At 40.8% G+C, this 57,671-nt stretch carries 47 protein-coding genes and 1 pseudogene (2 of these 48 cut by a window edge); 19 read left to right on the top strand and 29 right to left on the bottom strand.

What is annotated here, in order from left to right:
• Together PR808_RS08115 and PR808_RS08110 are read right to left on the bottom strand one after the other, a co-directional pair.
• Window positions 1-273, bottom strand: the 5' portion of a protein-coding gene (locus tag PR808_RS08115; protein WP_206082796.1) for a Na+/H+ antiporter NhaC family protein. Its footprint begins 1,152 nt before the window's first position; only the first 273 of its 1,425 coding nucleotides appear in the window; its start codon is at window positions 271-273; its stop codon lies off the left edge, out of view.
• A 36-nt stretch (window positions 274-309) separates the two neighbouring features.
• On the bottom strand, window positions 310-1,455 hold the full coding sequence (locus tag PR808_RS08110) for a trans-sulfuration enzyme family protein (RefSeq protein ID WP_272539076.1): 1,146 nt from the start codon (window positions 1,453-1,455) through the stop codon (window positions 310-312).
• A gap of 1,339 nt (window positions 1,456-2,794) precedes the next feature.
• Here PR808_RS08110 and PR808_RS08105 point away from each other — a divergent pair.
• Both PR808_RS08105 and PR808_RS08100 read left to right on the top strand, forming a co-directional pair.
• Window positions 2,795-3,925: a M20 family metallopeptidase gene (locus PR808_RS08105; protein ID WP_272539075.1), complete on the top strand. Its 1,131-nt coding sequence runs from the start codon at window positions 2,795-2,797 to the stop codon at window positions 3,923-3,925.
• Between the two features lie 24 nt (window positions 3,926-3,949).
• The gene (locus PR808_RS08100) at window positions 3,950-5,389 is read left to right on the top strand and encodes a YfcC family protein (protein WP_206082799.1); all 1,440 of its coding nucleotides are present in this window, start codon (window positions 3,950-3,952) and stop codon (window positions 5,387-5,389) included.
• A gap of 66 nt (window positions 5,390-5,455) precedes the next feature.
• On the opposite strand, the gene PR808_RS08095 is transcribed toward PR808_RS08100, so the two are convergent.
• Window positions 5,456-5,947 carry a DUF7000 family protein gene (locus PR808_RS08095; protein WP_206082800.1) on the bottom strand — a complete coding sequence of 164 codons (492 nt, stop codon included), beginning with the start codon at window positions 5,945-5,947 and terminating at the stop codon, window positions 5,456-5,458.
• Window positions 5,948-6,091: 144 nt separating this feature from the next.
• Here PR808_RS08095 and dbpA point away from each other — a divergent pair, with 144 nt between their 5' ends.
• The 6 genes from dbpA to cfa all read left to right on the top strand — a co-directional run bounded on the left by dbpA (window position 6,092) and on the right by cfa (window position 13,663).
• Complete coding sequence (gene dbpA, locus PR808_RS08090) at window positions 6,092-7,465, top strand: ATP-dependent RNA helicase DbpA (protein WP_272539074.1); 1,374 nt, start codon at window positions 6,092-6,094, stop codon at window positions 7,463-7,465.
• Between the two features lie 165 nt (window positions 7,466-7,630).
• Window positions 7,631-8,674 (top strand): ABC transporter substrate-binding protein, encoded by a 1,044-nt coding sequence (locus tag PR808_RS08085; protein WP_272539073.1) that lies wholly within the window; start codon window positions 7,631-7,633, stop codon window positions 8,672-8,674.
• A complete protein-coding gene (locus PR808_RS08080; protein ID WP_272539072.1) occupies window positions 8,674-9,387 on the top strand; it encodes a substrate-binding domain-containing protein in 714 nt (237 codons plus the stop codon). The genes PR808_RS08085 and PR808_RS08080 overlap by 1 nt, the downstream gene beginning before the upstream one ends.
• 134 nt (window positions 9,388-9,521) lie before the next feature.
• On the top strand, window positions 9,522-10,769 hold the full coding sequence (codB, locus tag PR808_RS08075; RefSeq protein ID WP_272539071.1) for a cytosine permease: 1,248 nt from the start codon (window positions 9,522-9,524) through the stop codon (window positions 10,767-10,769).
• The gene (locus PR808_RS08070; protein ID WP_272539070.1) at window positions 10,762-12,054 is read left to right on the top strand and encodes a cytosine deaminase; all 1,293 of its coding nucleotides are present in this window, start codon (window positions 10,762-10,764) and stop codon (window positions 12,052-12,054) included. Before codB ends, PR808_RS08070 begins: the two co-directional genes overlap by 8 nt.
• A 445-nt stretch (window positions 12,055-12,499) precedes the next feature.
• Window positions 12,500-13,663: a cyclopropane fatty acyl phospholipid synthase gene (gene cfa, locus PR808_RS08065; RefSeq protein ID WP_272539069.1), complete on the top strand. Its 1,164-nt coding sequence runs from the start codon at window positions 12,500-12,502 to the stop codon at window positions 13,661-13,663.
• A 58-nt stretch (window positions 13,664-13,721) separates the two neighbouring features.
• Here cfa and torS read toward each other — a convergent pair whose 3' ends face one another.
• Window positions 13,722-16,484: a TMAO reductase system sensor histidine kinase/response regulator TorS gene (gene torS, locus PR808_RS08060; RefSeq protein ID WP_206082807.1), complete on the bottom strand. Its 2,763-nt coding sequence runs from the start codon at window positions 16,482-16,484 to the stop codon at window positions 13,722-13,724.
• A gap of 84 nt (window positions 16,485-16,568) precedes the next feature.
• Between torS and torT the strand changes: the two genes are divergently transcribed.
• Window positions 16,569-17,600 carry a TMAO reductase system periplasmic protein TorT gene (torT, locus tag PR808_RS08055; RefSeq protein WP_206083029.1) on the top strand — a complete coding sequence of 344 codons (1,032 nt, stop codon included), beginning with the start codon at window positions 16,569-16,571 and terminating at the stop codon, window positions 17,598-17,600.
• On the opposite strand, the gene torR is transcribed toward torT, so the two are convergent.
• Window positions 17,573-18,274 carry a two-component system response regulator TorR gene (gene torR / locus PR808_RS08050; RefSeq protein ID WP_272539068.1) on the bottom strand — a complete coding sequence of 234 codons (702 nt, stop codon included), beginning with the start codon at window positions 18,272-18,274 and terminating at the stop codon, window positions 17,573-17,575. The genes torT and torR overlap by 28 nt on opposite strands.
• 136 nt (window positions 18,275-18,410) lie before the next feature.
• Here torR and torC point away from each other — a divergent pair, with 136 nt between their 5' ends.
• The 4 genes and pseudogenes from torC to PR808_RS08030 form a co-directional block, all read left to right on the top strand.
• Complete coding sequence (gene torC, locus PR808_RS08045) at window positions 18,411-19,580, top strand: pentaheme c-type cytochrome TorC (RefSeq protein WP_206082809.1); 1,170 nt, start codon at window positions 18,411-18,413, stop codon at window positions 19,578-19,580.
• On the top strand, window positions 19,580-22,126 hold the full coding sequence (gene torA, locus PR808_RS08040) for a trimethylamine-N-oxide reductase TorA (RefSeq protein ID WP_272539067.1): 2,547 nt from the start codon (window positions 19,580-19,582) through the stop codon (window positions 22,124-22,126). The genes torC and torA overlap by 1 nt, the downstream gene beginning before the upstream one ends.
• The gene (gene torD, locus PR808_RS08035) at window positions 22,123-22,740 is read left to right on the top strand and encodes a molecular chaperone TorD (protein ID WP_206082811.1); all 618 of its coding nucleotides are present in this window, start codon (window positions 22,123-22,125) and stop codon (window positions 22,738-22,740) included. The genes torA and torD overlap by 4 nt, the downstream gene beginning before the upstream one ends.
• Window positions 22,741-22,906: 166 nt before the next feature.
• Window positions 22,907-23,200: pseudogene (locus tag PR808_RS08030) on the top strand (GNAT family N-acetyltransferase); the annotation flags it as partial.
• A 24-nt stretch (window positions 23,201-23,224) separates the two neighbouring features.
• Here the strand turns inward: PR808_RS08030 and PR808_RS08025 are convergent.
• The 5 genes from PR808_RS08025 to PR808_RS08005 form a co-directional block, all read right to left on the bottom strand.
• The gene (locus PR808_RS08025; RefSeq protein WP_206083031.1) at window positions 23,225-23,851 is read right to left on the bottom strand and encodes an SDR family oxidoreductase; all 627 of its coding nucleotides are present in this window, start codon (window positions 23,849-23,851) and stop codon (window positions 23,225-23,227) included.
• A 319-nt stretch (window positions 23,852-24,170) separates the two neighbouring features.
• The gene (locus tag PR808_RS08020; protein ID WP_272539066.1) at window positions 24,171-25,346 is read right to left on the bottom strand and encodes an ROK family protein; all 1,176 of its coding nucleotides are present in this window, start codon (window positions 25,344-25,346) and stop codon (window positions 24,171-24,173) included.
• Between the two features lie 318 nt (window positions 25,347-25,664).
• Window positions 25,665-26,696 carry an N-acetylglucosamine-6-phosphate deacetylase gene (locus PR808_RS08015; protein WP_206082815.1) on the bottom strand — a complete coding sequence of 344 codons (1,032 nt, stop codon included), beginning with the start codon at window positions 26,694-26,696 and terminating at the stop codon, window positions 25,665-25,667.
• Between the two features lie 24 nt (window positions 26,697-26,720).
• A complete protein-coding gene (locus PR808_RS08010; protein WP_206082816.1) occupies window positions 26,721-27,464 on the bottom strand; it encodes a glucosamine-6-phosphate deaminase in 744 nt (247 codons plus the stop codon).
• A gap of 41 nt (window positions 27,465-27,505) precedes the next feature.
• Window positions 27,506-28,843 (bottom strand): MFS transporter, encoded by a 1,338-nt coding sequence (locus tag PR808_RS08005; RefSeq protein WP_272539065.1) that lies wholly within the window; start codon window positions 28,841-28,843, stop codon window positions 27,506-27,508.
• A gap of 426 nt (window positions 28,844-29,269) precedes the next feature.
• Between PR808_RS08005 and PR808_RS08000 the strand changes: the two genes are divergently transcribed.
• The 5 genes from PR808_RS08000 (at window position 29,270) to PR808_RS07980 (ending at window position 35,790) form a co-directional block, all read left to right on the top strand.
• Window positions 29,270-30,709 (top strand): mannitol dehydrogenase family protein, encoded by a 1,440-nt coding sequence (locus tag PR808_RS08000; RefSeq protein WP_272539064.1) that lies wholly within the window; start codon window positions 29,270-29,272, stop codon window positions 30,707-30,709.
• Window positions 30,710-31,412: 703 nt separating this feature from the next.
• The gene (locus PR808_RS07995; protein ID WP_206082819.1) at window positions 31,413-32,201 is read left to right on the top strand and encodes a DUF3100 domain-containing protein; all 789 of its coding nucleotides are present in this window, start codon (window positions 31,413-31,415) and stop codon (window positions 32,199-32,201) included.
• A gap of 12 nt (window positions 32,202-32,213) precedes the next feature.
• Complete coding sequence (locus tag PR808_RS07990; RefSeq protein ID WP_219246199.1) at window positions 32,214-32,690, top strand: hypothetical protein; 477 nt, start codon at window positions 32,214-32,216, stop codon at window positions 32,688-32,690.
• Between the two features lie 19 nt (window positions 32,691-32,709).
• Window positions 32,710-34,035 carry an amidohydrolase gene (locus PR808_RS07985; protein ID WP_206082821.1) on the top strand — a complete coding sequence of 442 codons (1,326 nt, stop codon included), beginning with the start codon at window positions 32,710-32,712 and terminating at the stop codon, window positions 34,033-34,035.
• A gap of 576 nt (window positions 34,036-34,611) precedes the next feature.
• Entirely contained in the window at window positions 34,612-35,790 is a 1,179-nt protein-coding gene (locus PR808_RS07980; protein ID WP_206082822.1) for a M20 metallopeptidase family protein, read from the top strand.
• 60 nt (window positions 35,791-35,850) lie between these two features.
• Here PR808_RS07980 and PR808_RS07975 read toward each other — a convergent pair whose 3' ends face one another.
• Complete coding sequence (locus PR808_RS07975; RefSeq protein ID WP_206082823.1) at window positions 35,851-36,828, bottom strand: LysR substrate-binding domain-containing protein; 978 nt, start codon at window positions 36,826-36,828, stop codon at window positions 35,851-35,853.
• Window positions 36,829-37,055: 227 nt separating this feature from the next.
• Between PR808_RS07975 and focA the strand changes: the two genes are divergently transcribed.
• The gene (focA, locus tag PR808_RS07970; protein WP_272539063.1) at window positions 37,056-37,913 is read left to right on the top strand and encodes a formate transporter FocA; all 858 of its coding nucleotides are present in this window, start codon (window positions 37,056-37,058) and stop codon (window positions 37,911-37,913) included.
• Window positions 37,914-38,007: 94 nt separating this feature from the next.
• Here focA and PR808_RS07965 read toward each other — a convergent pair whose 3' ends face one another.
• From PR808_RS07965 to PR808_RS07880, 18 genes are all read right to left on the bottom strand, one after another.
• Window positions 38,008-38,748 (bottom strand): SDR family oxidoreductase, encoded by a 741-nt coding sequence (locus tag PR808_RS07965; RefSeq protein ID WP_206082825.1) that lies wholly within the window; start codon window positions 38,746-38,748, stop codon window positions 38,008-38,010.
• Window positions 38,749-39,000 (bottom strand): acyl carrier protein, encoded by a 252-nt coding sequence (locus tag PR808_RS07960; protein ID WP_206082826.1) that lies wholly within the window; start codon window positions 38,998-39,000, stop codon window positions 38,749-38,751. It abuts the gene before it with no gap.
• A gap of 21 nt (window positions 39,001-39,021) precedes the next feature.
• Window positions 39,022-39,828 carry a MaoC family dehydratase gene (locus tag PR808_RS07955; RefSeq protein WP_272539062.1) on the bottom strand — a complete coding sequence of 269 codons (807 nt, stop codon included), beginning with the start codon at window positions 39,826-39,828 and terminating at the stop codon, window positions 39,022-39,024.
• The gene (locus PR808_RS07950) at window positions 39,825-41,078 is read right to left on the bottom strand and encodes a beta-ketoacyl-[acyl-carrier-protein] synthase family protein (RefSeq protein WP_272539061.1); all 1,254 of its coding nucleotides are present in this window, start codon (window positions 41,076-41,078) and stop codon (window positions 39,825-39,827) included. Before PR808_RS07950 ends, PR808_RS07955 begins: the two co-directional genes overlap by 4 nt.
• On the bottom strand, window positions 41,075-42,505 hold the full coding sequence (locus PR808_RS07945) for an efflux transporter outer membrane subunit (protein WP_272539060.1): 1,431 nt from the start codon (window positions 42,503-42,505) through the stop codon (window positions 41,075-41,077). Before PR808_RS07945 ends, PR808_RS07950 begins: the two co-directional genes overlap by 4 nt.
• A complete protein-coding gene (locus PR808_RS07940) occupies window positions 42,502-44,475 on the bottom strand; it encodes an ABC transporter permease (RefSeq protein WP_272539059.1) in 1,974 nt (657 codons plus the stop codon). The genes PR808_RS07945 and PR808_RS07940 overlap by 4 nt, the downstream gene beginning before the upstream one ends.
• A gap of 2 nt (window positions 44,476-44,477) precedes the next feature.
• Window positions 44,478-45,656, bottom strand: a complete 1,179-nt coding sequence (locus tag PR808_RS07935; RefSeq protein WP_371007054.1) for an efflux RND transporter periplasmic adaptor subunit — start codon at window positions 45,654-45,656, stop codon at window positions 44,478-44,480.
• 2 nt (window positions 45,657-45,658) lie between these two features.
• On the bottom strand, window positions 45,659-47,854 hold the full coding sequence (locus tag PR808_RS07930) for a peptidase domain-containing ABC transporter (protein WP_272539058.1): 2,196 nt from the start codon (window positions 47,852-47,854) through the stop codon (window positions 45,659-45,661).
• A gap of 5 nt (window positions 47,855-47,859) precedes the next feature.
• Window positions 47,860-48,816, bottom strand: a complete 957-nt coding sequence (locus PR808_RS07925) for an ABC transporter (protein WP_272539057.1) — start codon at window positions 48,814-48,816, stop codon at window positions 47,860-47,862.
• Window positions 48,813-49,499 carry a DsbA family protein gene (locus PR808_RS07920; RefSeq protein WP_206082833.1) on the bottom strand — a complete coding sequence of 229 codons (687 nt, stop codon included), beginning with the start codon at window positions 49,497-49,499 and terminating at the stop codon, window positions 48,813-48,815. The genes PR808_RS07925 and PR808_RS07920 overlap by 4 nt, the downstream gene beginning before the upstream one ends.
• A gap of 78 nt (window positions 49,500-49,577) precedes the next feature.
• On the bottom strand, window positions 49,578-49,778 hold the full coding sequence (locus tag PR808_RS07915) for a DUF4762 family protein (protein WP_206082834.1): 201 nt from the start codon (window positions 49,776-49,778) through the stop codon (window positions 49,578-49,580).
• A gap of 115 nt (window positions 49,779-49,893) precedes the next feature.
• Window positions 49,894-51,597, bottom strand: coding sequence for an O-antigen ligase family protein (locus PR808_RS07910; RefSeq protein ID WP_272539056.1), 1,704 nt, complete (start codon window positions 51,595-51,597; stop codon window positions 49,894-49,896).
• Between the two features lie 17 nt (window positions 51,598-51,614).
• Window positions 51,615-52,178: a fimbrial protein gene (locus PR808_RS07905; protein WP_272539055.1), complete on the bottom strand. Its 564-nt coding sequence runs from the start codon at window positions 52,176-52,178 to the stop codon at window positions 51,615-51,617.
• A gap of 8 nt (window positions 52,179-52,186) precedes the next feature.
• Complete coding sequence (locus PR808_RS07900; RefSeq protein WP_272539054.1) at window positions 52,187-53,308, bottom strand: fimbrial protein; 1,122 nt, start codon at window positions 53,306-53,308, stop codon at window positions 52,187-52,189.
• A 2-nt stretch (window positions 53,309-53,310) separates the two neighbouring features.
• Window positions 53,311-53,925: a fimbrial protein gene (locus tag PR808_RS07895; RefSeq protein WP_206082838.1), complete on the bottom strand. Its 615-nt coding sequence runs from the start codon at window positions 53,923-53,925 to the stop codon at window positions 53,311-53,313.
• A 10-nt stretch (window positions 53,926-53,935) separates the two neighbouring features.
• The gene (locus tag PR808_RS07890; protein WP_404462930.1) at window positions 53,936-54,643 is read right to left on the bottom strand and encodes a fimbrial biogenesis chaperone; all 708 of its coding nucleotides are present in this window, start codon (window positions 54,641-54,643) and stop codon (window positions 53,936-53,938) included.
• 87 nt (window positions 54,644-54,730) lie between these two features.
• Entirely contained in the window at window positions 54,731-57,199 is a 2,469-nt protein-coding gene (locus tag PR808_RS07885; protein WP_371007061.1) for a fimbria/pilus outer membrane usher protein, read from the bottom strand.
• A gap of 80 nt (window positions 57,200-57,279) precedes the next feature.
• Window positions 57,280-57,671 carry the 3' portion of a fimbrial protein gene (locus PR808_RS07880; RefSeq protein ID WP_206082841.1) on the bottom strand. 148 nt of this gene lie beyond the right edge of the window, so only the last 392 of its 540 coding nucleotides appear in the window; the start codon falls outside the window, past its right edge; its stop codon occupies window positions 57,280-57,282.

The following is a 57,671-nucleotide window of genomic DNA, read 5'->3' as shown; positions in this document are numbered from 1 at the left end:
AAGTGACCTAACACCACCTGTAACCACAACAAGGCGCATAATACCGCCTATCATGACCATAAATAGAATTGTTTTTGTATTTCCAGGTGAGGCAAAAGTATTAATAATTCCATCGAGTGTTCCGTTAACACCTAATAATATATTATGATCATTAATAACGGTAAACCCGACTAATATTCCCAATAATAAAGATAAAATAACTTGGCGTGTAAAAATGGCTAAAAGTATCGTGACCAGTGGAGTGACAATGGTCCAAATTCCATAATCATTCATGGGGTGCTCTCTTATTATATTTTATTGTGATTTTAATTAAGATAATGCTTTTTCTAAATCATTTAATAAGTCGTTAATATCTTCAATACCTACTGATAAACGCAATGTCGTATCGTAAACATGAATACTTTCTCTTTCTTCTTTAGTCATTGAACCATGGGACATGGTCGCTGAATGGTTTACCATACTTTCCACACCACCAAGAGACTCCGCCAATACAAAATAAGTCACCTTAGATAAAAATGTTTTTGTATCCTCAATATCACCTTTTAATTTAATCGTCACAACTGCTCCCCCACTTCGCATTTGTGTTTTACATAGCTGATGTTGTGGGTGTGATGGTAAACCTGGGTAATAAACGTGCTCAATTTTCGGGTGTGTTGCTAGATATTCTGCGACTTTCTGCGCATTACTGCATTGTGCTGACATGCGTAATGCCAATGTTTTTAAGCCGCGTAATGCAAGGTAAGCATCAAAGGGAGAAGCAATTGCACCGAGGGTGGTTTTTAAAAAATCAAGTCGACTGGCAATATCTTCACGTTGTGTAATTACCGCACCACCAATTAAATCAGAATAACCACCGATATATTTACTGGCTGATAACATCACTAAATCGGCACCTAATTCTAATGGTTTTTGGTTCCATGCTGTTGCAAATGTATTATCCACGCAAGTCAAAATATCATGCATTTTTGCCAACGAACAAACCGCTTTAATATCCACTAACTCTAATAACGGATTAGTTGGACTTTCAATCCAAATTAAGCGGGTATTGTCTTTTATGTTAGCTTTGACCTCATCCAGATTATTTAAATCAACATAATCTATTTTGTGACCACAGTTTACGGTTGCAACACGCTCAAATAAGCGGAAAGTTCCACCATAAACGCCCTTCATTGCAATAATATGAGAGTCTTTTGGTAGTAAATTTAGCACTAAACTTGAAGCCGCAACACCTGAAGCAGTCGCTGTTGCGTAGATTCCACCTTCAATTTCCGCTAACAGTGTTTCATAGGCATAACGAGTTGGGTTACTGCAACGGGAATAACAATATTCTCCATGTTCAGTTAAGCTTTGTTGGACAAAAGTACTCGCGGTTGTGATTGCAGGGAAAATCGCATGATTGACAGTATCTTGCTGTTTTCCACCATGAATTAAAACAGTAGCAATATTCTTAGTCATTATTAAAACCCAATCATAGAAAGAGAAAAAAGTGTTTATTTATATTTGTTGCTGAAAGGAATATGCCATAGGGAAATAGAAAAATTTTTCTAAAAATCGATGACTTTATACAAATTTAGAGAAAAATTTTCTAAATTTAAATTAATAATCTTAAAATACAACAAGTTAATCAATAAACATGAAATGAGCGAGCCGTCACAATATCACTATTTAGTTTATCAATACCTACTTCACCTGTAGATAAAATTCATTAACCTATTAAAATTAAAGAATAATTGTATATTAAAAGTTAATTATATTACTAACCAATGTAATCAGGCCTAGTGAAAACCATGATTAGCATCATAGTCCTATCCGAAATTTCACTTACCATCTCTACCGACTTACTCTTTAATGGCGCTATTGTAGAAACTTATTCTCTTTTGCCATCCTAACTATTCTCTCTTACAGATTGCTCAGCTATATCAGCTCATTTATTACCAACCACAAAGTGAAGAACAACAATTACCCTATCAAACCTCTGTAAGGTAGCTAAAAACGTAGCTTCATTTTATGTTTCTAATAATATCGCCAATTAACCAAGTCAGCATTTAGCACATTATTTAAACAAAGTAATACTAATTATTAATCTCAATTTAACCTACGAACAAAAATCACATAATTATACTTATTTAAAATCAAAAGCTATCCACAAAACAAAGTGTTCAATAGTTGTTCGATTCAAATCCTAAAGACCATAAAGTTTATTATGTTTATTAAATTCAAATAAAAATATAAATTTTAATATTGGTTTATTTACACTCTAAATTATACTTTATATAAGCAAATTGAATAAAATCAAACAAAAAAACCATTACTGTAAAACAAAAATCCAAAATATAAAGCTCCTTAATTATTTATAGCGAATGATTAGATTTATTTGATTATTTTGTATTTTTCATTCAATTTCAATGCGTTAAATTAAAATAAAACAAAACTTGTATCCAAATTATTTAGTATGATAGAGTCAAAAAGTACCGACCGCTATCGGTATCCTGCATATTAACCTTTCACATAATAGTGAAGTTATATATCGAATCATCAAATTCGATTTAGTTAATCCGTGTCATAGAAACATAACAGAGACGATAAAAAATGCTTACAATAATTATTGAAAAATTTTAATAAAATAATTAAAACTGAGTACTTTATCAAGTGGTGCATATATTTATTTAATTTAAAGAAAAATGAAATTTCTTACATTGCACTTATTCTTATCTTTATTTTTCGATGTAATACCACATGCAGAACACAATAAAAACAGTCTCATTAACGACAAACACAATATTAGGAATCCATTATGACTAATCATTTTTTAGTGCACGAGCCCGCCATGTTAAAACTACTGGAACAGGTCGTGAATATCGAATCTGGTTCTTATGACAAGGCTGGCGTCGATAACCATGCTGCCGTGTGGTGCGAAAAATACCAAGCAATGGGATTTGAAGTTGAAGTCATTGAAAATGAATCATTAGGCAATAACTACCGTATTTATTACCCATCGGTAAAGGCCGATATCTTAATTTTACTGCACTTAGATACCGTTTTCCCAAAAGGCACTGTCGCAGAACGTCCATTTAGTATCAAAGGTGATAGAGCCTATGGTCCAGGTGTGATCGATATGAAAGGCAGTCATGTCATGGTGTATCAAGTCATGAAGCAACTGTACGACAACCAAGACTCTCGCTATAAAAATATCGAAATTTTACTTAACTGCGACGAAGAAATTGGCTCTATTTCATCCCGCGGTGTGATTGAAAAATGTGCATTAGGCAAGCGTTATGCCTTAGTTATGGAACCTGCACGTGCCAATGGCGCCATTGTTAGTGCACGCCGTGGCGTCGGCACTTATGTACTGAGCATTGAAGGGAAGGCTTCTCACTCGGGTATTGCCCCTGAAGCTGGTATCAGCGCTATTCAAGAGCTATCCCACAAAATCCAAAGCTTACATGCACTCTCTGCCCATGACCAAGGCTTATCCGTTAACGTTGGTCTCATTTCAGGTGGAACCTCAGTCAATACAGTGGCACCCAATGCGAGAGCAGAAATCGATGTACGAATTTCTTCTGAAGAACAAGGCGTAGAAATTGATAAAAAAGTCAGAGAAGTGTGCAGCAAACCGATATTAGATGGCATTAAACTGACGCTAACTGGGGGAATCAATCGCCCGCCAATGGCTAAAACGGATGAAAGTACAGTACTTATCGACATCATCAAGCAAGAAGCGACGAAATTAGATATCGAGTTAGTCGACGTTTCAACAGGCGGCGGCTCAGATGCTTCATTCACAGCAGGTGTCGGCACTGCTACTGTTGATGGCTTAGGCCCAATCGGCGGCTACCAACACAGTGATAAAGAATATTTAGAAATTCCATCATTAACTGAGCGAGCACAGTTATTTTTCAATGTATTACAACGTATTACACAATAAATAATAATCCAACAGGATAATAATATGGCAACAACGTCAACAAATACACCACCACCAGCGAAAAAACGTTCGGAAGGTTTGAACCCTTACGTTTTATTGTTCTTCATTTTAGTCATCGCAGGTATTGCTACTTGGATCGTTCCTGCGGGGCAATATGCATCAGAGACTAAAGTCATCACCATGGTCAAAGATGGCATTGAAACTAAAGTATCTAGCTCTTACACCATACCTGGTAGCTATGAGCGTTTACCTGAGCAACACGGTATTTTACCGGGGCAAATCTTCACGTCTATTGCCGATGGCTTAGTAAAAGCTGCACCAATTATCTTTTTAATTATTTTTACAGGTGGTGCGTTACATCTTCTTGAAGAAACTGGTGCCATAAAAAAGGTACTGAATAATATTTCGCGCAGTAAGAAGCTCAATGATTTTCTGTTAATCACAATTTTCTTTGTGGTGTTTTCTATTTTAGGCACTACTGGCATTGTCGTTAACTCAATCATTGCATTTGTTCCTATCGGCCTGCTAGTCGCAAAATCTGTTGGGATGGACGATAAATTTGGTGCCGCATTGGTCTATGTTGCTGCCTATGCTGGTTTTAATGCCTCAATCATGGCACCGATGACGGTTGGCTTATCACAAGGCTTAGCAGACGTTCCCCTGCTATCTGGCCTTGGTTTTCGAATGGTGATTTATATCGCTTTCGTCATCGCGGGTATCTTATTTTTAACTTTCTATACTAAAAAATGCCGTAAGCAAGGTATGGTTCGCCCAGAGATTGCTGTCGATGACGCTGATCACCAAACCTCAAAAATTTCGGCGCTACATATCATCACTTTGTCATATAGCGCATTCTGCTTAGTCGGCTTTATTTTTGGTGCTGTCGAATGGGGCTGGGGTGAAAAAGAGATGATGGCGATGTTTATCATCTTAGGGGTCGGTGTTGGTGTACTCAACCGTATGTCACCAAATAGCATTGCAACAGGCTTCTTAAAAGGCTGTGCGGGTATGGTTGGCGGTGCATTTATCGTTGGTATGGCACGTGCTATTGCGATTGTATTATCTGATGGCATGATTTTGGACACCATCGTCAATGCGATTATTTCGATGATGGATGGTTTGCCAAAAACCCTTTCTGCACTCTCTATGTTTGCAACTGCAGCGATTATGCACTTCTTTATTTCTTCTGGCTCAGGTGAGGCCGCTGTATTAGTGCCAATCTTTACTCCGATGGGCGACCTACTCGAAATTACCCGCCAAACTACCGTACAAACGGTTCTGTTAGGTGAAGGTGTGGTGAACTGCATTAACCCAACATCGGGGATCTTAATGGCCGTGCTGGCTACAGCGAAAATCCCATATACCACGTGGGTGAAATTTATTTGGCCATTAGTCTTCACATGGATTGCCATTTCTATTGTGGCTCTGGTTTATGCCGTCCTGACCAATTTAGGGCCGATTTAATCCCTAGTTAACAATAGAGAACACTGGCTCAAAGCTTCCTTTATAAGAAAGGAAGCTTTTTATGACTTACCTTTCTATTTTTTCAATAAAACACATCACGTCATTCATCAGTGGGAACAGCTGTTTTTCTATTCCAACAAATAGTGCACTTTTTTGCGTGAAATCAGGATGAGAAATTAGCATAGTCGCTAACACACTGTATTGCGGCATTTCAGTCAAATGTGTATTCCATGGACTGGATTTTAATTTTTGCCAATATACCTTTTGTATTGATGCATTTTGCCCCATCAACCATAATTCTAAACACAATTTACGGTGATTAAGCACAATACCAAAGCGCAGTTTTCGCTGTTTCAAAAATGTATTTACAATAGGAAAATATGAGTAATCTAGGTAACCTGGGGAGATATTTCCATATTCAAAACCACGTTCAGATTGATTTGCAAGATATTGCTTTGCTTGCATCATGGTTTTAATTAAATACTCATAGACAACGTTGAGTTCACTTTCTTGAATTTGTCGTTGATAATGATTGAGCCGCTGCTGCAAATTGTCCATTTAATTATCCTCCAGTCTGGTTTATCTAAAATCTTACCTGAACCCCACCTTTCCTACCTTAATTTGGAATTAAAAACAGACAGCATCATGCAGGGATAGTATCATTGGCGCCATTAGCTCCTTTTTATTATTTGAGATTTTATTGTGACTTCATTTGCTGATCTTAACGCGCTGAGCGCGGAACAACTGTCTAACCTACAAGAGTTAGGTTACCTCAGTATGACCCCGATCCAAGCGGCCGCCCTTCCTGCTATCCTGTCGGGGAAAGATGTTCGTGCGCAAGCCAAAACAGGCAGCGGTAAAACTGCTGCATTCGGTTTGGGGTTATTGCAACGTATTGATGCCAAATTATTTAAAACCCAATCATTGGTTTTGTGCCCTACTCGCGAACTCGCAGAACAAGTCGCCAACGAATTACGCCGCTTAGCCCGTGCAATTCCAAACATTAAAATTCTCACCTTGTGTGGCGGTGTACCTTTTAGCGTGCAGCGCGATTCCCTTGCTCATGCAGCCCATATAATTGTCGCGACGCCAGGCCGCTTACTTGATCACCTAAACCGCGAAACCGTTCAACTTGATGAATTGCAAACGTTAGTGCTGGATGAAGCGGACAGAATGCTAGATATGGGCTTTATGCCTGACATTGAAACCGTAATTAACTACGCACCAATAAGCCGACAAACTTTACTGTTTTCCGCTACTTGGCCAGATGAAATAGCACGCATTAGCCAACAAATTCAGCACGAGCCACAAACAATTGAAATCAATAGTGTTGATGAATTACCTGCGGTTGAGCAGCAATTTTATGAAGTCTCACGCCACGGTAAAATCGAATTATTACAAAAATTATTAAGCCGTGAACAACCCGCTTCTTGCGTCGTTTTTTGTAACACCAAAAAAGATTGCCAAGCGGTGTATGATGCACTAAATGACAGCAAGCAAAGCGTGTTAGTGCTACATGGCGACTTAGAACAACGTGACCGTGACCAAACCTTGGTGCGCTTTGCAAATGGGAGCAGCCGCGTGTTGGTTGCGACCGATGTCGCTTCCCGCGGACTCGATATTAAAGCCCTTGAAATGGTGATTAACTATGAATTATCGTGGGATCCTGAAGTTCATGTGCACCGTATCGGCCGTACTGCTCGTGCAGGTGAAAGCGGTTTAGCCATTAGCCTATGCGCCCCTGAAGAAGCACAACGCGCAAATGCCCTCGAAGAAATGCTGAATATGAAGCTAAACTGGCAACCCGAACCCGCAGGTCTTCGCATTACACCACTTGAAGCCACAATGGTGACGTTATGCCTTGATGGCGGCAAAAAAGCTAAAATGCGCCCTGGTGACATTTTAGGGGCTCTCACTGGAGAGGTCGGCCTTGACGGCGCAGACATTGGTAAAATTGCCATTCACCCAACCCACGCCTATGTGGCAGTAAAGCGCTCCGTGGCTCAGCAAGCGTGGAAACACCTGCAACAAGGTAAAATCAAAGGTAAATCCGTTAAAGCGCGACTCTTAAAATAGCCTTTCTGTTGTGATTTAGCGTCTAAGCTTATTAGGCGCTAAATTTTTCTTTTTATTTCTTATTTAACATCAAGTTTAAACCCATTAATTCACCAAATGATAGTTGACCCTTGAAATTAATCGTTATATAAATCAATTTACATCGAAATACTAGGTTATATAACAATGAAAAAATATCTTATTGGCCTTTTGGCTTTATCTTGCTCATTCGCCAGCTTAGCTGAGCGAGAATTTACCGATCAATTAGGTCGAAAAGTTGTCATTGACGACCAGATTGAACGTGTCGCCGTTCTCCAACACCAAACATTAAATTTACTGGTTCAGTTGGATGCCACCGATAAAATCGTTGGCGTCATGGGGAATTGGCGTGAACAACTTGGGCAAAATTATGAAAGACTTGCTCCTGAATTGGTCAAAGTTCCCAATGTCGGTGACCTCAAAAGTGTTAACCTTGAAAGTTTAGTGCAATTAAAACCTCAAGTGGTATTTGTAACAAACTATGCCCCGCAAGAAATGATCGATAAAATATCCCAAGTGGGCATTCCTGTTGTGGCAATTTCATTGCAAAAAGAAAATAGTGGCAAAGCAAAAAACAATGTCAATCCTGAACTTATCAACGAAGAACAGGCATACAACGAAGGCTTAAAAGAAGGCATTGCGCTGATTGGGGATATCGTCAATAAACCCGACAACGCAAAAGCACTGATTAAAGAAACTTTTGATAGCCGCGACGTTGTAGCTCAACACTTAAAAAATATTCCTGAAAATCAACGTATTCGAGCCTACATGGCGAACCCTGAGCTCACCACTTATGGCTCTGGAAAATACACGGGTTTAATGATGCAACATGCAGGGGCGATGAACGTTGCCGCATCAACCATCAAAGGATACAAACAAGTTTCCTTAGAACAAGTGATTAGCTGGAACCCTGAAGTCATTTTCATTCAAGACCGATACCCAAGCGTAGTGGATGAAATCAACAATGACCCGCGCTGGCAAGTTATTGATGCTGTTAAAAATAAACGCGTCTTTTTAATGCCTGAATATGCGAAAGCATGGGGTTATCCAATGCCTGAAGCTATGGCGTTAGGTGAATTATGGATGGCGAGCAAGCTCTACCCCCAAAAATTTGCTGATGTTGATGTGGATGCAAAAGTGAATAATTGGTATCAAAAATTCTATCGTACTCAATATCAAGGCAACCATTAATGCATATTATGGCAGCGGGCAGTCTACGTGGCGCATTGACTGCCATTTTAACGCATTTTCCGCAAGCGGATGAGCATGCAATCACCTGTGAGTTTGGCCCCGCAGGTCTATTACGGCGAAAAATTGAGGCAGGTACATATTGTGATCTGTTTCTTTCTGCGGATAAAGCACATCCCCTAGTATTAATGCAACAAAATATCGCGTATGCCACTTTGCCCTTTATTACTAACCGCCTAGGAATCACCACAACGAAACTGCTTGCCCAAAAGTACCCAAACTGGCTGCAATTGCTTAGTGCACCAGATATTATCATTGGCACATCTACGCCCCACGATGACCCTTGTGGGGATTATGTTATCCAACTCTACGATAAAATTCGCCTGAATCATCCTCACCTTGCTAATGAGATTCAAGCTCGTACTCGCCACTTAGTCGGTGGGAAAAACTCTCCCGTGATCCCTTCTGGTCAATTAGCTTCCCAATGGTTAATAGAATCTCATCAGGCAGACTTATTTATTGGCTATCATCACTATCAACAAAAAATTGCAAAACTGCCAAACCTCACCACGCTCCCAATTCCAAATCACGATAATATCCAAGCGATTTACACCATGGCATTGATAACAAAAAAATCAGAAATTTTCGCAAATTACCTATTACAGATTGAATCACAACAACTTTTTACTGAATATGGATTTACCTCTCTGCAATAAATCACCTAAGAGCACACATTTCAAATCAATAAATTAAAAATATTGAACAATATACGAAAACGTTTGCTTTTTATTTTGATGGCTATAAAATGCGTCGGATTTTTTTGGCCTGAGAAAAATAACTGGAGACAATCGTGCCTGAAGATAAAAATTATAGCCATGGGCCCGTGCCCATATCCGCGCGAAAAGGCGGACTAGCATTAACCTTTGTGATGCTAGGTTTAACGTTCTTTTCAGCCAGTATGTGGACCGGAGGCGCTCTCGGTACCGGTCTTAATTTTCATGATTTCTTCCTCGCAGTTCTTATTGGTAATCTTCTTCTTGGTATCTACACCGCATTTCTTGGTTTTATCGGTTCAAAAACTGGCTTAACAACTCACCTCCTCGCGCGTTACTCCTTCGGTATTAAAGGCTCATGGCTCCCTTCATTCTTACTTGGCGGCACGCAAGTCGGCTGGTTTGGTGTGGGTGTTGCGATGTTTGCTATCCCTGTTGGTAAAGCCACAGGCTGGGACATTAACTGGTTGATTGGTATTTCAGGCATTTTAATGACCATCACCGTATTTTTCGGTATTTCCGCATTAACCGTCCTTTCTATCGTCGCCGTTCCCGCGATTGCTATATTAGGGAGTTACTCTGTCTACCTCGCGATCACCGATATGGGGGGAATGAGCGCACTACAAGCCGTTGTCCCTGCAAAACCGATTGATTTTAATTTGGCACTTGCCATGGTGGTCGGCTCATTCGTCAGCGCAGGCACCTTAACCGCAGATTTTGTTCGCTTTGGTCGCAAACCGAAAGTCGCCGTTTTAGTCGCACTCGTGGCTTTCTTCCTTGGTAACTCATTAATGTTTATCTTTGGTGCAGCTGGGGCCGCGTCACTCGGAATGGCTGATATCTCAGATGTCATGATTGCCCAAGGTTTGTTATTACCCGCAATTATCGTTTTGGGTTTAAACATTTGGACAACCAATGACAATGCCCTTTACGCTTCAGGTTTAGGCTTCGCCAACATTACTGGGTTATCCAGTAAAGCCTTATCCATTGTGAATGGGTTAGTTGGTACTTTGTGTGCATTATGGCTGTATAACAATTTTGTCGGCTGGCTAACATTCTTATCTGCCGCCATTCCACCGATAGGTGGGATAATCATTGCTGACTACTTGATGTATCGCCATCGTTATGAAACATTCGATCGCAGTAAAATGCGTGATGTGAATGTCAGTGCATTAATCGCTGTTGCAGCGGGTGTCATTGCGGGGCATTGGTTACCTGGAATTGTGCCTGTTAATGCCGTCCTTGGGGGCGCTTTGTGTTACGCTGTACTTAATCCTTTATTAAACCGCCGCCGTGCCACGGATTCGGAGCTAACTCGTGCATAATCAAACTATTAAACATATCCATAATGTCCGCTTACCTGAGCGTAATGGCTTATGGCGCATCGATATCGATAACCAAAAAATCACTGCAATTACCCCGCAAGTGGATAGCGAGATCTTGCCAGAAAGCTTAAATGGTGAAGGTGGGTTAGTTTCGGCTCCTTTTGTTGAGCCGCACATTCATTTAGATACAACCCAAACGGCGGGACAACCTAGCTGGAACCAGTCTGGTACCTTATTCGAAGGGATTGAACGTTGGGCAGAACGCAAAGCGATGCTCACACACGATGATGTGAAAAACCGCGCATGGCAGACCTTGAAATGGCAAATTGCGAATGGAATTCAACATGTTCGTACTCATGTTGATGTGTCTGATCCTACGTTAACGGCACTGAAAGCGATGCTTGAAGTGAAGCAAGAAGTGGCGCCATGGATCGATTTGCAAATTGTCGCCTTTCCACAAGAGGGCATTATGTCTTACCCAAATGGTGAAGAACTCCTTGAAGAAGCTCTACGCCTTGGTGCTGATGTCGTTGGTGCAATTCCTCACTTTGAATTTACCCGTGAATACGGTGTGGAATCACTCCATAAAACCTTTGCTTTAGCTGAAAAGTATGACCGTTTGATTGATGTTCACTGTGATGAAATTGATGACGAGCAATCGCGCTTTGTGGAAACTGTTGCCGCGTTAGCACACGCGAAAGGCATGGGCTCCCGTGTGACTGCGAGCCACACTACAGCGATGCACTCCTATAACGGTGCTTATACATCCCGTTTGTTCCGCTTGTTAAAAATGTCGAAAATCAACTTTGTTGCCAATCCGTTAGTGAACATTCACTTACAAGGCCGATTTGATACCTACCCAAAACGCCGTGGGATCACGCGAGTAAAAGAGATGCTGGCTGCGGATATTAATGTGTGCTTTGGGCATGATGACGTTTTTGACCCGTGGTATCCACTTGGCACAGCCAATATGTTGCAAGTCCTGCATATGGGGTTACATGTTTGCCAATTAATGGGTTATCAGCAAATCAATGATGGATTGAAACTGATTAGTGAATACAGCGCACGTACCTTGAACTTACAAGACTACGGTGTCAGTGAAGGTAAACGCGCAAGTCTGTTAATTTTGCCTGCTGAAAATGGTTTCGATGCGGTGCGCCGTCAAGTGCCAGTGCGTTACTCTATTCGTGATGGACAAATCATTGCCAATACCCAACCTGCGGTAACCCAAATTCACCTCGAAGAAACTGAAACCGTTCGTTACGGATATTCACCACTCGTTTAATCATTGTTGATTAAACTGATTAATAGCGCTCAATAATTTATTGAGCGCTATTTTACCCACTAAGATTATCTGCAAACAAGAATAGCCATCTACACATCTGTAACTATTTAAACTTACTTATAAAAATAGTGTTCATCATTTTGTCACTCACTTAAGTCATACTAAAATATAATGGTATAAGGGCAATATCCCCTTAATTCACCTTGTTTTTTGGTGATAAGTGCCTTTTATGTTATTTAGTTGTAATTTTGATTGAAATTCACACTGAAGGTTTTATATTTTTTAGAGAGTTATCTGAAACTGGATTTGAGCTTTATTTATAGCAACAATAACGCTAATACACTGTCTGCCATACAGTGGTGGTCAATATTCCTGTTTTGCTGTACCGCGAATACGTCACAAATAAAGCTCTCTGAATCCCACTTTGCTAAAAATTGGAGATCAGATGAGTACTGAACATGCTGTTAATCAAAAAACCTCTGTCGACTCTTGGAAGCGCATTGTTAGTGAGTTATTAAGCGAAGCTGGCATTGAAATTAATGGCTCCCAACCTTTCGATATTCGTGTCCATAATGACCAATTTTATAAACATGTCTTACAACAAGGTTCCATTGCACTTGGTGAAAGTTATATGGCGGGTTGGTGGGATTGCGAACGTTTAGATATTTTTTTCCACCATGTACTCCGCCATGGTCTCGATAAAAAACTACCACATAATTTCAGCGATATACTGAAAATTGCGATTGCACGCATCCGTAATTTACAAACACCAAAACGCGCACGCATTGTAGGTGAAGAGCATTACGACCTTGGGAACGACCTATTCTCACGGGTGCTTGACCCTTATATGCAATATTCCTGTGGTTATTGGAAAGGTTTAGATAATACCCCCGAGAACTTGCCGATAGCACAAGAACAAAAATTAAAACTGATTTGCGAAAAACTGCAATTAAAACCAGGAATGCGTTTACTTGATATCGGTTGTGGTTGGGGAGGCCTTGCGGCTTTTGCTGCAAAGCATTTTTCAGTGTCGGTAACGGGTGTAACGATTTCGGCTGAGCAACAGAAATATGCACAAGCGCGATGTGCTGAACTTGATGTGCAAATTATGTTAGAAGATTATCGTAATCTTAATGCCCAATTTGACCGCATTGTTTCCGTTGGCATGTTTGAACATGTCGGCCCCAAAAATTATGCAACGTATTTTGATGTGGTGAAACGAAATTTAAAACCAGATGGGCTATTTTTATTGCACACGATTGGTTCCAATCGAAATAAGGTAAATGTTGACGCATGGATCAATAAATATATATTTCCAAATGGTTGTCTGCCTTCACTGCAAAATATTGGCGAAAGTAGCGAAAACAAATTAGTGATGGAAGATTGGCATAACTTTGGTGCTGACTATGATAAAACGCTTATGGCGTGGTATTCACGTTTCCAATCAGCTTGGCCTGAGCTAGAGCATAATTATACACCGCGCTTTAAACGGATGTTTTCTTATTACTTGAATGCCTGTGCTGGCGCTTTTCGAGCCCGTGATATCCAGTTATGGCAAATTTTATGGAGCCCGCAAGGGGTCGAAGGTGGCTTAAGAGTTGCAAGGTAAACAATGATGCCGTAAAAAGGCGATTAAATCGCCTTTTTCACAACATTTGAAACTTGAATCAAGTCGATTGGTTTTCCAACCATTTCTCAATCACTTGTAACCCATCTTCTATTTCTTTTCTTAATTCAGTGGATTGTAAAGGTTCTTTTTCTAAAAGAACACACGTCGCCATCGCCATTTGTAGGCCTAAACTGGCGCAGCTGCTTTTTAATTGATGAGCCAACTTTTTTATACGTTCAGTATCATTATGTTGATAAGCAGCCTCAATATCAGCCAATAAGGGGAAAGAATGCTGTTTAAAAATAGCTACCCAGTCCTTGATTTTTGGGTAACCCATTAATTGTGCATCATTTTCCAATTGCACTAAATTAACTGACTGTATATTCTCAGGAATAATAGATGGAATTGAAATACATTCCCCACCCGAAATATATTTAGTAATTAATTGATTTAGTGTATCCCTCGGAACAGGCTTTTGAATGATCCCACGGAAAATTTTATGAGTACGTTGTCGCAACGTTTCATCAATCACATGGGCACTAAAACCAATCAGGAGAAGCAACGGATATTGCTCTGATAACTGCTTCGCTAATGTAATCCCATCAATATCTGGCAAGCCAAAATCGACTAGTGCAGCAGTAAAGGAAGGTTGTTGCGAGAGTATTGCCAGCGCTTCTGCCGCTGACCCCGCGACTGTCACTTTCGCCCCACTTGAAATTAGCATTTCACTGCTAATTTTTTGTGTCAACGGGTTATCTTCAATCAGCAATAAACTCACACCATGCATGTTAACAGGTAAATCAGAAGAATTATCAATGGGCTTTAACGCAGGGCAAAGGGGTAATGTTAAACGAAAACAGCTTCCAACACCCAACTCACTATTCACAGTAAGCTCTCCCCCCATGGCCTCAGCCAAGCTTGCACTGATGGTCAACCCAAGACCTGTTCCGCCTCGTTGGCTATCCACTTGCACAAACGGTTTGAAAATATCAGCTAGGCGCGAGCCTTCAATGCCACACCCAGTATCTTCTACCTCAATAAACCAGTATTTACCAAAACGACAACTGCGTAAGGTAATTTGCCCTGCCTGTGTAAAGCGCAGTGCATTGCTCAACAAATTAGTAATAATCTGTCTAATACGTAATGGGTCGCCCTGTAGTGCCACAGGCAAGTCATCCGCAATATCTGCCACCATTGTGATAGCGCGGTTTTTATTGCTCGCATTCATTAAATATAATGTGCTTTCTAGTAGCGGTTTTGGTAGAAAAGGTTCATCGCTGATAGAAACATTCTGCCCGCCTGCTTCAATGGCGGAGTAATCTAAAATATCATTTAAAATAGCCAGTAAAGACTCACCTGAATCTGTGATGGCGTGCAAATCTTCACGATATTGCTTAAGCGGTGGCTTTTCTAATAACAACTGCGCTGTGCCTAAAATACCATATAGCGGTGTGCGAATTTCATGACTCATGGCAGCCAAAAAGGCAGATTTTGCGTGGTTGGCCTTTTCCGCTTCGGCGCGTGCTTTTCGGTGCTCTACCACCAATACCCGTAATTCCGCAGTCCGTGCTTTGACTTGATCGGCGAGCTGTTCACGCTGACTATTCAGCGCATGAACACTTGAGCGAAACGCATCCATCAAACGACCGATGGTGTCTAATTCTTTCACCCCCGCTGTTTCAGGAAATGCGGAATCAATATCCCCCTCAAGTAACCGCTGGAGAGCTTGTGTTTGCTGCGCGAGTGGTTTAGTCACTAGCCGATAAACCACACGCCATAAAATCAAAATAAATGAAAAAAGTGACACAACACTGAGTAACAACAACCAGTTTTGCCCCCGTTCACTGGCTTGCTTGAGTTCGACAAGTGCTGTTTGATTACGTTGTTCAATCGTATCAACCAGTTGGGTAACTTCACTGCTAAAGCGTGCAAATTGGTCAATATTATTTTGCGATAAAATCTGTAAACGCGTGGTGATATCGTTTTCTTGGCGATATAGCGAAATCAACTCCACATAACGGCTAACGATGTCTAATGCATTTCCTACTTGGTGACGAACTGCAGGATCTTCAATGTATTTTTGCCGACGTTGGAGGATTTTCACTGCTTGGTTGAGTTGGTTATCTAACTCCACTGTATTTGGGGTTAATGGCAATGTACTTAAATTTAACACCATCTGTTGAACACGCATCGCACTGAGCCGTAATTCATTCATTTGACTGACATATTCAAGGTCAATATCAATTAAGCGATCAAGTGCCGCCTGCGCTGATGAAGTTCGTTTTTCTTCAATTAAATCATATAAACTAACTTGCGTTGCTCCTGCAGAGGTTGTGGCATTATTTGCCTGCCCATGAGCTAACTGCGCAATTTCCCCTGCCGCTGAAATAATTCGTTGGCGTAGTTGTCTCTGTGTATTACGCAACGTCAGCCGTTGGCCAACAAGCTCCCCCTGTTGGCTTAACGACTTGGCGATCTCTTTTTCTTGCTGTTCAATTGCTGATGTATCAAACCCTTGTTCACGAAGGGTTTTCAATAAGTTCGTAATTTTTAAGCTTTGTGCTGTTAGCATTCGGCCTTGGGCAAGCCAGCTGTTTTCATTATCTGCATTAGTCAAATTTTGTGCTGAAAAAAGCTCCCATGCGCTGGCTTCACTTAATTGGCGCGCCATATTCATGGTTGGAATTAGGGCTTGGGTGTTATCTTGCTCAACCTGACTAACAAAACGGAGGTTATACCAGCCCACTAGGGTACTGATGAACGTCAATGCGGCCATTAAGGCAAAGCCCATCCACAATCGTCGAGTTAGTGATAAATTCACAGTTTACGTACCTAGCGGTTAATAAAGGTTGAGTTCATATTACAAAAGCATTTAGGATAAAGGTTTATGACCAGTGAGGCTATCATGCGCGCATTTATTTTACTGTTCGTCACGTTTTACGCGGCACTCGGTTATGCTGCGGATAAAAACGAGTCGCTATTGCGTTGGCAAGATAATTTGTCTTTCAGTCATCAAAAACACCAAACGCCCCAAACCGACAAAGTTTGGAAGTTATGTGCCCTTTACCCAAGTTTAAAAGATTCTTATTGGTTATCCATCAATTATGGTATGCAAAAAGCAGCCCAGACTTACGGTGTCGATTTAAAAGTTTTGGAAGCGGGCGGTTATAATCAGCTAGCGACTCAGCAAAAACAAATTTCCCAATGCCAACAATGGGGAGCCGACGCGTTGTTGCTAGGCAGTAGCACCACATCATTTCCTAACTTAAGCCAACAAGTAGGTCATTTACCTGTTATTGAAGTGATAAATGCCACTCACAATAACATCATTAAAACTCGCGTGGGTGTACCTTGGTTCCAAATGGGCTATCAACCTGGTCGTTACCTTGTTCAATGGAGCAAAGGCAACCCATTAAAAGTATTACTGATGCCAGGCCCTCGTGATGCAGGTGGCAGTCAAGAAATGGAAGACGGTTTCCAACAAGCTATAGCTAAAAGCAATGTAACTATTCTTGATATTGCCCATGGTGATAACGACCTTGAAATTCAACGTAATTTGTTACATGAAATGCTAGAGCGTCACCCTGATGCCGATGTGGTGGTCGGTACGGCCATTGCCGCAGAGGCTGCGATGGGTGAAAAACGAAACCTTGCAAAACCACTCAATATTGTTTCTTTTTACTTGTCCCACCAAGTCTATCGTGGCTTAAAACGCGGCCGAATTATCATGGCAGCCAGCGACCAAATGGTTTGGCAAGGGGAACTCGTCATTGAACAAGCAATTAATGTGCTCGAAGGCCATGCCGTACCAGATAATATTAGCCCACCCATTTTAGTATTAACCCAGAAAAATGCCGATAGTGAGCACTTACGTTGTTCACTTTCTCCTGGGGGATTTCGCCCTGTTTATCAATATACATCAGCCGCTAAAAAATAACCTTCACCATGCTGAGTAACCAATAAATCCGCCTTTAATTTATGACGCAAACGGCGGATTAGCACATCGACAGTACGCAAATCTGGGTTATCAACGCGGCGTGCTGATAACATACGTAATAACCGCTCACGACTTAGAATTTCCCTTGGATTCGTCACAAAAGCCACTAACATTTCATATTCAGCACGCGTTAATTTTATGGTTTCTTGGTTAAACTCTAACGTGTGCATAGACACATTGAGGCAATAACCTGCAAATTGGTAGCAATTTTCTTGGGAAATAGGTTGCGAGTGCGCTTGGTTTGCTAAGTCAATGCGCCATAAAAGATTTTTCACACGCACGACTAACTCCCGCAATTCCAGCGGCTTCGTCACATAGTCATCCGCTCCCATCTCTAAACCAACAATACGGTCAATTTGGTCGCAGCGCCCTGTCACTAAAATAATCCCTACCGTAAATCGCTCTCGCAGTGCCCTTGTGAGCATCAATCCGTTCTCATCAGGTAAATTAATATCTAATAAAATCAGGTCGACAGGCTGAAGCTCCATAATTTCACGCAGACCCGCACCACTCCCCGTGACCGAAACACGATACCCTTCTTGCTCAAAATAGGCTTGCAACCGTGCCTGAGTCACGGGTTCGTCTTCAACAACCACAATATGATGTGATGCCATCAATTTCTTCTCTTCTGTTCATATCTGTTCATATTTATTCACATCTTGCCGCATGCTGTTCATCCTGACCAGTACCGCTATTCATATTTGCTGAATAAGATCCTCTATATTAAACCATATTATTTTAGGGGATATTATGCGGAAACTCTGGAGAGCGTTATTAAGGCCAAGTGCGCGCTGGTCAATGCTCACACTACTTATCGTCGGTATTGTTGTCGGCGTTGCACTCATCGTTGTTCCTCATGTGGGAATGAAAGTCACCAGTACAACGGAATTCTGCGTTAGCTGTCACAGCATGGAAACCGTTTATGAAGAATATAAACAATCTGTTCATTTCCAAAATGCTTCTGGTGTTCGTGCAGAGTGCCACGATTGTCATATACCAAATGACCTCCCTGGCATGATTAAACGTAAACTCGAAGCGAGCAATGATATTTATCAAACATTTATCGCACATTCGATCGATACCCCAGAAAAATTTGAAGCGAAACGTGCAGAACTTGCAGAACGCGAGTGGGCTCGCATGAAAGAAAATAATTCCGCGACATGCCGTTCCTGCCATGACTACGATTCAATGGATCACGCTAAGCAAAACCCAGAAGCGGCACGCCAAATGCAAATTGCAGCGAAAGATAACCAATCTTGCATCGATTGTCACAAAGGGATTGCCCACCAATTACCCGATATGAGCAGCGGTTTTCGTAAACAGTTCGATGAATTACGTTCCAAAGCAAATGACGATGGCAATACATTATATTCCCTTGATATCAAACCGCTTTATGCTCAAAAAGGCGATAAAGACCCAGCAGGCTCACTGTTACCAGCATCTGAAGTGAAAGTGTTAAAACGCGATGGTGATTGGCTACAAGTCGAAATTACGGGTTGGACAGAAACCGATGGCCGCCGCCGTGTACTTTCTGAGTTACCAGGCAAACGTATTTTCGTTGCGTCCATTCGTGGTGATGTTCAAGAAAATGTAAAAACCCTCGAAAGCACGACCGTTGAAGCCACTGATACCTCGTGGAGCAAATTGCAAGCCACTGCGTGGATGCAGCAAGGGGATATGGTCAACGATATCAAACCAATTTGGGCTTATGCAGACTCCCTGTACAACGGTTCATGCAACCAGTGCCACGGTGCACCTGACATCGCCCACTTCGACGCCAACGGCTGGATAGGCACCCTAAATGGCATGATTGGCTTTACCAGTTTAGATAAGCGCGAAGAACGTACCTTATTGAAATACCTGCAAATGAATGCATCTGATACAGGTGGTGCTGCACATGGTGACAACGGAGAAAAATAATGAAAAATAATCCGACATTTCAAGCTTCTCGTCGACGCTTTCTTGCCCAACTAGGCGGGCTAACGGTGGCAGGGATGCTAGGTCCTTCATTACTAACCCCACGAAAAGCCAGTGCAGCAACGGCAGCAGAACAAACCGCTGTTGTACAAGAAGGCATTTTAACGGGATCGCACTGGGGTGCGATTCGCGCCACCGTTGTTGATGGTCGATTTATCGAAGCGAAAGCATTTGAGCGCGATAAATTTCCATCCAAAATGATCGCTGGTTTACCTGACCACGTACATGGCACTGCACGCATTCGCTACCCAATGGTGCGGGTTGATTGGCTACGCAAGCGCCATTTAAGTGATACCACCCAACGGGGCGATAACCGATTTGTGCGTGTTTCGTGGGATGAAGCCCTAGATTTATTCTATCAAGAGCTTGAACGCATTCAGACAACTTATGGTCCAAGCGGGTTATTAACCGCAAGTGGCTGGCAATCAACGGGGATGTTCCATAATGCTTCTGGGATGCTTGCCCGCGCTATCGCCCTGCACGGTAACAGCGTCAGCACGGGTGGCGACTACTCCACGGGAGCTGCGCAGGTTATTTTACCTCGCGTAGTGGGTTCGATGGAGGTCTATGAGCAACAAACTTCTTGGCCACTGGTATTAGAAAACAGTAAAACCATCGTGTTATGGGGCTCTGATCTCATTAAAAACCAACAAGCTAACTGGTGGTGCCCAGACCACGACGTATACGCTTATTACGAGCAGCTAAAAGAAAAAGTAGCAAGTGGTGAGATAAAAGTAATTAGTGTCGACCCAATCATTACCTCTACTCATGATTATCTTGGACGCGACAATGTTCAACACATCGCCATCAATCCACAAGCCGATGTACCTTTACAACTCGCTTTAGCCCACACGCTATACACGGAAAATTTACACGATAAAAACTTCCTTAAAGATTACTGTGTTGGTTTTGAGCAATTCTTACCCTATTTACTGGGGGAAAAAGATGGGCAAGCCAAAGATGCAGAATGGGCAGCTAAAATTTGTGGTATTGATACTGAAACAATCCGCACACTTGCACGCCAAATGGCGGCAAACCGCACGCAAATTATTGCGGGTTGGTGTGTGCAGCGCATGCAGCATGGCGAACAATGGTCGTGGATGATTGTTGTGCTCGCCGCGATGTTAGGCCAAATTGGTTTACCTGGAGGTGGGTTTGGTTTCGGCTGGCACTATAACGGTGCAGGCACACCAAGCCGCCAAGGAATTATTTTAAGTGGCTTTTCTGGCTCAACCAATGTACCACCTATCCACGATAGCAACGATTACAAGGGCTATAGTAGCACTATTCCTATCGCGCGTTTTATCGATGCGATTCTAGAGCCGGGTAAAACCATTAATTGGAACGGTAAATCCGTCAAACTACCGCCATTAAAAATGTGCGTGTTTGCGGGTACTAACCCGTTCCATCGCCACCAGCAAATTAACCGTATTATTGAGGGGTGGCGTAAGCTTGAAACGGTGGTTTCGATTGATAACCAATGGACATCTACCTGCCGTTTTGCCGATATTGTCTTGCCTGCCACAACGCAATTTGAACGTAATGACCTCGACCAATACGGTAACCACTCTAATCGCGGCATTATTGCGATGAAACAGTTAGTTGAGCCGCAATTTGAATCGCGTAACGATTTTGATATTTTCCGTGACTTATGCCGCCGTTTTGGGCGTGAAGACGCATTCACCGAAGGCTTAGACCAAATGGGCTGGCTCAAACGGATTTGGCAAGAAGGCAGCCAGCAAGGAAAAGGCCGCGGTATTCATTTACCCACATTTGATGCATTCTGGGAAAAAGACGGATATGTGGAATTTGAACATCCACAAATGTTTGTTCGCCATCAAGCCTTTAGGGAAGATCCAGATTTAGAACCATTGGGCACACCAAGCGGCTTGATAGAGATTTACTCGAAAACCATCGCAGACATGCAGTACGATGACTGCCAAGGCCACCCAATGTGGTTTGAAAAAGTTGAGCGCTCCCACGGTGGCCCAGGCTCTAAACAATGGCCTTTGCATTTACAGTCTGCTCACCCTGATTTTCGCTTACACTCACAATTATGTGAGTCCCCAGCATTACGTCAATATTATTCTGTCAGTGGCAAAGAGCCCGTATTTATCAGCCCTCAAGATGCCAAAGCTCGTGGAATTCATAACGGTGATGTGGTTCGGGTCTTTAATGACCGCGGGCAAGTTTTGGCTGGTGCTGTGGTTTCTGACTTGTATGCGCAAGGTGTTGCCCGTATTCACGAAGGTGCCTGGTATGATCCTACCAAAGGCGGTGAAATCAATGCACTTTGTAAATATGGCAACCCTAACGTATTAACGTTAGATATTGGTACATCACAACTCGCCCAGGCCACCAGCGCACATACCACCTTAGTGGAGATCGAGAAATTCACAGGGCAATTAGATAGCGTTAGTGCATTTGATGGGCCAATTGAAATGGTAGCACAATGTGAATATGTGCCTGCATCACAGGTGAACAAATGACCAAGAACAGCGTGTTAACCGGGGAACAGATAGCCTGTATTTATGCATGGCTAGCACAACTATTCTCACGTGAATTAGATAGCGCCCAATTGGCACAGCTTCAGTCCACCGATAGGGTGGACTGGTTTACCATTATCGAGCAAGAACCGAGATTAATTGCACCAACGCATGAATTACAGATAAAAATCGATGCCCTTACGCATCGACCTGACGCCCAATTAGAACTGGCTGCGGATTTTTGTAGCCTATTTTTAATGTCAGATAAACAATCTGCCTTACCTTATGCCTCGGTTTACCCAAGTAATGCGCCAAATAACGTACAAATTGCGAGTTTGTTATTCGAAGCAGGAATGGAAACCAGTGATGTATTTAATGAACCGTCAGACCATCTTTCCATCTTTTTGGAATTACTCAGTCACCTGCATTTTTCACTCAGTGAACCCCATATCGATCACGAAAAAATCAGGCAATTACGCCAACAAACCTTATCGTGCTTATTACAGTGGTTACCTACATTTAGTCACAATTGCCAACGTTATGATGAATTCGGTTTTTATGGTGCCTTGAGTCAATTATTACTCACATTAGTTCAGTTAGACGAACAAAATCAATAACGTTGTGACTCATAACTATTGGGTTGCGTGTGTTTACACGCGACCCAATTTAAAACAACCTAAATCCGAGCTTGAATTAAACTTGATTCGATTAAGTTTTCAAAGCGTGTTTGCTGACCCGTTGGTAAAACATGGCATAGCGTTTCTTTCCGCTTTTGTTGATCAAATAGTGATTCAATCAGCCAACCGACAAGGTATTGGGCGTGAATTGATGTCTATGACAAATACGATCATCGGCAATTGCTACCAACTTGGCTTGCTGTCGGCCTCTGACGAAGGGTTCCATCTGTATCAATCCCTTGGTTGGAAAGTGTGGAAAGGTACCTTGTTTGAATTATGCCAAGGCGCCTACATCCGCTCTGAAGGCGAAGAAGGCGGCGTGATGGGCTGGTCTAGAGATAATTCTGTTGAGTTTACTGAATCCCTGTACTGCGACTTTCGCGGTGGCGATCAATGGTAACAGGCTGATAACGATAATCTAGCCTTATTTACTGATAGTCAGGTTTGGCTGAATAAGGCTATAGATTTGATTTTTCAATTCTGTTTGACTCGCAAGTTGGTAAACCTGCGCAGCAACATCTGCACGCATCACTAATCCATGCGCTTCAACAGTTTGCTGCAAAATGGACTTTCCTGTCGCATCCCCATGAAGTAACCCGCCTGGTCGCACAATCGCAAAATCAAGGGAACTGGTTTGTAACCATGATTCAGCCAGTGATTTTTCCCTTACGGCGTGTCCGAAAGCAGCTCTTGCCCGTAAAGAAAGATATTGCCATGAATCCCCGCATCCCAAAGATGTCACCAATACCATACGGGAGATCCCTTCTTGTTCCGCACAGTCAATCACTGTACGGTTCGCTAAATAATCTTGTGAGCCTCCCATGGTGGAAATCACCGTTGCATTGGTACCCGCCGCTTGGCATGCTGCGGTCACGATGGCCTTATCGCAAGCATCCCCCACAAATACGTTCACACCCTGTAATGACAACTTTTCCGCAGCTTCAGTATTGCGTACCACTGCCACCACTTGCTGCTGATTTGTAATCGCCAGTTGGGCTATCATGTTCCCAACCCCTTTCCCACCTGCCCCAAAAAGTAGCCACTGCGCCATACATTCACCTCTGTTATTCACTGAAATTACCCACCACGCTACCAAACTAATTGAGATATAAATACCATTCATTTTGAAAATACCATCAACCAAGCTCACGTTTATTCCCTTTTTCTATCCAATAATATCCTCAAAATACGCTCGGGGCTTAAGTTCGCGATGATAATGGCAATGCTGTTATCAATGATGGTGGGGGAACGATGATGAAGTTTGTGATGAAACTGGCGCAAGGAAGCACAGTCAGTTAGGGCTTTTAATACTTAAGCGCTTTTAGCCCTTGATGATCACAGGGCTGAGAGTTGATGACTTATCGTTGAGTTTATTGAGCAAGTAATTCCAATAATGTTTGTTCCAAAACAGGCAAAGCAGCGCCATAAATGCGAGAGTTGCGGTTAATTTGGCTCATTGAAAGCTCTGGAAGAGTTTGTCCAAAAAATGCATTTTGCTGCTGAAAGTTTTCACAAAAAGTCGCCCAAACTTGTGGATTTTTCACAAATGGGCCTGAAACAATGAGGCGTGAAGGAAAAAACACCCGACATATATTTGATGCTGCATTCACCATATGAATAATTGCTTGCTGCATGACGGGGTTACTGGCTAAATCACAGCTTGCTAATATTTCAGCGATATTTTCCTCGTCATCATGTGCCTTGAATTTATTTCCAAGTACATCAGGCCCGATGGACCATAACGCGGCCACCGTTTCTAAACATCCCACTTGCCCACATTGGCAAGGTTTTATTTGCTGGGGAATATGCCAATGGCCTATCTCGCCAAACCCGTGCCCACCTACGTTAATCTGGTTATCTGCTGTACTAAATGCAACACCAACGCCATATCCCCAATGAAGTAATAAAGTACTTCTATTGCGTTCAAGAACATGAAGCATCAGTTCATCATCCAGCGTACGCGACAAAACGACTCGATAATTCTCTGGAAACAATTTTTTGATATTCAGGTTATTCATTCGAGGCCATCGGGAAGCATGTATCCAATGGTAAGTTTGGCTATCGAAAATTCCCCCTAGAGAAAACACGCACCCAGCCACTTCGGCTGATTTCGGGATCTTTACCATAATTTTTTTATGGAGCTGGCTAAACTTATCGGCCAATGCCTGATTATCGCAATCTGGGGATGCCTCGAGTTGCTCATGAGCAATAACATTTGACACTAAATTGATAGCAAAAACGTGCAACGACAAGCTAATCACTTGAAAAACTAATGTAATTAACCGGTTAGGGTTAACAACTAAAACCATTGATGGCCTTCCCCGACCTGAATTTTGGCTAATGGTCTCAGTTAATAAGCGGCTATCAAGAAGTTGTGCAACATATTCAGACACTGTTGTCGAGCGAATATTCAACAACTTCACGGCTTCGCGGCGAGTTGTGATTTGCCCATTTAAAATAGCAAAAAATATACGCTCTTTATCGTGGGTTATGGGTTGCGTTATCGGTAGGTGAGAAAGAAAACCTGTCGTTTGTTTAAGTATCATAATAGTGAGATATAAAGCTGTTTAATCAATAGCTTACCCTAAAAACAATTGTCTTAAACGACTGGGAAAATACGCTATTTATCGGCAGCCTAGCCCTTATATGTGCGGAAAAATGGTGAATCACTATCGACAAAGTATGCCTTAAGGAATAGCAGTCAATCAATCCCTATCCACAAAAGAAAATACAAACAAAACATTAGAGAAGCGCAAGAGGCAAGAAGAAGGTTTAGGTATAAACACTTATTGCACCTATAAGTAGCCAGAGCAAACCTTTAGCTCTAGCTACTGAGTTATTAACACATTCTATAGCTTATTATTTTAAAATACATATTCGCGCGCGATATCTTCTCCTAATACACAACTGACGACATTCATGTTTTCATCCCATTTCACCGCAGATATTTGAGGGACTATCCCATGGAAGTCGAACGCTGATTGCAAATAGCGTAATGGGTTCATCCTCGCCATCATGATTGCCTCATCAAATTTAGCCATTTTATGTGTCACAACATTACGAATGGCTTGATCTAACGTTAAACTAGACCCTGCTAAATTGACCTCTCCTGGTACCCGTACTGTGCCATCAGCCGCCCGCTCAATCGACATTGTTGCAAATTGGTAGACCCCAGCTTGATGACATCCCGCTGCGCTGACGGCATCAGTAACCAGTATTGACCTTGCTACCGTCTTTGTTCGCAATAAATTTTTTAACGCAGGAAATGGAATATGGATCCCATCTGCGATAAAACTTGCGCCAATCGCATCGCAACTTAATTGAGCTTGCAGCGTATTTTCCAATTTATGCAAATGTTGAGGGATCCCATTACCTAAATGGGTACTCATGCAAACCCCTGCGCTGGCTGCCGCTTCCATTTGGTTAAAGCTAACATTCGAGTGGCCCACTGCAATACATTTACCTTCCGCGACTAACTGCTTTGTAAATTGAAAATCGTCATCAAACTCAGGTGCATAAGTGATCAATAAGATTGGCTTAGTGATTTCCTGCTCTAACCGACTTATCAAGTGCACATCAGGTTTAATAATTTCATTAGGTGGATGACATCCTGCATAGCCTATTGCTGAATTAATAAAAGGGCCTTCTAAATGATAGCCAGGCACCATCCATGGCCCTAAGCGACTTGTGGATACCGCCTTATCAAGCGCTCGAAAGCGCTTTATCAAAGATGATTCCGATGCTGTTATTAATGTTGGCAAACAGAGTGTGACGCCTGTTTTTAACATCGCCTCTAACGCATGATCCAATGCCTCTGCGGTGATTTTTTCGTCATTAAAATCAACACCCGCAAAACCATTGACTTGAATATCAAATAAGCCACCCGTCATTTTCATAATTTGTTCCTTCAATACTTTTCCTTAATCAACCTTTGATAACAATGACGCAGAATCTTTATCTAAAAATATTTGGCATTGGGCATGATTTTGAACAATAGATGCAGGCACACGAGGAGTGATTTCTCCTTCAAGTGTGTTTTTCACCGCCCTCGCTTTTCGTAAATCAGGAATACTCAGTATTAATGATTTTGAACGCATGATCTGTGGAATACTCATCGAGATAGCCTGTTTAGGCACCTCATCTAAACTCGCGAACCATTTTTCACCCAGTTGTTGTCGTCTACAATCTTCATCAAGATTAACAACAAGATATGCAGAGGTAGCATGAAAATCAGCGGGTGGATCATTAAATGCTAAGTGCGCATTTTCACCAATACCAGCAAAACAGACATCAATTTCATACTGCGAGATAATCTCGTTAAGCCGTTGAATTTCCTTTCCAATATCATCAGCAGAACCATTCACACCAATAAATTGGTGTAGCGTGGGTAATTTATCCACTAAACGTTCTTGCAAATAACGGCGAAAACTCGCTGGATGAGTCTCATCAAGGCCAATGTATTCATCTAGGTGAAAAATAGTCACCCTTGACCAATCAATATCTTCTTTGATTAAGCAATCCAACATCTCAAACTGACTGGCACCAGTGGCAACAATAATGGCAATTTCGCTTTTTTCGCGCATTGCTTGTTTAATGGCCTGCACTCCAGCTTTACTGGCTTTTTCACCTAGTGCATGTTTCGTGTCGGAAATAGTAATATTCATACGAACCTCATATTTAAATATTGATACGACCACAAATGGCCTTATTGATACTGTTTTAAATTTTTCGCCATTTGCACTGCGGCTAACGTCAGTACACAACAGAAAATCAGGTAATAAACAACATAGGTGGGTTTGCCATCACCAACGGTAACAAGGGCGGTCGCAATGACGGGAGTTGATCCTGCGAAAATCACACTGTTTAATTCTCGTGAAAGTGCAATACCTGAATAACGATATTGTGTTGGGAATAAATTGGCTAGGAATGCACCTTGTGCACCTGACGTAGCACCATGTCCAATACCATACGCAATACACATACCGAGCGTTGCTAGTACTAAACTGCCACTCCCCAAAAACCAGAATAAAGGAAAGGCAAAAGCACCTAAGAAAATAGCGCCGAAAGAGAAAATGGTCGTAGTTCCGTATTTATCCGTTAAACGTCCCATGACAGGAGTCATTATTGTATTCACCAGCACAGCAACCATTAACGCCATCAATCCATCTGATTTTTCCATTCCTAATGTATTGGTCAGATAGCTAATACTAAACACACTAAGAACATAACCATTTGCTTGGTGCCCCGCTAAACTGAAGAAGCCACACAATAAATTTTTTCGGCTATGTATAAAAAGCTCTTTAATTGGGATCTTTTGCTCTTTTTTCTCTTTCTCCGCTTTTTCAACGGATTTAACGTATTCAGGTGTTTCATCTAATTGCTTACGGATATAAATCGCAACAATAAATAAAACGATGGATAACAAGAAAGGTATCCGCCATCCCCAACTCATAAAAGCTTCATCGGGTAGCTGCGTCACGGCAAAAAATGCGGCTGTGGAGAGCAAAATTGCAATCCCCGTAGAAGCATTAATTAGCGATGTATAGAAGCCCCGCTGCTTCATGGGGACATATTCCGCCACAAAGGTTTGCGCACCTGCTAATTCAGCCCCTGATCCAAACCCTTGCATTAACCGAATAATAACCAGAGCAATCGTTGCCCAAATGCCGATATGGTAATACGTGGGTAATAACCCAAGCGCTAATGTCGCAATCCCCATTAAGACGATTGCAAAAATGAGTGCTGGTTTTCGCCCATAGCGGTCACCAATATGGGCAATGATCACACCACCGAGTGGTCGTGAAATAAAACCGACGGCAAAAGTTAAAAATGCAGCCAGCGTTGCAATTGTTGGTGATAAGTTTGGAAAATAAAGTTTGTTAATCACCAATCCTGCTGCTGCGCCATAGAGTGAATAGTCATACCATTCAATTACGGTGCCTGACACGCTTGCCATCATCACTTTTCTAATCGTTTTTTTATCTGCCGCGGGCTTATCAACCGCGGTATCTGTGGCTAATTGTTCTGAAATAGTGTCACTCATACTGCCCCCTACATTTTAGGAATACATTATTTGAGGTATGTTTTGTTCAAACAAAACGGACAAAAAGCGCGCACCATTGAAACTAACACTGAGACAATTATTTTAGAACATAATTGTTCTTAATTTATTTAAAAATGAGATCGAAATCAAATTTAATCGATAAAGCAGTGCTGTCATTTGAATAATTCAATTTTTCCTTCTACTCAATCATCGAATTACCAACTTTAAAAATAAATAAAAACACATATAAATCAATAAATTAAAATCATAACCAAATTATTCTTTAATAAATATTTTAACGTTGTACACTTTTATTATTCATGACACTTTTTCTATTTTTATCTACAATTTAAAACAAAATTGTTTTTAACATCCAAAATAGTAAAGTGTGCGTAGCGCATATTCTTTTTATGATAGGGAGTGATAATGGATAACAACAGGCATCAGTTAGTTCCTCGAATAGTACACCTTGGTTTCGGGGCATTTCATCGTGCTCATCAAGCACTTTATACACATCTATTAATTGAACAATCTCAATCTGATTGGGGATATTGCGAAATAAACTTAATGTCGGCGCGCGGGGCAGAACTTATCCGTCAGCTAAATAAACGCCACTGTACTTACGTACTATTAGAAAAAGATGAAGAAAGAACCACGCTAACACGGATTAATTCAGTAAAAGAAGCGATGCACCCACGTATTGATGGGGTACATGCCGTGATTGAAAAAATGGCAGCGCCTGAGACTGCGATTATCTCTTTGACAATAACAGAAAAAGGCTATTGCACTGATCCTTCAACGAATAAACTCAATTTATCACATCCTGCAATACGCCACGATATCGCCTATCCTGAAACGCCAGAGTCTGTTTTAGGTTATATCCTTGCCGCTCTCAAAATACGCTTTCAACAAAATCTTCCCCCTGTGACCATACTTTCTTGCGACAATATTAGAAATAATGGTGAGGTTGCACGAAATGCTATTTTAAGTTTGGCTGCACAACAAGATAGTGAATTAGCATTGTGGATTAAGCGAAATATCACATTTCCAAGCACGATGGTGGATAGAATAGTCCCTGCGATGACCGAAGATTCTTTTGCTGAAATCAAGCAATTAACAGGTGAAGATGATCCTTGTGCGGTTATCAGTGAGCCATTTCGGCAATGGGTTATTGAAGATTGCTTTGCGAACGGCCGACCTGATTGGCACTATGTGGGAGCGCAATTTGTTAAGGATGTGGCACCTTATGAAATGATGAAGCTAAGAATGTTAAATGGCAGCCATTCATTCCTGGCTTATTTAGGCTATTTAGGCGGTTATGAGTTTATATCAGATGCCATGCAAAATCAGGATTACTACCAAATCGTACAACGCATAATGCTAGCCGAACAAAAACCGACTCTCAGCTTGCCTGATAATATTGATCTTAACCAATATGCCCAACAGTTATTAACTCGCTTTGCTAATCGAGCAATTAAACATAAAACAGCACAGATAGCCGTTGATGGTAGCCAAAAACTACCTCAGCGCCTACTCGACTCTATACTTTGGCACCAGAAAAAGGGGTCAGACTACCCATTACTTGCTTTAGGCGTTGCCGCCTGGATGAGATATGTCAGTGGTATCAATGAGGACGGAGAACCTATTCCCATCAAAGACCCACTTAGCGACGAGTTTTCGAAGATTTATCAACACCATGGTACATCTTTAGAAGCCGTTGATGCCCTATTAAAAATTGATGCAATATTTAGCCCAGAAATATCACAACACAATGATATTGTTAATAAAATAAAAACCGCATACCAACAATTGTTGACACTTGGAGCACGACAGACTGTCAAATATTACTTAACAAAAATCGATTAATAATATTGAAATTCCACTCGGGTTAAGTCGCTCACTCTAGCCCGAGACACTTTGGTCTTATGATGCAGACCTACCTTCAAATTACTCCCCCATTATTGCTTTTCAATTAACAAATGTTCAATTTTGAGATCTTGATCAAAAACCCCTACCAATGTAGGTATATTTTAAATTATCAAATTTATTTGAAAAAAATGAATAAAATCAATGCTAGATAATTATCCCTTAAATAATATTTAATCCAGATTAAAATAGAAACAAAAGAACAAAAAATTAATTATTAACGCTATTTAAAATTCAATTTTCATCATTATATAAATAAATTTAAATTAGCCATTTTTTCAGAGTGAATAGAAAAACAAGAGCAAAATCACATTCTCCTATAAATTAACGGTTTTTACTAAAATTCAGCAAGCAATCAAAAACACTTATGAAACAACATGTTAAAAATTTAACACAATTTTATATCTCGATGAAAAATAAAAGAATATTACCAAAAACACAATTGAGAATAATTCTCTTTATTTTAATTTATTAATAAATATTAATTTATGATTTTTAACCATGCCTTTTAGGCATGCCTGAGACTTTTTCGGAATATTGTCAGGAAAATAGTTTCGTGGATAGTATGAATACGCAAATAATGCTTTTTATTATAAATATATACGAATTACTCTTAAAAACATTTCCAATGAAAGGTAACACTATGGGTATATTAAAAGATAGTAAGTTGCTTTTGGTTAGCTTACTTATCATTCTTCTTTCAGAAGCAATAGGGCAAATTAAAATCAGTCTCGTGATGGTTTTTCCAATGCTTTATTCCATGTTGATGGGTGGTATTGTCAGTTTCCCAAAATTCAAAATTCTTAATGAACAAAACATGGCACGTGCTAGCTCAATTATGAGTGTCGCGTTAGTTATCTTAATTGCAAAATTAAGCACCTCTGTTGGTGCATCTTGGGAAAAAATTATTCAGGCAGGTGGCGCGCTGATCCTTCAGGAAGTTGGCCACTTTATCGGTACTATTCTGCTCGGTTTACCGCTCGCCATTATGTTAGGTATGGGACGTGAAGCCGTCGGAGCAACCTATTCGATAGGTCGCGAACCAAACATCGCCATCATCGAAGCGAAATACGGTTTAAGTTCGCCAGAAGGCCGCGGCGTCATGGCAATGTACATTTGCGGTACATTATATGGTGCAGTTTGGATGGGGATTATTGCCAGTGTTATTGCAGGACTCGATATTATGAGCCCACTTGCATTAGCCATGGGCGCTGGTGTTGGTAGTGGTTCGATGTTAGCTGCATCTGTTGCACCGCTACTCGAACTTTACCCTCAACATGCAGCGGATATCCAAGCATTTTCATCATCCGCAAACTTGATGTCTTCCGTTTTAGGTCTGTACATCTACATTTTCTTCTCCTTACCTTTTGCCTCTTTCTTGTACAACAAACTGAAAAGAAAACGTGCAATGGCATCAGCGGATACAGAATAAGGATACGAAATCATGAAAAAGATGGCAGAAATTGCAATAATCATCGTATTAGTTATCATCTTCACTTCATTGGGTGATGCACTGGGCGGTTCAATCTATGGCCGGGGTAGTTTTGGCGCAGTCTTTAGCGACTCGCTAATCGCGATGGCGCTTTTAGGTGGTATGTCATTTGTGGCGTACTTAATCGCACAAATCCCACCATTAGGTAAATTACCCGTTATTTTCTGGGTATCCCTCATTGCTGCGGGTCTGTGTTCACCATTATTCCCTTACGATAAAGAAATGATCGCAATGACAGGCAAAATTTCACTTGCTGTTATTAGTACCACGGTACTGGCATTTGCAGGTCTTTCACTCGGTAAAGATATCGAAAAATTTAAAGCCATCTCTTGGCGGATTATTCCAGTTTCACTGGCGGTATTCACGGGAACATTCTTATTCGCTGCACTTATTGGTCAAGTGACTCTTTCATGGAGTGGCGTTATCTAAATAGAGGAAAATATTAACCATGACAATGACCAAAGACCAATTGAAAGCCAAAGTATGTGAAGCTATTGCGTCTAACAAAGACATAATCAAAAAGCTAGCAGACGATATTTGGGCAGAGCCTGAACTGGGTTATAAAGAAACCAAAACAGCAAAAAAAGTTGAAGCCGCATTTTCCGCTTTAGGCGTAAACTACCGCAATCAACTTGCCCTAACAGGTGTTAAAGCACGCTTAAAAGGTGGCAAAGGAAGCAAGCACAGTATTGCCGTGATTGGCGAGTTAGATGCCATCATTTGTGCTGAGCACCCTGATGCCGATGACCTCACAGGCGCGGCTCATTGCTGTGGGCACAATGCGCAAATTGCCAATATGATGGCGGTGACAATTGGTCTGGTTAAGTCAGGTGCAATGGAATACCTCGCGGGGGACGTGGTTCCCTTCGCGGTTCCCGCTGAGGAATATGTCGAGCTTGCCTACCGCAATAAATTGATTGAACAAGGAAAAATCAATTATATCGGTGGCAAGCCCGAATTAATCTCCCTCGGTGAGTTTGATGATGTGGATATGGCGATGCAAATCCACTTAACCAGTGTTAAGCCTGAGCGTGATATCGGTTTTATCGAGATGTCGACAACCACCAATGGGTTTATTGGCAAACTGATTAACTACAAAGGTAAATCTTCCCATGCCGCAGCGGCACCCCATTTAGGTGTGAACGCACTGAATGCGGCCATGATGGGCATTATGGGGGTAAATGCGATTCGCGAAACCTTCCAAGAAAAAGATTATATCCGTTTCCACCCAATCATTACCCAAGGTGGCGATTTAGTAAATGTCACGCCAAGTGATGTGCGGATGGAAAGTTATGTCAGAGCCTCAAATGTCCCTGCGATGGTTGATGCTAATGAGCGGATCACTCGTGCACTGGTTGCTGGGGCAATGTCTGTTGGCGCTGAAGTGGAGGTAAAAGATTTACCAGGTTATTTGCCACTTTATAACAACGACACACTCAATGACTTACTACAGCACAATGCTCATGACTTAATTGGTGAAGACAATGTCTGGGTTGCAGAACATATGACAGGTAGCACAGATACTGGCGATCTTTCCCACATCATGCCAGTGAGCCACCCATGGATTGGTGCAATTCGCGGTGGATTACATGGTAAAGATTACGTGGTATTTGATGATGATATGGCCTATATCCGTCCTGCTCAAATGATGGCAATGACCATTATTGACCTGTTGTTTGATGATGCTGCTGGCGCTGATGCTCTTATGGATAATTACAAGCCATTGATGAGCAAAGAAGAATACCTCGCATTTATCAGCTCCTTTAAAAATTAATTTGTCCCCCTAAATATGTTGCTAAAAGCTACATATTTAGGAGGTATTTCTTATGCACTCCTCCTCACCTTCCTTTTATTTATCGTTATCAACGATTATTCTTAAATATATTTAATTTTATTGGGCATTCTTTATTTATCAAATCAATTAACTTATTTTAAATAATGTTTTTAAATCATAAAAACCTAACGAAAATCCATCTAAAAAAATATAAAGAAACACTAAAACCCATACAACAAAACCACAAAACACACTGATATATAATACATTTTTAATTAAATTTATTTTTCTACTTTATTTCTTTTGCTTACCATCTAAATTCTTCATGAGCCATGAAATACTGATATGATATAAATACGATCCCCATCACGCATACTTTCTGAATATTAACGTTAAAATCTAGCTAACCAATAATAATCAACAATAACCACTAACAGATATTTTCTGAAATTTGGCTTATTTTGAAAATAAATGACAATGATGTTATGTCATTGTAGCACCAAGAATTGAACACGCTTACACCAGGGCCCCTTTTAACAGCATGAAAATTGCTTTCTGTATACGGGAAATAATGTAATGACCAATAAGTACAATATTAGTGAAAAACTCTTTTCGCTTGAGACATTTAGCAAAAAAACGCGCCAAGACTTACATAAAATCCCTGAACTCTCAGGTCAAGAATTCAAAACATCGCAATACTGCCGCGAGCTGATGCAAAGTTTTGGCTACAGCATTCGTCTATTTGAAGGTTATACCGGTTTTACCGCTGATCTGATTATTGACCCTGCTAAGCGTTTAATTGCTTATCGTACCGATATCGATGGCCTTGAAATGCCTGATTTAACCTGTAACGAACACAGTTCTGTTCATGAAGGTTGTGCCCACAACTGTGGTCACGATACCCATATGACCATCGCACTGACCGCGGCAAAATACCTGAGTGAAAACCGCGATGAACTGACCCATAACGTTCGTTTTATCTTCCAGATGGCAGAAGAAGACATGCGTGTTCCTGGCGCCAATAAAATGGTTGAAATGGGCTGTATGGATGGCGTTGATGAGGTTTATGGCTTACACAATGATGCGGCATTTGAAACAGGCAACATCAAATTTAACGCTGGCGTGATGTCCTCTTATGGTTCAGCTTGGACACTGGATGTACACGGTGTTTCCGCACATGGCTCAACACCGCATAAAGGGCTAGATGCCATTCGCGAAGCAACACGTATTATCGATTACATGGATTATATTGTTGCGAAAAAAACCGATCCTTTTAGCCCTGCAGTCTTTGGCTGCGGCATGATCAACGGCGGAACCATTCCAAATGCATTGGCCGATCATGTCCAAGCACGTGGAACCATTCGTTCAATGGATGAGGAAACCGACAAAATCTTAAAAGCAAGCTTTAAAGAAATTGTTGAACGTAGTGAAGCTGGCGGTTTCAAAACGACACTTGAGTGCAGTGGTTACCCTGCAGTCGTAAACCACCCACAAGCCGCTAAAGTGATTTACGATGCAGCGGCGGCATTCTTACCCATTGAAAACATTGAGTCAAATGGCAAGCCAATGACAGGAAGCGAAGACTTCAGTTTTATGGTCAATGCCACAAAAGATAAACTTGGCGCCATGTACTTTTTAGGTAGCGGTAACCAAGCAAAAGGCATCAATAACTATCTGCACGCCAATCCCTATTTTGTCGACGATGACTGTCTGTTAATTGGCGCTCAGATTTTTATTAATATCGCGACACGTTAAAACTAAAATAATACACACAGTAATCTAAAGCCGAATAATCTAAATTATTCGGCTTTTTTCTTAGAGTTCAGGTAGTGAGCGATAGAGCTCGTCACGCTCGTTTTTATCCGTTGGAACCCATTGCGCAGATTGGTGAATATAATTTAAATCAAGGTGAGGGGCATAGCTGGAAATAAAGTCATACATATAGTCTTTCAGGTGCATATGTCGACTAATACAAACATGTGTATAACTTGGCTTCACTAAATTACTAATATCAATGCAACGTAATGTCTCGCTGTCTTCTTCAGGGTCAAAAGCAACGGTCGAAATAATACCAACCCCTGCTCCGTGCTTCACATAGTATTTAATAATTTCTGTATCAACTGCCGTTAATACAACATTTGGCGTTAATTTATTTTGATAGAAAACTTGGTCGAGCTTTGATTGACCTGTAAAACCAAACACATAGGTAATTAGTGGGTATTGAGCAAGTTCCTCAATCGTTAATTTTTCACACTGTGCAAGTGGGTGATCATGGGGAACGATAACGCTACGTGACCACTGGTAGCAAGGCAAGGCTAATAAGTCATCGTAAAGGTGCATCGATTCTGTTGCGATAGCAAAATCCACATCCCCATTGTTAACCATTTCTGCTAACTGCGCTGGCGCACCTTGATGAAAATGCAGGGAAATATTGGGGTAACGTGCATTAAAGCGCTCAATCACCTTTGGCAATTTATAGCGGATTTGTGTATGTGTCGTGGCAATATGCAGATTTTGTTTAATCGTCGTGTCTTCGTGGGAAACAATATTTTTAATTTTATCAAACTGCGCCAAAATATCGCAGGCCACTTGGTGAACTTGTTCTCCAATCGGGCTTAATGAAAGTAAGTTATTATTTTTCCGATTAAATAAAGAAACATTCAGCTCATCTTCCAATAGTTTAAGCTGCTTACTCACTGTTGGTTGCGAGGTATACATTTTCTCAGCAGCATTAGTGATATTAAAATCACTTCTTACCACCTCAACAAAACTTTTTAGCTGACTAATGTTCATTGCTGATTTATCCAGTTTAAATGGATCAAAATAAGAATTAAAAGAGACAATTTTTTATACAACATACACCATGTTGTGCGCAATAATTGTATCACAAAAAGATAAGCCCACTAAATTAATGGCTACTCATTATTCTTTTCTAATGATAAAACTCGTTCAACCTTGGCATAGGTTATGCATTTATTTTGTAATGACCTCTATTCATAGCACTATCCAAGGAGCATCTCATGAAAGACAATAATATCTTTGACTTACGTCTCCCTGCGGAAATGGCTAAAGTCGCAGAGCAAGCAGGCCTTTATAAAGTCAGCAAAAAAAAGGATATTAGCTTTTTTTTAGCGATTATGGCTGGTATTTTTATTTCTATCGCATTTACGTTCTATATCACGGTTACGACAGGCGCCGTTCCCGCAAATTCACTCACTAAATTAGCAGGAGGGCTTTGCTTCTCATTAGGGCTGATTTTAGTGGTGGTATGTGGAGCCGATCTTTTCACCTCAACAGTCCTCACCGTTATGGCAAAAGCCAGCAATTTAATTACGTATAAGCAATTGATTGGTAATTGGATATTGGTTTATCTTGGTAATTTTGTTGGCGCAATTTTCTTTGTCGCGCTTATCTGGTTTTCAGGCCAATTAATGAACAGCAATGGCCTGTGGGGACTGAATGTTTTGCAAACGGCTGACCATAAAATGCACCATACGTTTGTTGAGGCCGTTTGCCTTGGCACACTGTGCAACTTGATGGTCTGTCTTGCGGTTTGGTTAAGTTATTCTGGTCACTCTTTGACCGACAAAATTGTCGCTTTGACGCTGCCGATCGGCATGTTTGTCGCCAGTGGCTTTGAGCACAGCATCGCCAATATGTTTCTTATTCCCTTAGCCATTGTCATACGCAACTTTGCTCCCGACACATTTTGGAATGCAATCCACAGTTCCGCTGATAGCTTCCCTGCTTTAACCGTCAACAATTTTATTACCGACAACCTTATCCCTGTCACCATTGGCAATATTATTGGTGGTGGCGTACTCGTGGGGATTACCTACTGGTGGATTTATTTGAAAAATCAAAAAAGTGAGCATTAATAAAATTAAAAATAACACCAACACACATTCACTATCTATGGTTGAATTAATACAGAGAGTTAATTTTATAGTATATCCATTAACTCTCTGTTAATTATGCAGTTAGGCCGCCATCAAGCACCAATGTTTGCCCTGTCAAATATTGGCTATTGTCACCAATCAGAAACTCTACCATTTTGGCAACTTCTTGTGGCTGGCCTAAGCGACGTAACGGAATATTTTTACACATCGATTTTAATTTCGCTTCAGGCATCGCTCGCGTCATATCACTCTCAATCAACCCTGGCGCAAGGCAATTTACCCGTAAACCAAACCGCCCAACTTCATGCGCTAAAGACCGAGCCATCCCCATCATCGCCGCCTTACTTGCTGCATAAGCCGTTTGCCCAACATTCCCTTTTAACCCAGTAACCGATGACATCAATACAATAGAACCTGAATTCGTCATTAACATCGCAGGTACCAATTTGCGGTTCCAATTCACAATGCAAATCAAGTTATTATCTAAAACATCTCGCCAAATATCCCCATCCTGATGAATATGCAATGCATCTCGAGTAATACCTGCGTTATGTATAATGGCGGCTGGGGCGCCAAATTTATCCAATAAAGATTGAGACAACACATCGACTTGCTGCCCATCTTTACCATCACATTGAAACCCTTTTATCCATCTATTTGGACGTCTATTTTCGAGTAAAGAAAGCGTACTCGCTATACTTTCAGTACTACGTCCAGTGAAGATAACATTCCAGTTATGTGATAATTCAGCGACTAATGCCTGACCAATTCCCCGGCTTCCACCAGTGACTAACACCCACTTATGGTTTTCCATTTAGGATTCAGACTCCTTATCAATATGTTCACAAAGTTCTTTAATTGAAAGATTTGGATGCTGAATGAAAAAATCAGCGTCTAACGCAACATTAAAATCACGTTTTACCAGTACCATTAATTCAACATAATCGAGGCTATCAAATTCTAATTGGACTAATGTGAGGTTCTCATTCACCTCTTCGCTTTCTAAATCTTTTGCATCACAGATCATTTCGCTAATTTTGTTATAAATTGTTTGATATTGGCTCATTTTTTTATCCTTCCACTGTTATCAATTTAACGCATTCACTTTTAACGTTATTAAATTACTGATTAATTTATTGTCATAACGACCAATAATATTGATATTAATTAATAGCCCACCATCTAAATCCCCCATCACCAATGCAGGTAGAATGTGTATCTGCATCGGCTTAGGTTCCTTTATCGGAGACCACTTCTTAAGAAGATCTCTATCAAAAATCACTTCCTGATGTGTTTGTACGATGGGGTAGCGGGAAAAAATATCTTTCAGGGTTGCTCCTTCGGATAACCATTTCGAGATATCTTTTTGTTTTAATAATGAATTATCATGTATCAAATATTGAAATAAAATTGCATCAATAAATTGCCACTCATACATATCTGTTGGATAAAGCGGAAAAGATAGCTGTAATTTCGCCATCTCCTCTGAAGAAATATGCGCCCCCCAATCCAACACGTTAGTGTTTAAGCCATCAACTGGGGATAATTGACAAGTTAGGCAATTTTGCTGCTCTTCTGTAGATAAAATAGCGACTGAACCCGCTTTATTACGCGCGACTAAATCATAGGATTTATCATTCCATAATGGACTTCTTAGCCGTACCGCACATTTAACAAACGCTGATTTTGTTCTCTGCTGAGCATCTTGTGAGCCGTGAAGAAATTGCTCACTTGCAAATTGTTTCGCATCAAGCAATGCCCGCATTCCATGGACGCTTAATTGTTCCCCACCAGCCGCTTGCACCCACTTAAGATCAAAATGAATCGGGTTATAGTCTCCAGAAAATTTCGCCCACCCAGCTGCATCAGCTAATGTGTAATACAACGCTCTCATTTCGCGCTCTCCAATATCAGCGCCGCATTTGCACCGCCAAAACCAAAACTGAGATTCAACGCCCTTTCTACTTTTTTGAAACGGTGGTCATTCGGAATATAATCAAGATCGCATTGTGGATCAGGGGTATGGAGGTTTGCGGTTGCGGGCATCACGTCATGTTCCATCGCTTGTAAGCAAATGATAGTTTCAAAACTCCCCGCTGCTGCGATTAAGTGCCCACTATATGATTTAGTGCTGGAGATTGGGATATCGTAAGCGGCTGCCCCTAAGGCTTTTTTAAGTGATTCCGTTTCATTCAAATCATTCAACGCCGTCGAGGTACCATGGGCATTGACATAATCTAATGACGCAGGCGAGATCTTCGCTTGCTGTAACGCCATTTCTATCGTTTTAACGCGAGCTACGCAGTCCTCTGCAGGTGAGGTAAAATCAAATGCATCTGAATAATTTGCATACCCAGTAATTTCACCCAATATCACCGCCCCTCGGGCAATTGCACTGTCACGCTCTTCTAAGCATACGACCGCAGCACCTTCAGATAATACGAACCCGCTGCGCTCTGCACTAAATGGGCAACTGGCACGCGTAGGGTCTGTTTTCTCTCGTGTTAAAGCACCTAACACGTCAATATTCCACACAGCGCAATCTGTACGTAATGATTCCCCCGCCCCCGCTAACATCATGGAAGCCCTACCATTGCGGATCACTTCAAACGCATCCCCAATCGCGATAGTCCCTGTGGCACATGCGGCTATTGTCGTATTTTGATATCCTCGTAAATTCCAAAATTGGCTGCATGCCGCTGTTGTGACATTTGGCATCGCATAAAAACAGTTGAATGGCGATGTCATGCCTGTCGCATCAAACTCACTCACCGACATATAACTTTCATCTAAACCTGCCCATCCAGTTCCCATAATCACACCACACATGAGAGGGTCATAAAATTCTGATGGTGAATTCCCTGAAAATGCCATTTCCATGGCTTCTCGAGCTGCACCTAATGCTAGGCGGGTATGCCGTGGTAACCGACGGCGAATGGCGGCAGGAACACCTTTTAAATTGGGTTCATTATCAATTAATCCCAAAAAGTGGCTGTGAATATTTTTATCCGTTTTATCAACGTAACGGTATCCTAATTGCTTATCCATGATAGCTTGCCAACATGCTTGCGCGGTTCCACCAAGGGGAGTGACAGCGCCATATCCTGTCACAACAACGCGTTTTAATTGGGTCTTTTGGTTCATGATTGGTTGTCCTCGTGATGAACGCTACCACCACCTTGTGCTAGCCAAAGTTGCAACGTTGCATAAAGATAATCGTATTGGTTTTGCGCTAATGAGTTTTCGATGGATAACAAATCATCCTGCGCATTAAGTAGTGTTTGATAGTCAACAGCGCCAGCGCGATAACGGTTTCCCGTGAGCTTTAATCTTTGCTGGCTAAGGGATAATGACTGCTGTAACTGTGTCCGTATTTCATCTGCAGTAAAACGCGCCTCCATGGCATTATCAATTTCAGCGAGTGCGCTATAAGCTGTGCTTCGAAATGACACTGCCGCTTGTTGCACCTGCAAATCTGACTGTTCAATAGTAAGTTTTACAGTATTCCATTGAATAAAGGGGAGTGAGATGCTGCTGCCAATAACTCGAGAGGGGTCACTAAACCATTGAGAAAATAACTGGCTTCCTGCGTTAAGCGCACCTTGAAGAGATAGCGTAGGATAGAAACTCAACTTCGCAGCATCTGAATCAGCAAGTGCAGAGCGCAAACGTGACTCTGCGGCTTGAATATCTGGGCGTTGTGCTAATACCGCCAAAGGGGTCATTCCCTGAATCTCAACTCGCAGGTCACTATTAAGAGAAGATAATTCACTCACATGCTGCTCTGCAGGGCGATTTAACAACAGTGCTAAGGCATTACGTGAGTTCTCACGTTCCTTGATAAGCTGACGTAATTCATTCTTACGACTAATTAGCGTTTGTTCTGATTGCAATAAATCTAATTGGCTTACTTTCCCAGCTAAATACCAAGACTGAATGAGTTGCTGGCTTTTCTGTGCAATTTCCTGACTTGCCGTTAGGTTTTTTATCTGTTGATTTAATAGCGCAATATTCCAATAGAGCTGTGCCGTTGTGTTGATTATCACAAGCGTCGTTGCATGGTAATCTTGTTCAGTAGCGACGGCCTCCCATGCATTTTTCTCACGAACACGTGCTAATTTACCCCATAAATCAATCTCATAACTTAATGTTAAGTCTGCACTATAACTTTCTTGTGATGAGTTGCCATGGCGAATTGATTTTGAGTTACTCGCAGATCCCCCTAATGAAAAATCAGGCGTTATATTGGTATTTGCTAAACCTGCCGTATTGCGAGCCAGCTTTAATTTAATTGCGGCTAATGCTAAATCATTGTTATTTTCTAAAACTTGATTAATCAATTGGGATAGCTTGGGATCATTAAAATTTTCCCACCAACGCCCTACTGTATTTCTCTGCAGGTCAGATGGCATAACATCATTCGCACTTGATGAACGCTGAATTTTATCATCCCATTGCTGAGGTAAAATAAGTTCAGGACGTTGGTACTCGGTGCGGGTAAAGTTCCCACACCCACTGAGTAAACAGATAAAAAGTACCACTGAACCAAAATAAGGCGATTTTATTTTCATTCCCGTGCTAATGCCTCCGTTGGGTTAAGCTTGGCTGCACTACGTGCTGGGAAATAACCAAAAACTAAGCCAATTAGCGCAGAGAAACCACAAGCCAATAACACGGGTAACAGTGTGAATACCATGGTAAATTCAGTCGTGATGTACGCAAAAATGCCACCTGCTAACCACGAGCCTATAATCCCAATGAGCCCTCCTAACGCACAGATCATGACGGCTTCAATTAGAAATTGGTTCATGATATCCGCAGGTCTCGCTCCCACTGAAAGGCGGATACCTATTTCGTGGGTTCGCTCTGTAACTGAAACCAGCATAATATTCATAACACCCACCCCTCCCACTAATAAGGAGATGGCTGCAATCGACGTGATCAGTAATGACATGGAATCAGAGGTTTTTTGTAGCGCGCTAGCCAGTTGGTCATCAGACTGAATAAAAAAGTCTTTTTTTCCATGTTCACGCAGTAAATGCTTTTCGACCTGCACTTCTACTTGTTTAGCGGCTAACATTTCGGGAAAACGTAATGTGATATATTCAATAGGTTTATCACCGAGAACTCGCTGCTGAAGAGCCGAGTAAGGAGCCCATCCCATAACATATCCGCTGGACATTTTCGGGCCTGGTTTACGCGCAATTCCAATGATCCGCCAAGGTGAACTACCAATTTGGACAATTTGGCCTAAAGGCTCTTCATCGGGTGCAAATAAAATATCCCGACTAGCATCATCCAGCACAATAACAGGCTCACTGTCATTCACATCTAACACACTAAATTGATTTCCAGACAACATTTGAATACCTTGAGCTGCAAAGTATTCATCAGAAACACCATTTAGCATGATGGAGTAATCGAGCCCTTTATTGATAGCTACTGTCATGCTGCTGACAACTGGCGAAATAGACTCAATCCATGAGAGCTGTTTTAGGCTTTTAATATCATTTAATGATAACGCGCGTTCCATATCTGGCCGCTTTGCCCCCCATCCAGTACCTGGGCGAATTTCAAGCGTTGTGCTGCCTAACTTACCAATTTCATCCATAATGGCACGTCTTGCGCCTTCACCGACCGCCATTGATGACACAACAGAAGAGATGCCAATAATAATGCCCAGCATTGATAAAAAAGCGCGCATTCGGTGCCCTAATAATGCCCGCCAAGCCATACGAATCGACTCATAAATGCCACGCCAAAGTGATGCCCGACCATTATCTTTAACAGAAGGAAGATTATGCTTAGCACGTGCCTGCGCTTGTGAAAGGTTTTGATTATCGACGACAATTTTCCCATCACTGATTTCGATAATACGTTGAGTTTGCTCAGCAATATTTCTATCGTGGGTCACAATCACCACGGTATGGCCGTCTTGATGAAGTTGATGCAAAATATTCATTAATGCATGCCCACTCGAGCTATCCAAAGCGCCCGTTGGTTCATCCGCTAAAATAACTTGTGCGCCATTAATTAATGCACGGCACACACTGACCCGTTGTTGTTGCCCTCCAGATAATTGATATGGCTTATGGTTCAAACGAGATTGTAAACCGAGCTTATCAGCTAAAAGTTGAATTCGCTGCACACGCTCATCTTCAGGCATTGCGGTGTACAGCGCTGGAATGGCAATGTTTTCTTCAGCACTGAGATAAGGCATCAAATGATATCGCTGGAAAATAAACCCAAGATATTGGCTACGCAGCTCAGCAAGCTGCTCACTGGTCGCCTCATGAACAGGGATACCATTGATAAAAACTTCGCCACGAGACGGTTTATCTAAACAGCCAATAATATTCATCAAAGTTGATTTACCAGAGCCAGAGGCTCCAATAATGGCAACCATTTCCCCTTGATTTATCGATAGTGTTATATCATTCAATACAGGGATGATTTGTGTTCCAGCCGAAAACTCACGATAAACATGGTGAAGTTCAATTAGAGGGCGAGATGAAGATAACGTTGGTGATATTATCTTCATGATTAACTCGCTATTTTCTCTTGTTGAACAACAACTTGCTCACCTTCAGCGATACCCTCCAGAATCTCAACAAAATGGCGATCATTTATACCTACTTTGACGGTTCGAGCTTCTGTTATTTCATTTTTGATAACAATGACTTCATATTGGTTAAGACCCAGAGAACGACCTAACGCACTCACGGGTAAACGCAGCGCATTTTTAGCTTGGGCAACACGAATAAAAACCTGTGCCGTCATCGATGTTTTTAATGCGCGGTCGGTGTTATCAACCTCAAATGTTCCATTATAATAAATCGCGCTATTTTGCTGACCAGCTGAATTATTATTCCGCTCATCAAGGGCTTCGGGCGGAATAGGTTGCACGTACCCCATGGTGCTTTCGTATTGTTTCTCAGGATTTGCAATTACATAGAATGTCAGTGGCTGACCAGGTTGAATTTTTTGAATATCCGCTTCTGAAATGCGGGTTTGTACTTGCATCTTATCTAAATTAGCCAGCACCAAGATCGTAGGTGCCGTTTGTGAGGAAACGATGGTTTGCCCCTCATTTGCAACAATACCCAGTACTTCTCCATTAATTGGAGCCACAATGCGGGTAAAGTTCAAGTTAGCCTGAGCCGTTTGCACATCCATTTCTGATTGTGTGATTAACGCTTCATTCACGCTAACTTGCTGTAATTGTGCTTCATATTGCGCTTGCGCTTGCTCATATTCACTGCGAATGCCAGAACCGTCGCGCTGCATGATTATCTGGCGCTGATAAGCTTTAATGTATTGAATTAACGTTGCTTCTGCTGCGCGCTTTTGCGCTTGTGCGCTCAATAGGCGTGCAGTCGCATTTTTAAGCTCAGATTGCTGAATTGTTGGGTCTATTTCGGCTAATAACTGCCCTTTTCTGACTCTATCACCTTGCTTTACAAATAATTCTCTAATTTGCCCATTAACCTGAGCCCCCACATTCACTTGAATAGACGGTTTTAGTGTGCCAGTCACCATGACCACTTTTTCAATATCCCCCCGATCAACCGAAAGAATGACTCTACTTTGTGCGGGTTCTGTCGGTGCTTGCCAAGCAAGGCTCGTCAACACAATGACAAGTAGCAATGCAATGAGACCAATCCAAACACGAGCTCGCATAAATAAGTGTAAAAATGTCGGCTTAATGCGGGGAGAAGTCATAATCAAAGCTCTCCTATGCTAGCAAGCAAAGACGTTGTAGGCTGAGGTGCGTCCTCACGATTACCACCATCATTTCTGATTGATACTTTTTTATGTAATTCACCCGCAGTAATTCGATAAATTGAATCAAATCTTGTCGTGATTTCCTCACTATGTGTCACAACAATGAGGGTTTTCCCTGTTTTTAGGCAATGTTCCTGAATTGTTTCTATAACGATTTTTGCCGTTTCTTCATCTAAGTTTGCGGTAGGTTCATCCAGTAAAAGAATTGGGCGAGAACTATAAAGTGAACGAGCTAGCAACAAACGTTGGCGTTGCCCAAGAGAAAGTGCAGAATGGCTTTCCCTAATCAACGCATTTAAACTGCCTGGTAACTGGCTTACCACTGTGCCTAACGCCAGTTTATTGAGTAAGTTTTCGACCGTTTTTCGGTCTTTTTCGCGGAAGTTAGGGTCAAACAACGTGATGTTATCTAACACAGTTGCATTGAATAAAATATCCTCTTGGCTTTGTAAACAAACAAGTTGCGTAAGCTGTTGTACACTTACAACCTCTTCATTTGACAAACATTTTCCTTTCTGAGCACTAAATAGCCCTGCAATAATTCTCAACAAGGTACTTTTACCCGCCCCAGACTCCCCCACAATGGCAACTTGAGCACCTGATGGCAAATCTAGCGAGATATCATTTAATATTGGCTTCGATGGCTCATAGCTAAAATGAATGTTTTCGAAGGTAAGGTTCGGGGCTACTCTACCTGCTGGTGATATTGTTTGAGGTGAGACCGTGCTTTCCTCACTTTTCTGAGGAAATAAAGAGTGAGCGCGTGTATCAATAATATGCAGCTGAGATTTGTGAATAATCGCATAAAAAATTCGAGTAACATAGGTAGTGAAAATTTGACGTAAAAAGCTATAAGCAAAAAAATCACCTAAGGAAATCAGGTCATTAGCAACCATCGGCAGCACAACCAACATAAAAATAACCATTTCGAGGCTACCTGTTAGCTGGTAAATACCATCTTTAATTTGTTGATACACATTTCGACGCTGCATGCAGGTAAACAATTCACGGCTTAGCCACGCAAATTGCGCCTTACGTTGCTCTTCGATACCGGCTGTTTTTATGGTCAGAATGCCCTGTAAGGTTTCCATAAAAAAGTCATTAAGCTCAGCAGCTTTAAGCTGTAATTGCTGGGTGTACCAACGATCACGAATAATTGCCCATACACTAATGAGCCCCATCACGGTCACCCCTGCTGCTGAAATAACGGCAAGAACAGGAGCAATCCAAAACATCACACCCAATGCAATGGCGCAAATAATCCAATCAGTTCTAAGCCCATTATCAAGCTCAATTTTCTCAGTTAATGCGCCCTGCCAAGCAACAAAACGACTGAAAATATCCCCTGGTGCACGTTTTTCAAAAAATCGCAAAGGGTTACTCATTAACCGCGAAAAACCCACCCCACTGTTAATTAACACAAAGTGTTTAACAAACCGTTCGCTTATCATACGAACACCAAGCGCAAGTAGCGTGGCAACAACAAACGCGACAATAAACCAACCATAAGGAAACACTGCATTTTTAGCATCTGAAAATGCTTGGTTGATTGCATTACTCACCATTGCAGGCATTAAAAACAATGTTAGCGAAACGAGGAAAACAAAGGTCATTAACCAATAAATACCTCGCACCTTAGCGGTTTCTTTCAAACTCATCGCATGAGGTACTTTCTGTGTGGAGGCCTTGTTTGTAGCCTGTTCAGAGGAAAGTGATTCGACTTTTTTCAATGCCGTATCTGGCTCTAAAATCAGCGCATAACCGCTAATTTCAGCTTTTAGTGCAGAAAAAGGCAACCATTGCTGCCCTATCGCAGGGTTCATTACACAAACATTATTTCCCTTACGATAAGCAAGTAAGACAAAATGATTTGCGCCATAATGCAAAATCGCAGGAAGCGGCAGGCTACTTAATTCGTCATGCTCAAATAAGACAGGCGTAGTTGAAATGCCATAATTTACTAAAATTGAGGAAAGATCGATCAATGAAGTTCCATGATCAGAAGCTGGATGAACTTCCCTCAATGCATTAAGGGAAAGCGAAAGGCCTTGAGTTTGGGCCAACATCGCAATGCATGCCAAACCACATTCATTCGTTTCTTCTTGAGCGACAAAATTTGGAATAGTATTTTTCATTATTATTAGTGACTAATAAAATAAAGTGAATGGCTATGCCATAAAAGCCAGTCATTGGGATATTCGCGAATTGAATTTTCGATAATAACGGGCATTTGAGCTGCAACATCCTTTGCAGCAATAGGTGGATATATCTTGATTTTTAAGCCATTTTGATAATACAGATGATAAAAAACGACCTGCGCTGAAATCGCATTAGATAAACGTACAACCCCATTATGTAATTTCGCTGCTCGACCAAATAACTGACACGATAATTTACTCGACATCCCTTCTTCAGTTTGAATGGTGTAATCTGGCGTGATATCTGGAAATACAATCATATTTTTTTGGCCCGCCGCAGTTTCTGTCATTAAAGTCATTAATTGAGTCGCTAATGACTTATTGTCTTGATGAATTGAACAATACGACAAATTCACTTGGCCTAATTCACGGGCAGAGGCATTGTATTTTTGTTGCTCCGCACTGGATGAAACCACTACCGTAGCGTTGCCTGGAGTAACTCCAGAGCCGACTATCGTAGCCAGCACATCAGAAACCATATGTAATGGCGCCAAAACAATCGGTTTATTTTGCTGATGCAAAGGTGCAACAACACTATCAAGGGCAAGAATGCAGGCTTGTAATTGCGCCATAATTTGGCGGTTTTGCCCCCATGTAGCCGCTTCTTCCAAAATAAAGCGCTGTACTGCGGCCCATCTCGCATCGACGTTGCCATTCGTCTCCACTAAACTGCGATAATTTTGCGTTGCAACTTTGTTTTGATTACGGTATTTACGACCGAATACCCCAATTCGGCAACCCAGTTTAGCGATTAGCAGAACTGGGACAATATAACCTCGACGCAAAAGAAAGCGAAAAGAAGAGATTCCATAGTGGCTGAGATTTTCATATCCTTTTTTAAACGGTATTAAGCAGCTTTTTACACTGAACACCGTCCAAACAATTAAAAACTGGATCACTGTGACGCCTTATTGCTTTTTTCCAATAATTCCAACATATAAGCTGAAAATTCAGGGAAATCACGATCTTGATAAACTACATATCGTTTATTAATAATAAATGCAGGGGTGCCTGTGATTTGGTAATACTGGGTAATATCAGCCATATATTTAATACGTTCTTTAACTGCGCTGGTTTGGCTAATTTCATGATATTTTACTGAGTCAATGTCATGCTGCTTTAACCATACATCTAAAATATCTTTCTTGGTTAAGTCCAGTTTTTCGTTGATAACTGAGTTATAAAGTGCCTGACGTAATTCGGCTTCTACCCCCATTTCTTCAAGGGTTGCAAAAATAGGCGCGTATGCAGCAAGCCCTACGCTATTATCCATTGCTAAATGAATGGCTTTAAACGTAACACCCTCTGGAAGCTCCTTTTCAAATTTGGCCATATTGTCATTGCTTAACGCACAATAATGACAACCATAAGAAAATATTTCTATGATGCTATTATCTTCCTTTATTGGGCTTGATAAAACTTGTGCAGTATTAAACTCGACAAAAGAAGAATCATCTAAGTTACTATTTGAAAAAGTATTAAAGATGAAAATATGGTAGAACAAAACCGTCATGAGTGAAGAAATCACAGCAACGAATATTGTGTAAATTGTGATGGTTATTGGTTTAAAATGCATATTCATAACAGCCGTTCCAATTTAAAGTAAAATATACATGGGGGTCCATCCCCATGTATTAATTAAAGGTAGTTAAATTAAATCTTATGGTTTAACAGCACCTGAACAGTTTGCAGCGTCAACATTTTTAGCTTTGTATGTTTTATTTCCATGCTTGTCAGTACAAGTTGTAATTAATTTACAAGATGAAACGCCACCAACAATGATACTTTCATAAGAATCAGTACAAACTTGTTTAGTTCCACCAACTACAGCAGCAGCTTCGATAGCATTTAATGTTTTCATGTTATTTCCTTTTAAGATAAATATTAATTAATAAAACACATATCTGTTGATGATTTTTCACCAACAAATTCTTTAGAATTTTTTATTTTTAGAAAAGAAGAACAATAATAACCAACTAAAAATTCAATTGATTTAACCTTTCATTTTCGCCAAACAAATAACTCGCCTTATATCTAACGTCTCTTGCTTTATCCTTTTCACCTAGCTCATTTAAAACCAGAATCCAAGAAATATAAACATTAATGTCAGGAGATGAATTTGATGCGTCCATAGCCCAATCATTAAATAAATTAAGGTACTTAATATCCTGCGTTTCGTTATAGCGCAATAAATACCCCATATTCAAATCAAACTGATAACGGTCATACATCAATAAATAGTTCCAATTATGGTAAAGAGGCTTTTCTATTGATAACAACATTTGCTGTCCCGTTTTTTCTATATAGGTTAAATATTGTTGTGCTTGTAATGTCATGTATAACAGAATGACGGACAAGGCTGAGCCAAATATAATAATTCCTTTTGAAAAATAGTTCACCATCTTATTTAGTTTATATTTTTTATTTGGTGAATCAGCACAGCGTAATAACAATATTAAAACTATCCCATGAGGTATCGATAACCACAAAGGAAATTCTGTCATCATATGGAATATGATAGGCAAAGCCGCTACCCAATAAATGTAATTTTCATTTTTATTTTTAAATGTAGATAGCAATAAAGCTACACCACCGATAATAATTAAAACTGTCGCAATAAGCCCAACAAAACCACCTTCGACCATCCAACGTAATATTTCATTATGTGGATGTGACATTATTCTTTCATTAGTCTCTAGTAAACCACCACCAAATCGCTCTAAAAATACTGACTCAAAACTTCCTACGCCCCATCCCAATAATGGTTTTTCGCTGAAAAGATATAAACTATGCTGCCATAAAACCCATCGAATTCGTGATGTATTTAATTTACTTTCAGTCGCATCTATAATATTAAGACCATTCTTAATTCCATAGCCAATTATTAAACCAAGAATAACAACTAGAAATAAAAATAAAATTTTCTTACGATGATACTTTGCAATTAAATAAAAAACAATAAAAATTAAAATTAAATTTAAATAACCTGTTAATGATTGAGACAAAGGTACTGTTGCACTCATTAAAAGCAAAGCAGTAGCAATAAAGCCAACTAAATACCATTTAGCATTCTTTATTTTGATCAACAAACTTACTGCACTTGCTATTCCTACGCAAATGAAACTAGAAAAAACATTAACCTGTTGAAATACACCATATGGCCTATCTCCATTTAATGGCGGATAAGGTAGACCTATTAATGGCAATAGATTAAAAACTTGAAGCATCGCCAATATACTTTCTATAATAGCAGCAACAAGTATTCCATAAAGTATAATTTCACGGACTACATTTGAAATATTAAATTGAACTAAAACCTGATAACATATCAATATCCCTAATAACCAATAAGCTGTTAAGTAAGCATTGTAACGATAGTTCTCAGGCGAAAAAAAACATAGCACCATTAAGATAATTAAGCCTAATGAAATAAAATTACTTGCTAATGAATAAGTTATACTTATCTTTTTTATTTGAAAAAAAATCGCCACCACTAAAAATAAAGCCAGAAAAAAGGCACTAACGATATTTAATGGTAGTGAAAATCCTGCCCCACCTAAATTAGGTAGATAGATGTGAAATATAATTCCAAAGCACACAATCACACTACCGATAACAACCCAATTACTCTGACTATATAAATATAAATATAAATTATTTGATTTTTTTATTACACTCATCGTATTTATTTTACTTATCACTGATAATTTAATGTGTAATATGCAGTGCTATAAAATAGCCCATATGTAATAGTCTGATTAGTTCGAGCTTCTGGTTCAGCTTCAACATAAGCTTTAAATTGAAGCTCAGTATTATTATCCGCCAGATTTTGCGCCAATGATGGAACATTTAACTCTATCGGTGTTTCATTTAAATTTAATAGCCCAATCCCGATTCCATTCGCTTCGCTTTTGTCATTAATCGCTAAATGATCAGGGAGATTAGTATTTTCTACTCCATTAAATGTTACTGTTACCGCGTTAAATACAGACGTATTACAGTTTATTAAATGAATCGAAAATAATAAAGGTTTCGATTTTCCTGTTGAATAAAGCTCTTTTACTGAAACCTCTTTAAAGTCTACTGGCACCTTTTCACTACCTGGTGCAATTTGGCAAGGTGTAACCATCACATTACCCCTAAAAGAATAACTCCCCATATTAGTATGAGTAATATCTGCAACAGCCTGATTTGAACCAAATAAAAAAAGGCAACATACCGATAAATAAATTGTGTTTAATATTTGATTATTATTTTGCATTGTTAACCTCATTGGAATTCAGCGAGGATCGTGCCTGTCGCTGTAAATTCACCATCGTCCACTGTGCTACCTGGAGCTGCAATTGGTGCCGCAGTTAAATTCCAAGTACCTTGGTTATTAAAAAAATTAGGTACAGTATAAGCTTGGTTAGGTTTAACTAATGCTCCCGTCAAATTCTCTTTAATAACAATGCCAAGGTTTGTTCGCTTCACGCCATTTTTTAATGTTCCGTAATAATCCGCATTAAAATCGGCTTGACCTGAAGCACCTGGGAGTAAAGATAACTTGATGTTCAGATCCCCCGTCGTAAAGCTTCCACCTCTACATTTCACTGGGATATTAAAAGGTTCTGCATAATTAATTCCATTTAATTGTTCACTTGTATTTGCAACATCTTTAAAGTCAATATTAATTGGATTTCCATCATTTATCGTACATTCATCAGCAACTGTAATAATTCCCGCAGCCAGTACAACACGTGTTGATGGAATTGGTGCATAAGACGTTAATCCATTAGTCGCGGTTCCTTTTTTAGCAAATACTTGAACTAATTCTGCTTGGTTTATGGTAATTCCATTAATAATCGGTTTTTTTAACCTAAACGTTACTGTTCCGCTAGAGCCTGTTCGAAGCGTTACTGCATAAGGACGGCTATTTGTACTCGTCGGCCTACACTCCATTGGATCAGACCCCCCATTCCACAAGTTCGATGCCGGAACAGCCACTTTCCTAGGCTGCGTCCCGCCAAGCTGGATTTCAACTTTCACATCGAAATACTCATTTAAGGTCAAATAACCCGGATTTTGCATTGATTGGGGTATTGTTGACATAAAATCAAAGGTCATTCCAGAATCGGGATTGTTGTTACCTGGCCCACCAGGCTGCATATAAGTTTGACAATAAATATCAAAATAAGGCCAGTCTGTAACATCAAAATTAAATACCGTCTCTGCGTCTTTTTCATTTATCAAAAGCTGGTTATTCATTCTTGCTTCGAATGTATAAGTCCCTCCATCGGGTATTACAGCCCCATGTGGATACCCAAATACTGACAGAGGTAACAATGCCACTACCGCCAAACTAGTCGCGATCGCTATATCTTTTAATATTTTATTGTTGGATATAGACATTGTTATAAATACTCCAGTTTTAACCTAACTAATCCGCTAAAATTACCTGCTGAAACAACTTGGCTTGTTGCTTCTAAAGATGCGTTTAAGGTAATGTTATTATCCCCTGGCTTAAGCACCCATGAGCCTTTAGGTTGGTTAAGCATTAAATTCTCATGGTCTTGGCTGAAAATACGCAATCCCGCACCTTTAACACCACCACTAACTCTCACTAAATCTGAATTATAGAAATCAGAATCCCCCGCAATACTCAACGAAACCGCGCTTTCACCTGTTAGGTAATAACGCTTACCATTTTGCGTTGCTTCTCCCGCCGAATTTACAAAGGATCTAGATGCACCACGCTGGCAATCTTTAAGCCTCACGCTAAAAGTCACTGGTGTACTTCTATCGCCAATACGATGAAATGACCGCGCACTTACCTCACCTAAATCAACATATTGTTCCTGAGTATTTAATTCAAGAACGCAAGGCGATGCATACACACTCCCTTGAAAATGCACAGTACTGTGTACATCCAATAAGGTTTGACGCGAGGTTTTATCATCAGCCATTTCCGCAACCGCAGAAAAACTGCCGACCCCTAGTAACACAAACCCTAAGCATTTAATTTTCATTCGAATACTCCTAGCGTGGCTGTTGCTCCGGTGGTAGTGCTTTACAGATATTTCCATTACAGCTGTATTTTAGTTCTGGATGGCCGCCGTAATCGTTCACATACATCATGGTAAAGCTTTCACCTGCTCCATTAACCTTAATATCTAGATGAGATTTAGGCGCTACCATTACCCCTGGAAAATCCGTTAATTTTTTCCCACCCTCTGTAATCAACTTATTATTTAAACTAATAATAGTGACAAAATAAGGTGTCGGGTTTTCAGCTCGCCAGTTATTTCCTTGCTTATAAAATGTCACTTGGTCTTGCCAAATTGCACTTTTTGACGTGGGAATAATTGCCGTTGGTCGATAAAATAATTTGATGCGCGATTGCATCGCTAATTGTAAAACATTTGGTTTATCTGGCTTTGGTGGCACTTCCCTAACATTTAAATAAAATAAACTTTCGCGATCTTGAGGAAGTTTATCTATTTCCGCTGTTTTTGAGACTCGAGCAACACCTTTTTGTCCGCCATTAATTCTCTGTAATGGGGGTAATACAACTAATGGAGATGTAATTTTTTTCCCATTTGCATCTTCAACCCAAGATTGCGCTAAAAAGGGAATACTTGAACTGGTGTTTGATAAATTAGCACTCGAAGAGGTTTCCGCACCGGTAATAATCAACCGAGTTCTATCTAGTGATATTCCTGCATATGATTGGCTTACTCCAGCCATAATTACCAGTAAACCACCCACCCATTTTTTTATACAAATCGCCATTTTTTATACCTTATTTAAAAACTTGTTCTGATTGTCATTTCATTATTGGCAAGGCAGTAAAACTGACATACCAGGATTAATTTTTTCAGGTAATTGAATTTTGCATTGCGCTTTCCCACCCCAAGAGACCGTTAATGTTTCTTTAGGATTTACAGCCATCAAATACGCCAATCCATCTTCCATCAACATTGCAACATTAATACCGTCAGCGTTGGTCACATCCGCCCCAAACGGAGGAACTGTATTATTAAAGCGAATTGTGGCAATCAGTTTTTCACCTTGGGCAACAGCAAATCGCTGGTAACCAATCGCCCCTTCCGTCAGTGTTGACGTTGCGATCGCTTTGTTGGTATCAACATCACTATTTAGCTTATCGACATCAATACGGGTATCGAAGCTGTAATAACTCACGATATCTGGTACCACTGAAATACCCGCCCAGTTTGTTCGTGTTTTTTCATGGTTAAATGGCACACCACTAATCCCATTGGTATCGACCATAATCCTGGCTGTATCAGTTGTTGCGCTACTATTATGTAGTGCGGCACCATAGGCTGTTGCGGTAAAGCCGCCGCGCAATGTCCCATTGATGGATGCAGTTTGTCTTTCTTGATAGCTGACGTTGGTATTTACATCAGCAAGTTGAGTGCGCTTTTGATAATAACCGTCAAATTGCACACGATCATCACCACTACGCCCAGCTCTTACTCGCCATAAGTTATTGAAATCTCTATTATCGCTATACGACAACATATGACTTGTTTTACTTCCGCTATTTTGTAAGTCATATCCCGCCCAACGGCTATCACCAACAGGCACAGAGACAGAAAGGGAGACACTATCGTCACGTCTTCCTCGATAATCTGAACGATAAGCGGCAATATTCGTAGAAACCCCATCGATGCCCATTAATCGGAATGTTCGACCAACAGACAAGCCATACCTATCTTGAGATGTTTGATCCCAAAAAGTTTGATGCGTGTAAGTTAAAAATAGTGTTGTTCGCCAATCAGGCTCATCTGCCCAAAACGTTTTATTCGCGGTGATGGTATACATCTCTTTCTGGCGACCTATACCTAAATAACGGTTTTCACGTTCATCTAAATATTGTGATAGTGTGCGGAACTTATCTTGTGAGAAGCGATATCCCGCAAATGTGATCGTACTGTTTATTTCATCAAAAGATTTTGAATAACTCAGACGAAAAGAAGACCCCGTTTCTGTATTTTCACCAGGAATTCGGCTAACTGATTGTGTCACATCCGCAGACAAAGCTCCGAATACAGATAAGTCACGGCCTAACCCTGCTGAAAGTGCGGTATAATCCCGGCCGGCAAATAAGATCCCTCCAATTAACGACCAGTTATTACTCAGCCCCCAAGAGAAATCTCCTGTCGCAAACATTGGCCCTTCTGGCTTATGGTTAAAGCGAGAAGGCTTACCCATTGAGACGTTATAACGAACATAACCAGGTCGAGTTAAATAAGGGATATTGGCGGTATCAATCTGAAAAGTGGATACATCACCGTCATCACCTTCAACTCTAACATCCAAAGTTCCTCGAATTGAGCTTTGCAAATCTTGAATACTAAATGGCCCCGCAGGTACTGTCGTTTCATAAACAACACGCCCTGCTTGGCTCACTATCACCTTTGAATTACTTTTAGCAATGCCATTGATTTGCGGCGCATATCCCCTTAAATTTGGTGGTAACATACGCTCATCGCTGGCTAAGTTAAGTCCTGTATATCGAATAGTATCGAAAATTTGCGAATTTAAATAAATTTCACCCAGAGTTAATTTAGCCGCTATATGAATTAAAGGGCGGTATGCATAAAACTGATTCCAATCGAATTTTCTGTCACCACGCTCATTGTAATTTGCTTGGTAATCAGCTCTAAAACGCCATGCACCTAAATTCACTCCAGCTTGGCCATAAGCAGATAAAGAATGTCTACTTGTATGCCTGACTAAAGAACGTGAAATCGAACCATTTAGGTTATAATCGAACAATAAACCTGAAACACCTGTATCCCAACGCTCAGGCGGTACCCAGCTTGGGTCTGAATACTTCATCCAAGCTTGCGGCATTGTGATATCAAGCTTACCTTCGAAGTTATTAATTTTGACACCTGATATAGGTAAAATATTCGAGCATCCTGGTGAGATCGCCTGAATTTTCTTTAATGCATCTTCTTTAAGTGCCAGCATATCAATTTGTTCAGGCGTAAAACAAACGAGCGTTTTTTCACTATCCTGAGGGTCAATGATATAAGTAACTTTTTGCTGCGATAATGATTGCCCATTAATATAAACATCTAATAGATAAGTACCAGGAAATACAAAGTTGTCTTTTGAAAAGCGAGTTAAGTCAATATTATTACGATCCCCGACATCTAATACATCTGTATTAAATTCAACAATATCGTTAGCTAACATATTAGGTGAGTAACAAAGCATTGCAATATATATTGCAAATATTTTTTTTATATTCCCACTGAAAATAATCATTTTAATTCACTCTGAATTCACTAGCTATTCTAAAAGACCAATCCGATTCTTAATAAAATCGCAAATATTTTTATATTTATTCAAAAATAATCCATTCTAAATCTCAATACACCTGCAAATTCACCCGCCTTAATGTATTTTTGATAAGCGACTAAAGTTGCAGTAAACTCCAAACTGTTTCGTCCCTCGAGCAATGTATAATCAGGTAGCTTTGTATTGAATTTTAGTATTTCTCCATGAGAATTTTTTAATTGAATACCAAAACCTTCTGAATCACCATTAACTTGAAGTAACTGACCGCGGTCCACAGTGCTTCCCATCATTGTTATTTGAGCTCTTGATGCACTACCTTTATCTTCGGAAGGAAGCGTACAACCGACTAGCTTTATATTAAAATTTTTACTTAAAAGTAAATTAGCATCAGGCGTGATTTCACGTGCACTCACTTCCCCGAAATTAATCCAAAGCTCTC

The organism is Providencia sp. PROV197, from assembly GCF_028479625.1.
GTDB classification, from domain to species: domain Bacteria; phylum Pseudomonadota; class Gammaproteobacteria; order Enterobacterales; family Enterobacteriaceae; genus Providencia; species Providencia vermicola.
Note: the sequence above shows the minus strand (reverse complement) of the source record. Positions and strands in the feature narration are given on the sequence as shown.

What these genes read in the sequence shown, in the direction of transcription:
- PR808_RS08110 (WP_272539076.1), bottom strand. Translation starts at nt 1,455, where the DNA reads ATGACTAAGAATATTGCTACTGTTTTAATTCATGGTGGAAAACAGCAA.
- PR808_RS08105 (WP_272539075.1), top strand. Translation starts at nt 2,795, where the DNA reads ATGACTAATCATTTTTTAGTGCACGAGCCCGCCATGTTAAAACTACTG.
- PR808_RS08100 (WP_206082799.1), top strand. Translation starts at nt 3,950, where the DNA reads ATGGCAACAACGTCAACAAATACACCACCACCAGCGAAAAAACGTTCG.
- PR808_RS08095 (WP_206082800.1), bottom strand. Translation starts at nt 5,947, where the DNA reads ATGGACAATTTGCAGCAGCGGCTCAATCATTATCAACGACAAATTCAA.
- PR808_RS08085 (WP_272539073.1), top strand. Translation starts at nt 7,631, where the DNA reads ATGAAAAAATATCTTATTGGCCTTTTGGCTTTATCTTGCTCATTCGCC.
- PR808_RS08080 (WP_272539072.1), top strand. Translation starts at nt 8,674, where the DNA reads ATGCATATTATGGCAGCGGGCAGTCTACGTGGCGCATTGACTGCCATT.
- cfa (WP_272539069.1), top strand. Translation starts at nt 12,500, where the DNA reads ATGAGTACTGAACATGCTGTTAATCAAAAAACCTCTGTCGACTCTTGG.
- torT (WP_206083029.1), top strand. Translation starts at nt 16,569, where the DNA reads ATGCGCGCATTTATTTTACTGTTCGTCACGTTTTACGCGGCACTCGGT.
- torR (WP_272539068.1), bottom strand. Translation starts at nt 18,274, where the DNA reads ATGGCATCACATCATATTGTGGTTGTTGAAGACGAACCCGTGACTCAG.
- torC (WP_206082809.1), top strand. Translation starts at nt 18,411, where the DNA reads ATGCGGAAACTCTGGAGAGCGTTATTAAGGCCAAGTGCGCGCTGGTCA.
- torA (WP_272539067.1), top strand. Translation starts at nt 19,580, where the DNA reads ATGAAAAATAATCCGACATTTCAAGCTTCTCGTCGACGCTTTCTTGCC.
- torD (WP_206082811.1), top strand. Translation starts at nt 22,123, where the DNA reads ATGACCAAGAACAGCGTGTTAACCGGGGAACAGATAGCCTGTATTTAT.
- PR808_RS08025 (WP_206083031.1), bottom strand. Translation starts at nt 23,851, where the DNA reads ATGGCGCAGTGGCTACTTTTTGGGGCAGGTGGGAAAGGGGTTGGGAAC.
- PR808_RS08020 (WP_272539066.1), bottom strand. Translation starts at nt 25,346, where the DNA reads ATGATACTTAAACAAACGACAGGTTTTCTTTCTCACCTACCGATAACG.
- PR808_RS08015 (WP_206082815.1), bottom strand. Translation starts at nt 26,696, where the DNA reads ATGAAAATGACGGGTGGCTTATTTGATATTCAAGTCAATGGTTTTGCG.
- PR808_RS08010 (WP_206082816.1), bottom strand. Translation starts at nt 27,464, where the DNA reads ATGAATATTACTATTTCCGACACGAAACATGCACTAGGTGAAAAAGCC.
- PR808_RS08005 (WP_272539065.1), bottom strand. Translation starts at nt 28,843, where the DNA reads ATGAGTGACACTATTTCAGAACAATTAGCCACAGATACCGCGGTTGAT.
- PR808_RS08000 (WP_272539064.1), top strand. Translation starts at nt 29,270, where the DNA reads ATGGATAACAACAGGCATCAGTTAGTTCCTCGAATAGTACACCTTGGT.
- PR808_RS07995 (WP_206082819.1), top strand. Translation starts at nt 31,413, where the DNA reads ATGGGTATATTAAAAGATAGTAAGTTGCTTTTGGTTAGCTTACTTATC.
- PR808_RS07990 (WP_219246199.1), top strand. Translation starts at nt 32,214, where the DNA reads ATGAAAAAGATGGCAGAAATTGCAATAATCATCGTATTAGTTATCATC.
- PR808_RS07985 (WP_206082821.1), top strand. Translation starts at nt 32,710, where the DNA reads ATGACAATGACCAAAGACCAATTGAAAGCCAAAGTATGTGAAGCTATT.
- PR808_RS07980 (WP_206082822.1), top strand. Translation starts at nt 34,612, where the DNA reads ATGACCAATAAGTACAATATTAGTGAAAAACTCTTTTCGCTTGAGACA.
- PR808_RS07975 (WP_206082823.1), bottom strand. Translation starts at nt 36,828, where the DNA reads ATGAACATTAGTCAGCTAAAAAGTTTTGTTGAGGTGGTAAGAAGTGAT.
- focA (WP_272539063.1), top strand. Translation starts at nt 37,056, where the DNA reads ATGAAAGACAATAATATCTTTGACTTACGTCTCCCTGCGGAAATGGCT.
- PR808_RS07965 (WP_206082825.1), bottom strand. Translation starts at nt 38,748, where the DNA reads ATGGAAAACCATAAGTGGGTGTTAGTCACTGGTGGAAGCCGGGGAATT.
- PR808_RS07960 (WP_206082826.1), bottom strand. Translation starts at nt 39,000, where the DNA reads ATGAGCCAATATCAAACAATTTATAACAAAATTAGCGAAATGATCTGT.
- PR808_RS07955 (WP_272539062.1), bottom strand. Translation starts at nt 39,828, where the DNA reads ATGAGAGCGTTGTATTACACATTAGCTGATGCAGCTGGGTGGGCGAAA.
- PR808_RS07950 (WP_272539061.1), bottom strand. Translation starts at nt 41,078, where the DNA reads ATGAACCAAAAGACCCAATTAAAACGCGTTGTTGTGACAGGATATGGC.
- PR808_RS07945 (WP_272539060.1), bottom strand. Translation starts at nt 42,505, where the DNA reads ATGAAAATAAAATCGCCTTATTTTGGTTCAGTGGTACTTTTTATCTGT.
- PR808_RS07940 (WP_272539059.1), bottom strand. Translation starts at nt 44,475, where the DNA reads ATGAAGATAATATCACCAACGTTATCTTCATCTCGCCCTCTAATTGAA.
- PR808_RS07935 (WP_371007054.1), bottom strand. Translation starts at nt 45,656, where the DNA reads ATGACTTCTCCCCGCATTAAGCCGACATTTTTACACTTATTTATGCGA.
- PR808_RS07930 (WP_272539058.1), bottom strand. Translation starts at nt 47,854, where the DNA reads ATGAAAAATACTATTCCAAATTTTGTCGCTCAAGAAGAAACGAATGAA.
- PR808_RS07920 (WP_206082833.1), bottom strand. Translation starts at nt 49,499, where the DNA reads ATGAATATGCATTTTAAACCAATAACCATCACAATTTACACAATATTC.
- PR808_RS07915 (WP_206082834.1), bottom strand. Translation starts at nt 49,778, where the DNA reads ATGAAAACATTAAATGCTATCGAAGCTGCTGCTGTAGTTGGTGGAACT.
- PR808_RS07910 (WP_272539056.1), bottom strand. Translation starts at nt 51,597, where the DNA reads ATGAGTGTAATAAAAAAATCAAATAATTTATATTTATATTTATATAGT.
- PR808_RS07905 (WP_272539055.1), bottom strand. Translation starts at nt 52,178, where the DNA reads ATGCAAAATAATAATCAAATATTAAACACAATTTATTTATCGGTATGT.
- PR808_RS07900 (WP_272539054.1), bottom strand. Translation starts at nt 53,308, where the DNA reads ATGTCTATATCCAACAATAAAATATTAAAAGATATAGCGATCGCGACT.
- PR808_RS07895 (WP_206082838.1), bottom strand. Translation starts at nt 53,925, where the DNA reads ATGAAAATTAAATGCTTAGGGTTTGTGTTACTAGGGGTCGGCAGTTTT.
- PR808_RS07890 (WP_404462930.1), bottom strand. Translation starts at nt 54,643, where the DNA reads ATGGCTGGAGTAAGCCAATCATATGCAGGAATATCACTAGATAGAACT.
- PR808_RS07885 (WP_371007061.1), bottom strand. Translation starts at nt 57,199, where the DNA reads ATGATTATTTTCAGTGGGAATATAAAAAAAATATTTGCAATATATATT.